Origin of the sequence: Phenylobacterium sp. SCN 70-31, assembly GCF_001724605.1 — a bacterium.
Lineage (GTDB): Bacteria > Pseudomonadota > Alphaproteobacteria > Caulobacterales > Caulobacteraceae > Phenylobacterium.
This window is the reverse complement of sequence record NZ_MEEX01000015.1, coordinates 1-55,771: the sequence shown is the minus strand read 5'-3', so window position 1 is coordinate 55,771 and position 55,771 is coordinate 1. Positions and strand designations below refer to the sequence as shown.

The window sequence follows — 55,771 nt, the reverse complement described above, 5'->3', positions numbered from 1 at the left end:
CCGTCGAGGGGCGGCTGGCCGCCGACGCCGCGGCGGCGCGCGTCTCGGCGCCCGAAGGTGAAGTCGAGGGCCTGGGGATCGCCCTCGCCTCGGACGCCGTGCGGTGGACCCGCGCAGGTGGAGACAAGGTGAGCGGACCCGTCGTGGCCAAGGCGACGGCCGGGCGCGTCGCGGCGGCGGACCTGGATCTGAAGACGGTCGCAGCCGAGGCCCGGGGGCCGGTCGAGGCCGCCGCGGCGGGCGTGAAGGCCGACCTGACCGCCGCGCTCGCGGCCCGCGGCGCCTGGCGCGGGCTCGGGCCGGCCGTCGCGGGCGACAGCGCCGAAGTCGCGGCGATGAAGCGGGCCGCGCGGGACGTCCGGCTGAGCGCGCCCAGCGTCCGCGTCAGGCTGGACGGCGCGCGCCTGACGGTCGCCCTGGATCAACCTGCCCAGGTCGTGGCGGCCAGCGGCGCGGTCGCACGGCTGTCCGCCCGGCGCGCCGGGACGCCCGTCTTCGGCCCGGACGGGGGAGCCTTCGTCCTGTCGGTGAACGGCGGGGGCCTGCCTCAGGTGGACGCCGAGGTCGCGCGCGTGACGTCGACCGCGAACGGAGCCGTGCTCGACGGACGCCTGCGGGCGGCCGGCTCGTTCGGGTTCCTGCGGGAGGGAAAGGTGGACGCCTCGGGCCGCCTGACCGTGGCCGACGGCGACCTGAGCTTCGCCGCCGATCGCTGCGTCGCCATCGGCGCCGCGGAACTGGACTTCGGCGCCAACGACATCACCGACCTTTCGGGCCGCCTGTGCCCGGCGGGCGGGCCGGTCCTTGCGGTGCGCGGGGGCGGCTGGCGCGTGGCGGGCCGCGCCGAGGGCGTGCGGGCGGCCGCGCCGTTCGTCCAGGGTCTGGTGACCGACGGCGCCGGCCGGGTGCTGGCGCAGGGCCGGGGCGCCGAGGTGACGGCCCGCATCGACGTGACCTCCGCGCGCCAGGAGGACCTGGCGCCCGAGCGGCGGTTCAATCCCTTCCTGATGGACGGGGAGGTGACGCTGTCCGAGTTCATCTGGCGCGCGGACCTCGCCTTCCGCCGCCCGGACGGCGCGCCGCTGGGAACGGCCCTCGTCACCCAGGACGGCCGTCTGGGCCTGGGCGTCGCGGTCATCGAGACCGAGATGCTGACTTTCTCCGAGGGCGGACTCCAGCCGGCCGATCTCTCCCCCCTGGCCGAAGCGGTCGGCGCGCCGGCGGTCGGGTCGGCGAAATTCTCGGGCCGGTTCGACTGGTCGCCCGAAGGCTCGGCCAGTTCGGGCGTCGTCAGTATCCCGGGCCTCGACTTCCGCAGCCCCGCGGGACCGGTGAAGGGGCTGCGGGGCCAGATCGCCTTCTCCAGCCTGGCGCCGCTCAAGGCCGCGCCGGGCCAGGAGCTGGCGGTGGACGAGGTCCAGTCCATGGTCGTGCTGAGCGCGCTCACGGCGCGCTTCGAGCTGGCCGACAACCTTCTGAAGGTCGAGGGCGGCGAGGCGAGCGTCGGCGGCGGCAAGGTGCGGGTCGAAACGCTGGAGGTGCCGCTGGCGCCCGGCGCGCCGACGCGCGGGGTGCTGATCGTCGAGGGCGTGCAGCTCCACGACATCGTCGAGGCCTCGCCGTTCGGCGACAAGGTGGATCTGGACGCCAAGGTCAGCGGCCGCATCCCGTTCGAGATGGCCGGGTCCCGCATCCGCATCTCGGGCGGCGAACTCCATGCCGACCAGCCGGGCCGGCTGTCGATCGACCGCGCGGCCCTGACGGGAGTCGCCGCCGGCGGCGTGCCGGCGGACGCCGCGCCGCCCGGCGCGCCCGACCCCAACGAGACCTTCACCGACTTCGCCTACCAGGCCATGGAGAACCTGGCGTTCCAGACCCTCGACCTGACGCTCGCCAGCCGCGAGGACGGCCGTCTGGGTCTCCTGTTCCACATCGTCGGCCGCCACGATCCGCCGCAGAAGCAGGAAATCCGCCTGACCCTCATGGACCTGATCCAGCGCCGCTTCCTGGGCCGCAAACTGCCGCTGCCCTCGGGAACGGGCGTGAACCTGACCCTCGACACCACATTGAACCTGGACGATCTCGTCTCGGACTGGATGGACTTCCAGAAGGCGCGCAGTTCAGGTCCCGTTCAGCCCTGAAGCTTCAGATTTGGAGACATGATGAGGAATATCGCCCCATGAGGATCGCCGCCGCCAAGGCCGTCGTCGTGCCCGCGCTGGCCAGCCTGGCGCTCGCGGGCCTTTCGGCCTGCGCCCCGACCGTGCGGGTCGAGGTCGCGCCCATCACCATCTACGCGAAACTGGACGCCAACGTCCGGCTGCAACTGGACGAGGACGTCAAGGCCCTCATCCAGAAGAACCCCAACCTCTTCTGACGGGAGAGGAGACCGACAGATGCAAAAGACCGATTTCTTCAACGTAGGCGCCGCCGTTCTGGCCGCCCTCACCCTCGCCCAGCCGGCGGTCGCCCAGTCGGCCAACAGCAAGTCCGTGGTCGACGCGGCCAAGGCTCAGGGCGTGGTCGGCGAACAGGCCGACGGCTTCCTCGGCTTCGTGAAGCCGGCGTCCGACCCCGCGATCCAGGCGGCGGTGGCCGAGATCAACGCCGGCCGCGCCCAGCTCTACCGCGAAGCCGCGGCCAAGAACGGCGTGTCCGAAGCCGCGGCGGGCGCATCGGCCTACAACACCGTCGTCCAGTCGCTCCTGAAGCCGGGCGAGTACTACAAGCCTGCGGGCGGGGCCTGGACCCGGAAGTAGGGTTTCGGACCCCGGCGGCGCGGGCGCCCGCCTTCCAGGCGGCGCTCGCCGCCGCGCGTCCTTTGGCGGTCCTGCGCACAGCGAGTCCCGTGGACACCGACCATCGCTTCTGGTATCAGCCCGCCCTCAAACCCGAAGGGTAACACCTTCGGGCGATCCATTTTTGCACGCTCGCCGCCTTTCAGCCGGCGGAGGCGGGCGGCTAGCGTAGGCAGGAGAGGTTCCTCTGGTTCAGATTTTCGTCCGCGACAACAACGTCGATCAGGCCCTGAAGGCGCTGAAGAAGAAGATGCAGCGCGAAGGCTCGTTCCGCGAGATGAAGCGGCACGTCCACTACGAAAAGCCCTCCGAGAAGCGCGCGCGCCAGAAGGCCGAAGCCGTCCGCCGCGCCCGGAAGCTGGCCCGCAAGCGCGCCCAGCGCGAAGGCCTGATCGCCGCGCCGAAGAAGCCGTCGCGGTAAGTCCTTGGGCCACCACGGGCCTAAAAGCTGGCACGAATGATGCTTATCTGAAGGGCTGCGCCGCCGGCGCGGCCCTTTTTGCGTATCTGGTCATGCCGCGGTGTAGGGTCGCGGCGTCAATGCGCCGAATGGCATGTCGTCGGTCGGCGTCCTATCTGTGGTCTGACATGCGCCGCTTACCTGGGAACGGTCGTCTATGAACATGCGCACTCTCGTGATCTGGGGCGTCGTCGTCGTCGCCCTGGTCGGCCTCTACAGCATGATGGCCGGCGGCACCCGCGCCAGCGCCCAGGCGGCCGAGGTCACCTATTCGCAGCTCCTCCGGAAGGTGGATTCCGGCGAGGTGAAGAAGGCGATCATCCGCGGACCGGTGGTCGAGGTGACCGACCAGTCCAACCGCACGTTCTCGACCGTCACGCCCAGCAACCAGGACGATCTCGTCCGCCGGCTCGAACAGCAGGGCGCCGACATCTCGGTCAAGGGCAGCGGCGGCAATCTTCTGACCAGCCTGTTCCTCAACATGCTGCCCATACTGCTGCTGATCGGCGTCTGGATCTTCTTCATGCGCCAGATGCAGGGCGGCGCCCGCGGGGCGATGGGCTTCGGCAAGTCGAAGGCCCGCCTGCTGACCGAGAACAAGAACCGCGTCACCTTCGAGGACGTGGCCGGCGTGGACGAAGCCAAGGAAGAGCTTCAGGAGGTCGTCGACTTCCTGAAGGACCCCCAGAAGTTCCAGCGCCTCGGCGGCAAGATTCCCAAGGGCGCGCTGCTGATCGGCCCGCCCGGCACGGGTAAGACCCTGATCGCCCGCGCCGTCGCCGGCGAGGCGGGCGTGCCGTTCTTCACCATCTCGGGCTCGGACTTCGTGGAGATGTTCGTCGGCGTCGGCGCCAGCCGCGTGCGCGACATGTTCGAACAGGCCAAGAAGAACGCCCCCTGCATCATCTTCATCGACGAGATCGACGCCGTCGGTCGTCACCGGGGCGCGGGCCTGGGCGGCGGCAACGACGAGCGCGAGCAGACGCTGAACCAGCTCCTGGTCGAGATGGACGGCTTCGAGGCGAACGAAGGGATCATCCTGATCGCCGCCACCAACCGTCCCGACGTGCTGGATCCGGCCCTGCTGCGTCCCGGCCGCTTCGATCGCCAGGTCGTGGTGCCGAACCCCGACATCAACGGCCGCGAGCGCATCCTGCGCGTCCACATGAAGAACGTGCCCCTGGCCGCCGACGTGGACGTCAAGGTCGTGGCCCGCGGCACCCCTGGCTTCTCCGGCGCCGACCTGGCCAACCTGGTCAACGAAGCCGCCCTGATGGCCGCGCGCAAGAACCGCCGCATGGTCACCATGCGCGACTTCGAGGACGCCAAGGACAAGGTCATGATGGGCGCCGAGCGCCGCTCGATGGTCATGACCGAGGACGAGAAGAAGCTGACCGCCTATCACGAGGGCGGCCACGCCCTGGTGGCGCTGAACGTCCCGGCCACCGACCCGGTGCACAAGGCCACGATCATCCCGCGCGGCCGCGCCCTGGGCATGGTCATGCAGCTCCCCGAGCGCGACAAGTTCTCGATGAGCTACGAGCAGATGACCTCGCGGCTGGCGATCCTGTTCGGCGGGCGCGTGGCCGAGGAACTGATCTTCGGCAAGGAGAAGATCACCTCGGGCGCCAGTTCCGACATCAGCCAGGCCACCAAGCTGGCCCGCGCCATGGTGACCAAGTGGGGTTTCTCGGACCGCCTGGGCGCGGTGGAGTACGGCGAGAACCAGGAAGAGGTGTTCCTGGGCCATTCGGTCGCGCGCAACCAGAACGTCTCGGAAGAGACCGCCAAGATCATCGACGAGGAGGTCCGCGGCCTTGTGGAGGCCGGCGAGAGCGAGGCCCGCCGCATCCTGACCGAGAAGATCGAGTCCCTGCACGTCCTGGCCAAGTCGCTGCTGGAGTACGAGACCCTGAGCGGCGAGGAGATCGTCCAGGTGCTGAACGGCGTCGCGCCCACCCGCACCGACGCCGATGTCCGCAAGCCTGCCGGCCCCGCGGTCGCGGTGCCCATCTCGCCCCGGCCCAGCGCCGAGCCGGCGTAACCGCCGGCGACGGCACGACCCGAAACGGAACAGCCCGAAGCAGAACAACCAGGGGGCGGTCGCTGCGAGGCGGCCGCCCTTTGGTTTGGCCGGCGTCGCCCGCACCGGGACAGTCGCTTGGAGCCGGCCGCGTTTCGTGGCGAAATGGCCGCCCTGGCCCCGCGTTCCAGTTCCGGGAATCGCCGCAGGAGTGACCTCAGCCCTATGGAAGCAGATGCCCGACGGTAGCCCGCGCACGGTCCGCGCCGACGCCCGGTTCGGCCAGGGATTCCTGACCGACACCTGGTATCTGGCGGCGCTGGACCGGGACCTGAAGCCCGGGCGGCCGATCCACATGGACCTGCTGGGCGAACCGGTGGTGCTGGGCCGCTCGCCGGGCGGCCAGCTCTTCGCGCTGCGCGACGTCTGTCCCCACCGCGCCGCGCCGCTCTCGGCCGGCGCGTTTCATCGCGACGCCTTCGGGGTGGAGAGCATCGCCTGCCCCTATCACGGCTGGCGCTTCCGGGCCGACGGCGCCTGTTCGGCGATCCCCTCGCTGACGGCGGACCAGACGATGGACGTCGCGCGAATCCGCGTGCGCCGCTATCCGATCGTCGAGAGCCAGGGCCTGATCTTCGTCTGGGTCGGCGGCGCGCCCGAGGGCGAACCCGACCACCCGCCGCCCACCTTCCCCGGCGTGGTGGGGGGGGCGCCCAAACTGGTGGACCGTATGGTCTTCGACGCCCACATCGACCAGGCGGTCGTGGGCCTGATGGACCCGGCCCACGGGCCCTATGTGCATCGCCAGTGGTGGTGGCGGACGGCCGCCAGCATGCACGACAAGGAAAAGCGGTTCGAACCGCGCGAGGCCGGCTTCGCCATGGTGAGACACGCGCCGTCCAGCAACAGCCGCGCCTACGCCATCCTGGGCGGCCGCCCCGAGACCGAGATCGTGTTCCGCCTGCCGGGCCTGCGCTGGGAGCATGTGACGGTGGGAAAGCGGCAGGTGCTTTCGCTCACCGGCCTGACGCCGCTGGACGCCCACCGGACCCAGGTGAGCCAGATCGTCTGGTCCGACCACCCGGCCCTGGGCCTCCTCAAGCCCGTGGTGGGCGTGATGGCGCGCACGTTCCTGCGCCAGGACGCGCACATGGTCGAACTCCAGAACCAGGGCCTGAAGCACGATCCCACCCTGCTGTGGATCGACGACGCCGACCGCCAGGCCAAGTGGTACCAGGCGCTGAAGCGGGAATGGGCGGCGAGCCGCCGCGAGGGCCGGCCGTTCGAGAATCCCGTCAAGCCGGCGACCCTGCGGTGGCGCAGCTAGGCCCGCGCCGGGCCTCGATCCGCCCCACAGGCGCCTGGGCAGGCGCTTGGGCCGGCGCCTGTGCGGTGGCGCTGGCCGCATCGCTCGGCGCAGGCGCGGCGCGGGCGACCGACCACTGCGCCGCTCCCGGCTGGACCGCCGCGGCCGAAGCCAACGCCGGATCGCTCGAGACCCTGGTCTGGGCGCCCTTCGGCCGTGCGGAGACGGGCTGGGCCGCCTATGCGCCGGCGCTGTCCCAGACGCTCGCGACACGCTGCCCGCCGGGCAGCGAGGGCTTCGCCGCGGCGCTGGCGGCCTGGCAGGGGCGCGAAGGCCTGCCCGCCGACGGCCTGATGACTCCTGTCGCCTTCGAGGCCTTCCGCGTCCGGTCCCAGGCGGCGCGGCCGTTCGTGGCCCGCGTGGCGGCCGGCGCGTGTCCCGAGACCGCCGAGGTGATCGCCGCCTTCCGCCCGGCCGAGGCCCTGGGCGACAAGGCCGTCTGGGCGCATCCCGCGGCGCTGGACGCCTGGCGGCGCATGGTCGCCGCCGCCCGCGAGGAGGAGCCGGCCATCGCCGCCGACCCGGATGCGCTGCGCCCCTTCTCCGGCTATCGCAGCCCGACCCTGGACGCCGCGCGCTGCCTGGCCGAGGGGAACTGCGACGGGATCGCCCGCGCCCGCTGCTCGGCGCACCGCACCGGCATGGCCCTCGACCTCTACGTCGGCCACGCGGAGGGATTCGGCGCCGATTCCACCGCCGCGCCCAGCCGCCGGCACATGAGCGGCACAGCCGCCTACGGCTGGCTGGTCGCGAACGCCGCCCGGTTCGGATTCGTGAACTATCTGTTCGAGCCCTGGCACTGGGAGTGGACGGGACGCGCGCCCTGACGTCCAACCTGAAGCTGCCGCCAAAGGACGGCGTGGACAGTGGACGGCGTGGCCGCACCGGCCTTACGGTCCCGCCCCATGACCATCACCACCCTGAACGGCGTCACCCTCGCCTACGACGACATCGCCCCGCCGGGCGGCGCGCAACGGACCGTGCTGCTGCTGCACGGCTTCGCGTCCAACCGGGCCGAGGGCTGGAAGCGCACCGGCTGGTACACGGCCTTCGAACGGCGCGGGACCCGGGTGATCGCCCTGGACCAGCGCGGCCACGGCGAGAGCGTCAAGAGCCACGACCCCGCCGACTACGGCCGCCAGAATCTGGCCGCCGACGCGCTGGCGCTGCTGGACCACCTGGGCGTCGGGCGCTGCGACGTGTTCGGCTACTCGATGGGCACGCGCACGGCGATGCAGCTCGCCCTGGACGCCCCGGATCGGGTCTCGAACCTCGTGCTGGGCGGCGTCGGCGGCAAGCTGTTCGATCCGCCGCGGCCCGGCGCCGCCGAAGCGATGGCCCAGGCCATGGGGACGGACGACCCCGAGACCATCGAGAACGACTTCCTGAAGAGCTTCCGCCACTTCGCCGACGAGCAGGGCGAGGATCGGAAGGCCCTGGCCGCCTCGTCGGCCGCGGTCAGCCCGCCTCTGGATCGTGCGGCGCTGGGCCGCCTGCCCATGCCCGTGCTGGTCGTGGCCGGCGCCCGGGACGACCTGGCCGGCGATCCGGCCGAGCTGGCCGCCGTCTTCCCCTATGGCAAGGGCAAGAGCCTGCCGGGCTGCGACCACTTCTCGGCCATCCCGCACGGAGCGCTGAAGGCGGCGGTCCTCGACTTCCTGGACGGCATCCCCGACGAGGACGACTTCCCGCCGTTCGAATGAGCCGTCGCCGGACCTACCGCGCGTAGCTGTAGGCGCCGCCCTTCTCCAGGGCCGCCTTGTAGGCCGGACGCGTCTGGAAGCGCTTCACCCAGGCCTCGATGTTGGGATACTGGGGCCGGCGGCCGAAGACGCCCGCGATCTCGCCCACGAAGCTCAGGTTGATGTCGGCGCCGGTGATGTCCTCGCCCACCAGCCAGTCGCGGCCGGCCAGCGACCGGTCGATATAGCCCAGGTGATTGGCCAGCTCGCTCTCGATGCGCGGCTGGAGCGGCGCGGCGGCTTCGCCCAGGCGGCCCGTATAGAGCATGAGCATCAGCGGCAGCATCGCCGAGCCCTCGGCGTAGTGGAGCCATTGGCTGTAGGCCTCGTACGCGTCGCTGCCAGTCGCCGGGATCAGCCGCCCGCCGCCGTGCCGGCGCAGGATGTAGTCCACGATCGCCCCGGACTCGTGCACGGTGCGCCCGTCGTCGGTGATCACGGGCGACTTGCCCAGCGGGTGCACCGCCGAGAGTTCGGGCGGCGCCAGGCGGGTTGTCGCGTCGCGCTGATAGAACTTGATCTCGTAGGGCGTCCCGAGCTCTTCGAGCAGCCAGAGCACGCGCTGGGAACGGGAGTCGTTCAGATGTTGGACGACGATCATGGAGCGCTTCCTCGGATTGCGGCTGGCGTAGAAAAGCGGCCTGACCTGACGCAACGCAAGCGTGGCATAAGGCCGGCATGACCGTCACGCCATCTTCCCTCATCCTGCCGCACCTCCCCCGGCTCCTGGACGACGCCGCGGCGGAAGCGGCGAGCCTCGCGTCGGCCATCGGCGCCGCCGTGTCCGGACGGGTGCTCCGCGACGGCCGGGTGGACCGCGCCGCCGTCGACGCCGAGCAGCATGCGGCGCACGGCCTGGCCTGGGCCGCGGCCTACGCCGAGACGCTGCGCCAGACCGCGGCGTGGGCGCACGCGCTGGAGGCCGAGGGTCGGCTGACCGAGGCCGAGGCCCTGCCCGCCCAGCTCCTGGCGCACGAGTACCTGAGCCAGCTGCAGGGCGGCGTCCCGATGAACCAGGGCGAGATCTTCCGCCCGGCCGACGTCTTCGCCCCCGCCGAGCGGCTGAGCCATGTCCTGGGCCGGCTGCGGCCCGGCGCGTCGCAGGCGGTCAAGCACAGGATCGTCGAGCTGCTGGAGCAGGCCCGCGGACGCCCGTCGCTGGAGGCCAGCGGCCTGGACGAGACCCTGGAGGCGATCCGCGACCAGTTCCACGCCTTCACCGAGGAGAGGATCGTCCCCCACGCCCACGGCTGGCACATGCGCGACGAGCTGATTCCCCTGTCCCTGCTGCAGGAGCTCGGCGACCTGGGCGTCTTCGGCCTGACCGCGCCCGAGGCCTGGGGCGGTTCGGGCCTGGGCAAGGTGGCCATGTGCGTCGTGTCGGAAGCCCTGTCGCGGGGCTGGATCGGCACAGGGTCTCTGGGCACCCGCTCCGAGATCGCCGCCGAGCTGATCCTGGCGCACGGCACGCCGGCCCAGAAGGAGCGCTTCCTGCCGTGCATCACCGCCGGGACCACCATTCCCACCGCCGTCTTCACCGAGCCCGAGGCCGGGTCAGACCTCGGAAGCCTCCGCACCCGCGCCGTCCGCGAGGGCGACGTCTGGAAGGTCTACGGCGCGAAGACCTGGATCACCCACGCCGCCCGCGCCGACCTGATGACGCTGCTGGTCCGCACCGATCCCGACAGGAAGGACCATCGGGGCCTGTCCATGTTCCTGGCCGAGAAGCCGCGCGGGACCGAGGGCCAGCCCTTCCCCGCGCCCGGCATGACCGGCGGCGAGATCGGGGTCATCGGCTATCGGGGCATGAAGGAATACGAGATCGGCTTCGACGGCTTCGAGGTCCCGCACGCCAACCTGCTGGGGGGGCAGGAAGGCCAGGGCTTCGTCCAGCTCATGGCCACCTTCGAGAGCGCCCGCATCCAGACCGCCGCCCGCGCCCTGGGCGTGGCCCAGAACGCCCTGGACCTGGCGGTGGACTACGCCCTGACCCGGCGCCAGTTCGGCGAGCCGATCGCCCGCTTCCCCCGGGTGGCCAACAAGCTGGCCATGATGGCGGCCGAGATCCTGGGCGCGCGCCGCCTGGCGTGGTTCGCCGCCCGCGCCAAGGACGAGGGCCGCCGCTGCGACCTCGAGGCCGGGATGGCCAAGCTGACCGCCGCCCGCATCGCCTGGGCCGCCGCCGACAATGCGGTGCAGATCCACGGCGGCACGGGCTTTGCGGTGGAGACGCCGATCAGCCGCGTGCTCGCCGACGCCCGCATCCTCAACATCTTCGAGGGGGCCGGCGAGATTCAGGCCCAGGTCATCGCCAGGCGCCTGCTGGAAGGCGCCAACTGAGGTCGCCCGAAGGCGCCGCGGGGCCGGCTCAGGGGAGACTCAGGACACCGCGGCCTGCCGAAGGAGTTCCTTGGCGATGACGATCTGCTGGATCTGGCTCGTGCCCTCGTAGATCCGGAACAGGCGGACGTCGCGATACAGGCGCTCGATCCCGTAGTCGGCCACATAGCCCGCGCCGCCGAACACCTGGACGGCCCGGTCGGCCACCCGCCCCACCATCTCGGTCGAGAAATACTTGCAGGCCGCGCAGTCCAGCACGACCGCCGCGCCGGCGTCGCGCCGGCGCGCGGTCTCCAGCACCAGGGCGCGGGCCGCCATGTACTCGGTCTGCGAATCGGCGATCAGGCCCTGGACGAGCTGGAATTCGGCGATCGGGCGCCCGAACTGCCGCCGTCCGGCGGCGTAGGCCAGCATGTCGCCGATGAGGCGCTCGGCCACCCCCGCGGCGACGGCGGCCAGATGCAGGCGGCCGCGATCCAGCACCCGCTTGGCGATCTGGAACCCTTCGCCCTCGGCCCCCAGCCGGTTCGAGGCCGGAACCTCCACGTCGTCGAAGACCACGTCGCACACGTGGGTGCCATGCTGGCCCATCTTCCGCTCGGGCCGGCCTACGGAGAGGCCCGGCGACGCGGCCGGGACCAGGAAGGCCGAGACGCCGCGCGCGCCCGAGCCCTCGTCGCCGGTTCGGGCCATCACGGTGAAGAGCCCGGCCCGGTCGGCGTTGGTGATGAAGCGCTTGGCGCCCGTCAGGCGATAGGTGTCGCCCTCGCGGACGGCGCGGGTGCGCACCGCGCCGCCGTCCGACCCCACCTCGGCCTCGGTCAGGCAGAACGCCGTGATGATCTCGCCGCTGGCGATGCGCGGCAGCCACTCCATCTTCTGCGCCTCGGAACCCACCATCACGATCGCCTGGCTGCCGATCCCGATGTTCGTGCCGAAGCAGTTGCGGAACGCGGGCGACGCGGCCCCGGTCTCGAAGGCGATCCGGCACTCGCCCTCCATCGACAGGCCCAGGCCGCCATAGGCCTCGGGCACGGACAGCCCGAACAGGCCCAGGTCGCGCATCTCGGCATAGACCTCATCGGGCACCCGGTCGTCGGCCGCGACCACGGGCTCCAGTGGCCGCAGGCGCTCGCGGAAGAACCGGCGAACCACGGTGACGAACTGGTCCAGGGTGGCGTCGTCGATCGACGGCGTCTGCGACATGTCGCGGCCTTCCTCTGAGAGCGGTTTGTGGAATCTCGGGGCGGGAAACTGGCGCCTCAGTCACCCTGGAACTGCGCGGCGCGACGCTCGAAGAACGCCGCCACGCCTTCGCGGTAGTCCTGGCTGCGCGCCGTCAGCAGGTACTGGTCGCGGTCCATGTAGATGCTCGCGTGATGCGTCGCGGCGCTGATGGCCGAGACCGCCTCCTTGGTCATGCGAACCGGCAGGGGCGGCAGGCCGGCGACCTTGGACGCCCACGTCCGGGCCGTGGCCAGGGCGTCGCCCTCTTCCGACAGATCGTCGCACAGGCCCCAGGCCAGGGCGGTTTCGCCCTCCAGCGCTTCGCCGAACATCACGAAGCGTTTGGCCCGCGCCGGCCCGGCCAGCGCCACGAGCCGCGGCAGCGTCCGCCAGCTCATGTTGATGCCCAGGGGCGCTTCGGGCAGGCGCAGGTAGGCGGTCCGCGACATCACGCGGAAGTCGCAGGCCAGCGCAAGCGCACAGGCGCCGCCGATGCAGTAGCCCTCGATGGCCGCGATCGTGACCGCCTCGACCTCGTCCCAGGCCTGGCAGAGGTCGGGGCCCGCCATGATGGCGTTGCGGGCGCTCATCAGGGGGGGTTGCGAAATCCGGTCGCGGACGCTGTTGAGATCGGCCCCGGCCGAGAAGTACCGATCTGCGCCCGTGAGGATCACCGTGGCGACGTCGGGGCGGCGGCGGAGCAGCCGGGCCGCAGCCGTCAGTTCCTCCAGCGTCGCGGTGTCCAGCGCGTTGCGGGCTTCCGGCCGCCGGATCGCCACCTCCACCGTCGGGCCGTCGCGCGTGATCGCCAGGGACGCCCAGCGGGCGTCGAACAGGGGATCGTCGGTCATGCAGGCTCCTCGGGCGGCCGGGTCGATGGCGAAAAGGGCGGTGGGCGCGGAAGGGGAGGGCCGGCGGCTAGACCGGCCGCTCGCCCTTGATGGTGACCCGGTGTCCCGAGCGACGGTGGGGCCAGTAGTCCCAGATCGCATGGTGCTGGGCGCAGCGGTTGTCCCAGAAGGCGATGGCGTTCGGCTCCCAGCGGAACCGGCACTGGAACAGGGGGTGCTGGAGGTGCTGGTAGAGATAGCGCAGCAGCGCGTCGCTCTCGTCCCGGGGCAGGCCGACGATGCTCGTCGTGAAGGCGGGGTTCACATAGAGGCTGCGCCGCCCGGTCCAGGGATGGGTGCGCACGACCGGGTGGATCGCGCGCGGGTAGGTCGGCTTGTCGGCCACGCCGAGGTTCGCATAGAGCCCACGATAGACATGCTCGCCGTCGTGCACGGCGGTGAGGCCCTCCAGATGCGCCTTCATCCGGTCCGAGAGCGCGTCGTAGGCCGCGTACATGTTGGCGAACAGGGTGTCCCCGCCCTCGGGCGGGCACTCCCGGATCAGCAGGATCGAGCCCATGGGCGGCTCCTCGTCGCACGAGACGTCGCTGTGCCAGCCCTCGCCGTTCGCACGCTCGGAGTTCTCGTCGGCCTCGATGATCATCAGCTCGGGATGACCCGGCACGTGGGGCGCCGCGGGGTGGGCGTGCAGGTCGCCGAACCGGCGGCCGAAGGCGAGCTGCTGCTCGGGGGTGATGTCCTGGCCGCGGAAGAAGATGACGAGACCATCCTCGAGCGCCTGGCGGACCTCGCCGAAGACCTCGTCGGACAGCGGCTGCGAAAGATCGACCCCTTCGATCTCGGCGCCGATCAGCGGCGTGACGCGCCGGATGTGGATGTGCCGGAAATCGCTGGCGCGGCCGGATGCGTTGCGCACACGCGGACCTTTGGCGGTGCGGGCTTCGACCTTGAAACTCATGAACGTCCTCCGGCCTCAGGCCAATCGTCGATTATTGACATCATAGGAGAGATACGGCCGCCGCGACAGCGGTGATGAACGCCATGCCGCAGGACGAGAGCACCAGCGGTCCCGGGCCCTGGTCGAACACGGCCCGCACCGGCAACGTCAGGCCCAGCCCCGCGACCGCCGCCGCCAGGGCGAGGTCCGACAAGGCCTGGCCCGGAGGCCTGAGGGAGGCGGGGGCCAGGCCCAGGATGCTGACGATGGCGACGCCGAAGAACGCCAGCACGAACAGCGGCGCGCGCACCCGTCCCAAGGAACCGGGTCCCAGCGAATCCCGTCCGCGGAACGCCAGCGCCGCCATCAGCACCACCGGAACCAGGAACAGCACGCGCGTCAGCTTCGTGGCCACGGCGACGTCGCCGACCTCGGGCGAGAGCGCATAGCCGGCGCCCACCACCTGGGCCACGTCGGCGATCGACGCGCCCAGGAAGAAGCCCGCCTGCCGGGCGTCGAATCCGAACAGGACCGCCAGTCCCGGAAGGGCGATCATGGCCACGGTCGAGAAGACGGTGGCGGCCGCCACCGCCACCGCGGCCTGCCGCTCGCGTTCGGGCGACGCCGGCATGACGGCCGAGACGGCCAGGGCCGCCGCCGCGCCGCAGATCGCCGTGGACGCCGCCAGCACGGCGCTGAACCGGGGATCCAGGCGCAACGTCCGGCCCAGGCCCAGCCCGAAGGCCAGGGTCGCCGCAACCAGGCTCCCAAGCAGCGCCACCGTCGGCCACCCGACGGCGCTCGCGACCTCGGCGTCCATGCGCAGGCCCAGGAGCACCACCCCCACCCGAAGCAGCGGGCCGGCCGCCAGGCGGGCGCCGGGCGCGAGATCGACTCCGACAGCCACCGGACGGACCAGGACGCCGGCCGCCAGGGCCAGCAGCGGCGCCGGCAAGGCCGTGAAACGCGATATGGCGATGGCCAGCGCACCGAGCCCTAGCGCCATCGCACAGCCCGGCCCGACCCGACGCAACGCCAGCCATCCCGCCCAACTGTCCGATCCGCCGCTCACGCCGCCTCCTGAGGGACCACCCTAGGGAACGCACTTCTATTGTCAATAATTTACATCTGAACTCGAGACTTTGACGCCTGGACCTCGGCCCCAGTGACAATGGCCCCTTTCGCAGCCGCGCGAGGTTCCGCTAACTTCCGCCCGACGGAGGAGGCGTCGACCGACCGAGCCATGGATCCTGAAGACGCTGCGGAATACATAGTCCAGCAGGTGTTCGGCGGCGCGTTCGCGCCCGGCGCCCGACTGACCGAACGGGATGTCGCCGACGTCTGCGGCGGCACCCACGCCTTTGCCCGCAACGTCATTCACCGGTTGCAGATGCTGGGCGCCGTACGCTTCAGCTCGCGGCGCGGCGCGACCATCCTGGGACCCTCTGACTTTCGAATCGAAGAGGTCGAGCGGGTGTGGCAGGTGCTGCTGAACCTGCTTCAGGCCAAGGCGGACAGGGCCTTCAAAGGCCCGGCCCGCGGCGGCGATCGGTACGCCCAGCTGCTGGCGACCCGATCCGAGCTGGAGCGCCTCGGACAGCGCGCCCAGGACCCGCGGCTGAGCGAACTGCTCCAGCGGGTCGCCCTGCAGCGCCTTCTGCTCCAGGGCGCGGCATGACCGAGACGCAGCGGTATCTCAAGGCGACCGCCCACCTCGGCGCCGGCGCGCAACGCTCGTCGCCGAACCTGGCGCAGCAGATCGCCGATCGCCTGCGCGAACGCATCCAGTTCGGCGAGATCAAGCCCGGCGAGCGAATCCGGGAGGTGCCACTGGCGGCGGAATTCGACGTCAGCCGCGGCCCGGTCCGCGACGCCCTGAAGCTTCTGGAGCGTGAGCGCCTCCTGCGGCTGGAAGGCCGGGCGGGCGCCGTGGTCCGCGAGTTCACGGCCGAGGAACTGACCTCGATCTTCCACATCCGCGCCGACCTGAGCGGCCTGGGGATGCGGATGGCCGCGGAGACGGAACCCCGGCCTGCCGAGGCGCTGGACGCCCTGGACGCCGGCGTGGCGCTGCTGCGGAGCATCGCCGACGACCCGGACGGCCCGGTGGCCGACTACATCCAGGTGCGCCGCCGGATCTCCGAGATCATAAACCGCATCGGACGCGCCTCGTACCTGGCGCACATCCTCGTGGACTTCGAGCGCGAGATCGCGGCGCCCTGGGCCGGCGTCTTCGGCAAGGGTCGCCAACATCGGTCCTCCGACACCTGGGCCCGGATCGTCCGGGCCGTCCGGGACGGCGACGCCGAGGCGGCCGACGCCGAAGGGCGCCGGATCGTGCTGGAGTCCCTGGACGAGATCCTGCGCCTGCGGAACGAAGCCTGAGCCGGCGCCGGATCGACCGGCGCCGGAGAGAGGCCCGGGTCAGAACCGCCGACGCAGGCCGATCTCGACCACGCGCCCCAGCGGGCTGCCCTGGGTGTAGTCGTAGTTGTACTGGCTGCGCGCGAACGGCGGGTCCTTGTCGAGGATGTTCTTCACCGCGACGGTGACACGGGTGTCCCAGCCGACCGTCCCGGCATAGATCAGGTCGTGCTGGATCTCGTCCTTGGTCCGGAGCGTGGGCGCGCCGGTCACGAGGTTGTCGGTCCCCTCCTGGAAGCGCGTGACCCACCGCAGGTTATGGTCGCCGCGATTGTAGTTGATGCTGCCGATCAGCTTCAGGCGCGGGTAGGAATAGAAGGCGTTCAGCAGTTCGCTGGTCCCCGCGCGATTTGCCGCCGGGGTGATCAGGAAGCCCTCCGGCGCGACCACATCGCCCCGCTTGTAGGCGATCAGGTATGTGCCCTCGGCCGCGAACGACAGCTCGCCGTCGGCGAACGGCATGTCGTAGCGCAGGCTGAAGTCGACGCCCGAGGTGTCCACGTCGGGGCCGTTGATCAGGTTGGTGCGGACTCCCAGCAGCTTGGCCGGCGTGCAGTCGTCGGTGGTCGGATCACCGTCGTCCGAGAAGGTGAAGCGCGCCCGCAGGACGGCGTTCGCACAACCCCATGTGGCTGGAGACGTCCCCGGGAACATCGTCGAGACCACCCGGCCCGCGACCTCGTTGGTCAGTTCGTTGCGGAAGGCGATCTTGTAGTAGTCCACCGTGGCCGAGAAGCCGCCCGCCCGCACCACGAGGCCGGCGTTGTAGGTCGTCGCCTTCTCCGGCGTGAGGCCGGGGTTTCCCGCCACGTCCACGGTGCGATAGAGCGCGCCCACCCCGGGAAGATTGAACAACGAGACGCTGCGGATCGATCCCGGCGACAGCGCCGTCTGGTCGGGCGCGCGGAAGGTGGTGCCGACCGACCCGCGCACCGCCAGCCACGGCGTCGCCTGCCAGCGGGCCGACAGCTTCGGATTGGTGGTCGAGCCGAAGGCGCCGCCGAAACGCTCGTGACGGACCGCCCCGGTGATCTCGAAGTCGGTCGTGATCGGGAGCCTCAGCTCGGCGAAGCCCGCCGTCACCCTGCGGTCCACGTCGATCGGCGCCGAGGCCGAGACGAAGGTGAACGGCCCGGTGCCGCCGGTGCAGAGCGGGAGGCCGTCTCCGTAGGGAAGACTATCCACGCACGGCGTGGCGCCCAGATCCGCCGAGGACCTCAGGAGCGTCGAGTCATAGCGCCACTGGCCGCCCACCGCCCAGGCGACGGCGCCGCCCGGCAGCGTGATCGGCGCTTCGCCCGACAGCACGGCGTCGGCGGTGAAGAGCTGGTTCACGGACCTGACGAAGGTGTTCTCCTCGATCCAGCCCCAGACCTCGGCCGAGTTGGCGGCGGCGGGCGCATGGAACGGATTGCGCTCGCCCGTGATCGGATTGCCCGGGTAGGCGTTGGCGAACGGATTGAAGTACTGGCACGCGCCGACGCCCGGCGTCCCGGTCACGGGGTTGCAGCCCGGCCCGCCCAGGCCCCGCAGCGCCAGCTGCAGACGGCTCACCGACGTGCCGGGACCGTTCTCGGCATAGCCCTCGGCCCGCATGTAGGTGACGCCCGCATCCCATTTCGCGTTGAGGACCGGCAGCCGGCCCTTGAAGCCGCCGGCCACCCGGAACGCCTCGGCCTGGCGCCTCTGAAGCGCCGCCCCGCCCGTCAGCGGATTGCCGCCGAAGCCCAGGGGCCGCCACAAGGTGGGCGACGCCACCACCCCGTTGGCGGCGGCGTTCGTGCAGACGGGCGCGCCCAGTCCGGGGCAGTTCTGGGCCAGGAAGGCCACGAGGCCGGGGTTGGTGTTGGGCACATAGAAGCGCGACTGCTGGTTCAGGCCCACCGCGGGATAGGGCGACGTGCCGCCGCCCGGCGAGCCGCCCGACGCCGCGATGGGCGATGGGAACTGCGTGGTGGAGCTGGCGGCCATGACCCGCTCGTGCGGCACGACGCGGCGGACCCACATCGCCTCGCCGTGGAACTCGAGGTCGTCGGCGAGGTCGAAGTTCACCTCTCCATAGAGCTGATAGTGATGCTCGTCGTTGACGAGGTTGTCGCTGATCGTCGGGTGATAGCGGCATCCGGCCGCCGGCGAGGCGGGGTTGGCCAGGACGCCGCCCAGCTCCACGCAGCCGTTGTCCAGGAACGACGTGGCGAAGGCGCCGCTGGCCAGCTGCGCCGCCGTACCCGTCAGGAAGACGCCGGGGGTCGAGGCCGTCGACCATCCGGCCGCGTTGATGTCGGGCGTCCGCATCGACCATTCGTCGCGGTCGATCAGCCAGAGTTCGCTGCGGCGGCGATAGCCTGCGGTCAGCAGCAGGTTCCCCCGGTCGTTGCGCCAGCCGTACGCGCCGTTGACGCCGTAGTCGCCGTTGGACCCGCGGACGAACCCGTAGCTCGCATCCAGCTCCAGGCCTTCCAGGTCCCGGCGGGAGAGGAAGTTCACCACCCCGCCGACAGCTTCGGACCCGTAGGTCGCCGCCGCCCCTTCACGGAGCACCTCGATCCGGCCGATGGCGGCCTGCGGAATGAGGTTGATGTCCACGGCGCTGGAGACCGACGGCGCGGCGCTGGGCGCATAGGCCAGTCGCCGGCTGTTGAAGAGCACCAGTGTCCGCGCCGCGCCGAAGCCGCGCAGGTTGACCGTCGCCGCGCCGGCCGTGCCGCCGAGGAAGCGGTTGCTTTCCCCCACGACGCTCCCGGACGCCCCGATCGTCTTGATGAGTTCGACCATCGTGGGCGCGCCACGCTGTTCCAGCTCCTGGGCGGTGATCACATCGACCGATTGCGCGCCGCCTTCGGGCGTCCCGGCCAGGAAGGTGCCGGTGACCACGACCTCCTCGACATCGGTCGCCGCGTTCTGCGCCCAGGCGCCGTCCGCGGCCGCGAGGACCGCCAGAGCCGACACGCCCAACCCCAAAGCCCACCTGTTCATCCTGCCCTCCCTGATTTTTGTAAATTAATGACAATGAAGCGCAGAGGGTCAATGTCGATGATCGACATCCACCCGTCGATCACCCCCGCCCGAACGCCCGGCCGGAGAAGACGTAGAGAACCGCCGCCACGATGTTCAGCCCGAACACCGCCGCCAGGGCGTAGCCCAGCGACTGCACGCCGTAGACCGGGGCCAGGCGGTCGCTGAGCAGTCCGGTGAGCAGCGGGCCCAGGCCCAGGCCGGTGATGTTCTGGATGAAGATCATCAGCGCCGCCGCCGTGGCCCGCTCGCGCGGCTGGGCGACGGTCTGCACCAGGGCGTAGGTGGACGGCTGGTAGAGCGCGTTCAGGAACACCGCCACCGAGACCCCCGCGACGGCGAATAACAGGTTCCCCGTCAGGAACGCCGGCGCCCCGACCGCGAAGCCCAGCAGGACCGTGATCGCCGGCCACCAGGCCAGCCAGCGGCGATCGATCACGGCCAGCCGGTCGCCGATGATCCCGCCCGCGACGGTTCCGATCGCCCCGGCCACCGCGCCCACCGAGCCGACGAGGATCGCCGCCTCGCTGACGCTGAGCCCGTGGACGCGCATGAAGAACGCCACCGCCCACGCGGCCTTGGCGTAGGTCACCATCAGGTGGACCGCCGATCCCGTGATGCAGAAGGTGAAGGCCGGCGTCGACAGGAGGCGCTTCAGCGTCTGCAACGCGGGCGGCGGCGCCACATGGGCCTGCTGTCGGAGCGGCTCCTTCACGAACCAGAGGATCGCGATGGCGGTGAGGAACCCCGGCAGGCCCACAGCCACGAAGGCGGCGCGCCAACCGTAGTGCTCGGCCGCGAAGCCCCCGACGACGGAGGCGAAGAGGCCGCCGGCCGAGATGCCCAGGAGCAGGACCGAGAACGCCCGCGCACGGCGCTCGGCCGACGTGTAGTCGGCGATCAGCGAGTGGGTGCAGGGGGCGTATCCCGCCTCGCCCACCGCTACCCCCATCCGGGCGAGGAACAGGGTCCAGAAGCCGGGCGCGAACCCGCAGGCGACCGTCGCCGCGCTCCAGAAGCTGAGACAGCCCACCAGAAGATTGCGGCGGTTCCGACGGTCCGCCAGCCAGGCCAGCGGCAGGCCCAGCGGCGGATACACCAGGGCGAAGGCCGTGCCGCTGATCAGGCTGAGCATCGTGTCGCTGAGCCCGAACTCCAGCTTGATCTGCTCGGCCACGATCCCGATGACCTGGCGGTCGGCCATGTTGGCCGTCGAGGTCAGGAACATCAGGAACAGGAAGAGCGGAAGCGGGGTCAGGCCCGTCTGGCGGGTCGTCGAAGTCATGCCGTTGCGGTGTCCCGTGCAATCCCAGCCGGGGCTGGAAGGGTGGCGCGAAAGGACGGGGTCGCCGCCGCCGGCTCGCGACCGCGGCGACCCCAGGCTCTCGGGGAGGCGTGGCCGGCCGCGCGCCTCACGCCGCGGCCGGGAGGCCGAGGTCGGCGAACACGGCGGCCTTCAGGCGGTCGTGCAGCGGAATCTGGCCCGAAGGGAAAAGCTGGGTCATGAGGACCGCCGAGAGGCCGAGATCGGGCGAGGCGAAGAAGGTGGTGCTGGCCGCGCCGCCCCAGGAATAGTCGCCCTTCCGGCCGGGCGCCCCTGCCGAGCCGGGGGCGGTCACCACGGAACCGCCCAACCCGAAGCCCAGGCCCGCGCCGGAGGCCCCGGAGCCGACCGCGGAAAAGCGGACGAGCGCATCACCCAGGACCGCGGCTGGAACCTGCGCCGTCGTCATCTGCCGGACGCTTTCGGCCTGCAGCACCACGGCGTCGCCCCGCCGTCCCCCACCCGCGATCATGTCGGCGAACCGGCCGTAGTCCTCCAGTGTGGTGACCAGCCCCGAGGCGCCGGATTCGGCCCGCGGCGGCGAGAGGAACGGCGATCCCTCGGCGGCTTCGTGCAGCGTCAGCCGGCCGTCCTTGCGTCCGTAGACCGAGGCCAGGCGCGCCGCAGACTCCGGAGGAACATGGAAGCCGGTGTCGGTCATGCCCAGGGGCTCGAACACCCGGCGTTGCAGATGCTCGCCGAAGCTGCGGCCCGTGGCGCGTTCGACCACCAGGCCGCACAGGTCGAAGGCCAGGCTGTAGACCCATCGCCGCCCCGGCTCGGACACGAGGGGCGCCTGCGCCAGCCGCGCGGCGAAGTCCGACAGCCCGCCAGGACCGCCCGCGCGAAACCACGTCCCGCCGACCAGCCCCAGGTCCGCGTAGCGCGCCGCCACGGGACCGCCGCTCCAGTTGTTGGTGAACCCGGCCGTATGGGTGAGCAGGCGCCGGACGGTCACCGGCTGAGTCGCCGGGCGCACATCGGCCAGCCCGGCGGCGGGCTCGCGGAGCACATCGAGGTGGGCCAGTTCCGGGACGAGCTTCGCGATCGGCGCATCGAGGTCGAGACGCCCGTCTTCGGCGAGTTGCAGCATCGCGACCGCCGCCACCGGCTTCGTCATCGAATAGGCGCGGTAGATCGCATCGTCGGTCAGAGGCGCGCCGCGGTCGATGTCGGCCAAGCCGAGGGCGCGGCGGTAGAGCACCTCGCCACGGCGGGCCACCCGGATCGCCGCCCCCGCCACCCACCCCTCGGCCACGAGGCGCTCCAGAAGCGAATCGACATCCTGGAAGCGTGGCTGCGCCCGCGCGCCCGCCGCCGGCGCAAACGCCGCAGCCGCCAGCACCGAGCGCCTCACGATCCCCCTCATGCCGCCTCCGTCCCAATTTTGTAGATTATTGACAATGCGTCAGCAAGCACCTACGCCTTCCCGAAAGTCAAGGGGGAGGACGCACATGAACAAGACCCGGCTTCTCGGGACCGCGACGCTGGCCGCGATCCTGGCCACGCCCGTCGCCGGCCATGCGATGGCGCAGGCCGGCGCGTCGGATATCGAGGAACTGGTGGTGACCGCCCGCCGGCGCGAGGAAGCGCTGCGCGACGTCCCCGCCGCCGTCAGCGCCGTGACCGCCGACGCGCTGCGGCAGCGCGGCGGGGTCAAGGACGTCGCCGACCTGTCCTACATGCTGCCCGGCGTCGGCCTGGCCAACGCGCGCACGATCAACGCCGAGAACAACATCCGCGGCGCGGGCGCGGGCACCACACGGACCAACAACGCCGACTCGCCGGTCGCCGTCCTGCGCGACGGCGCCAGCATCACCGGCGGCAACCTGGGCGGCCGGGTCTACACGCGGGCAGACCTCTTCGACCTCCAGCGGGTCGAAGTGATCCGCGGCCCCCAGGGGTCGCTGTACGGCGTGAACGCGGTGGGGGGCGTGATGCAGGCCATCAGCGTCCGGCCCCGCGCCGAGCCCGGCTTCATGGTCCGGACAACCTACTCGCCCAAGATCGAGCGCACGGCGATCGACGTCATCGGCAACCTTCCGCTCACCGACACCTTCGCCGTCCGCGTCGGCGCCCAGGTCGTCGATAAGGACAAGGGCTTCTTCTACAATCGCTTCACCCAGGACTATGGCGATCGCGAGAAGTATCAGGGTTTCCGCGTCTCGGCCCAGTGGACGCCCACCGACGCCCTGTCGGTCTTCTCAGTGTACGATCGCTCGGACGAGCGCTCGACCTCGAACTTCGTCAACACCACCAGCCAGGTGAACGACCGCACCCTGCCGCCGGCCCAGGTCTTCCCGGCCGACACGGACGGCCCGTTCCTGTACGCCAACAACGCGTCGAACGACGTCAACCGCGACCTCAACAACTGGCTGACCGAGATCCGCTACGACACCGGCAAGGGGCGGATCACCTCGACGTCGCTCTACCGGTTGCGCGACACCAACTGGTCTCAGGACGCCGACCGCTCGGCCCCCGGATTCGGACCGGCCTTCCCGGCCTCGTGCGGCACGCTGTCGTGCGTCCTGATCTTCTACGACCGCACCGAAATCTACAGCGAAGACCTGCGCTACGAGACCTCGCTCAGCGACCGTGTCGACATCCAGGTGGGCGCCAACGTCGTCAGCAAGGAATCGCGCTCGTTCGTCCTCAGCGACGGCCGGACGGTTTCGGCGACCAACCTCGCGCCCAGCCCCGCCCTCAACAACAACACGGTCTCCATCGAGAAGGAGAAGACCTGGGGGGTCTTCGCCGCCGTGAACGCGCGAGTCACCGAGGCCTTCACCGTCGATGTGGGGCTGCGGTACGGCGAATCCGAAAAGGACTTCGACAGCTACGTGGTGCGCCGGATGTCGGGCGCCGTCGCCTGCCCCTACCAGACGCCGTTCCAGGCGCCGGCCCTCGGCGCCGCCTGCACCGAAGGGCGGGCGTTGATCGAGGACACCTTCAAGAGCTTCACCCCGTCGCTGGCGCTGCGCTACGCGGTGAGCCCCACCTTCCGCGTGTTCGCGTCCGTGGCCCGGGGACAACGGGCCGGCGGCTTCAACGGCAATTCGGTCTTCGACCTGGGCATCCCGCCGACCTTCGGCCAGGAGACGGCCACGGCCTACGAGGCGGGCGCCAAGTGGGAAGTGGGACGCGTCGCCTTCGCCGCCAGCGGCTTCTACAACCGCTACGGCAAGCTGCTTGTGGGCCTCGTGGACTTCGGGCCCGACCTCGTGGCCCGCTCCTACCGGAACAACGCCGGGTCGGCCGAGAGTTATGGCGTCGACTTCGAGGCCTCGGGCTCGCAGAGCTGGTCTGACGGCTCGCTGCTGTCGGGAACGCTCGCGGTGAACTGGATCCAGGGCGAGGTGAAGAGCGGTCCCTACAAGGGCCTCACCATCGAGAACATCCCCGAGTGGATGATCACCGGCCAGCTCTACTGGGAACGGCCCGTCGCCGGGGATTGGCGGGCCTTCGCCGCGCTTTCCTACCGCGCCGAGCGCGGCGGATTCACCGGCTTCATCAACTTCAACAACCAGGTGAAGGCTTCGAACATCAGCCTCGCCCGCGGCGCGGTCGGCGCCACGAACGACGCCTGGCGCCTGGAGCTGTCGGCCGAGAACCTGTTCGACAGGACCTACGAGGCCATCCGCGACACCAACCGCTCGGTCTGGGGCGACAAGCGCGAGGTGCGGCTCACCGCAGCCTACGCCTGGGGCGGCGAACGCCGTTGAGGCCCCGCCCCGCGCCATGACCCGGCGCGGGGCGGTCGCCCTAGGTCTTCGCCAGCCGCGCGATCGCGGCCGCCAACGGTCGCTCGCCGGCGCGATAGTCCCGCCAGGCCGTGGACTTGCCGATCAGGGCCGGGGCGGTGCGCAACGTGAACCGGGCCGGATCGAGCCCCGTCCTCACCTGGCTCCAGTTGATCGGCATCGAGACGGGCGCGCCGGACCAGGCCCGTGGGGAAAGCGGCCCCACCGCCGTCGCCATGCGGTCGTTGCGCAGGTAGTCGAGGAAGATGCGGCCGCCGCGATCCTTCTTGGCCATGCGGATCAGGAAGCGGTCGGGCGAGTCGGCCGCCATGGCCCGGCAGACATCCCGGGCGAACGCCTTGGCGGCGTCCCAACCGATCCCCTCCGCCTTGATCGGGGTGACCACGTGAAGGCCCTTGCCGCCCGTGGTCTTGCAGAAGCCCACCAGGCCGAGCCTGTCCAGGCGATCCCGGACTTCCCGGGCGGCCGCGATGACGGCCTCGAAGGCGACATCGGGGGCCGGATCGAGATCGAACACCAGCCGACCGGGCTGCTCGGGCGCAAAGGGCGCGTTGTTCCACGGGTGGAGTTCGAGGGCGCCGATCTGGGCCGCGGCCACCAGCGCCTCGACCCGGTCGAACTGGATGTAGGGCTTGCGATCCGGTCCGATCTCCACCGCCGTGATCAGCGACGACTGGCCCTTGCCGGCGTGGCGCTGGAAGAACCGCTGCGCCCCGTCGACCCCATCGGGCGCCCGAACGATGGAACAGGGACGTCCCCTCAGGTGAGGCAGCATCCATTCGCCGACCGCCTCGTAGTATCGCGCCAGGTCCAGCTTGGTGACCGGCGGTTCGTCCGCCGCGGCGGGCCAGAGAGCCTTGTCCGCGTTGGAGATCGTCAGGCCCATCACCTGGGATGAACCCCTCATCTCAGATGAACCCCGCGGCGAGGGCGCGACGGCGACGGCCGGGGTTGCGGCCGGGGCCGGGGTCTCGGCCTCCACCTCGGCCGCCGGCTTGTCTTCGCGCAAGCCCTTGAACGACGCCTGCCGGATGCGCCCCTCGGCGGTGAAGCCGGCGTACTCGATCTCGGCCACCAGGTGGGGACGCACCCAGTGGACCCCCGCCGTCTTGCGCGGCGCACCACGTCCGGAGAAGGGGCTGGCGTCGGTCTCCAGCGCTTTCAGCTTCGGCCACAGGCGCCGGACCTTGTCTCGGCCGAAGCCCGTACCGATCCGCCCGATGTGGATCAGTTCGCCGTCCCTGTAGACGCCGGCGATGAGCGAGCGGAACGCGCCGCCGGTGGTGGCGTAGCCGCCGATCACCACCTCGTGGCCGGCCCGGCACTTGGACTTGGTCCAGGTTTCGCTGCGCCCGGACCGATAGGGCGCGTCGAGCCGCTTCGAGATGATCCCCTCGAGATCCATCCGGCAGGCCGACTGCAACACGGCGTCCCCCGCGGCGGTGAAATGATCCACGTAGCGGATGTTGGCCGGGGCGTCCTCGATATGGGCCCGCAGCCGCGCCTTGCGCGCCGCCAGCGGCAGAGGCCGGAGGTCCTCCGACCCCGAGAACATCTGGTCGAAGGCGAAGAATACGAGATCGCCCGTCTTCGCCTCGGATATGGCGGCCTGCAGGGCGGCGAAGTCCGGCGCTCCGGCGCGATTGAGCGCCACCACCTCCCCGTCGATCACGCCGTCTCCGAGCCTTGCGCCGGCCGCCGCGATCTCGGGAAACGTCGCGGACCAGTCCAGTCCCTTGCGGCTGAGCAGCATCGCTTTGCCGCCGAAGGTGCGGAGTTGCATGCGGTAGCCGTCGAACTTGATCTCGTGCGCCCACCCCGGGCCGGCCGGCGGCGCCGCCACCGGCTTGGTGAGCTGGGGGACGATGAACGCGGGCGGTTCCGGCCGGCGGGCGCTCCGAGACGCGTCGGGAAGTGCGTCGGGCGCCGTCCCCTCGACGGTCATGAACGGCTTGGCCGCCCTGCCCTTGCCCGCGGCGATCTGGGCCATGGTGCGGCCCGACGCCACCGAGCGGTCGTCGTCTGACGGGGCAGCGTCGTCCCCCTCCGCCGCGCCCGCGTCGCGATGCTTGATCAGCAGCCAGGCGGCCTTCGGCGACGCGGCGCGGCCGCCCTTCAGCCGCACGAGGACCCAGGAGCCGTGCATCCGCTCGCCCTCCATGACGAACTTCAGCTCGCCCTTGTCGAGGGCCCGGCCGATGGCCTCGAAGCCCGCCTCCGGCGCCCAGTAGCCCCGATCCCAGAGCATCACCGTGCCCCCGCCATACTGGCCCTTGGGGATCACGCCTTCGAAGTCGCCGTAGTCGAGAGGATGGTCCTCCACCTCCATCGCCATGCGGCGGACCTTGGGGTCGAGGGACGGCCCCTTGGGCACCGCCCAGGAGCGGAAGGTCCCCTCGTGCTCAAGACGCAGGTCGAAATGCATATGGCTGGCGGCGTGCTTCTGGATCACGAAGCGCAGGGCCGCGGACGCGGACACCCGACCGCTGTCCCCCGACGGCTCGGCCGTCTGCGAGAAGTCCCGCATCTTCCGGTATCTGGCGAGCTTGGTCGCGGCCATCGCCTGTATCCCACTCGGTTTCGGAGTGTTGAACGAACGGGTCGCCCGGCCGATCCAGCCCGGCGTGGGCGCCGCGATGAATCCTTTCGGCGGCCGGTGCGTTGATCCTGCGTCAGGAGAGCCCGACATGCCGCAGGCCACGGAAAGCCCCCCACGATCCTTCCGCGTTCACCCGCGGCTCGCCGGCGGCCCTTCGCGGATCGTCGAGGAGACCTCGTTCGAGGCCGCCGCGATCGCCTACGTCGAGACCTGTCATCCGGCCGTCGACGGGAGCGACGACCTGAGCGTCATCGTGCGCAATCTGGAGGACGGGGGCGAGCGCTGCTTCCGGATCGACCTCGACACCGGCGAGACCCGCTCCTGCGAATAGGCCGAACGAATCGGCCGGACGTCCGTTGAGTCGGTCGGGCGAGGGCCCGAAGGGATATCGACATGGCGTATCGCCCGACCTGGCAGGGCCACCTGAAACTGTCGCTCGTCACCTGTCCCGTGGCGCTCTACACCGCCACCAGCGCGGGGGGCGACGTCCACTTCAACCTGATCAATCCCGAGACCAACAACCGGATTCGGATGATCACCACCGACCCCGACACCGGGCCGGTCGAACGGTCCAGCCTGGTCAAGGGCTACGAGGTGTCGAAGGGCGAGTACGTTCTTCTGACCGACGAGGAGATCCGATCGGTCAAGCTGGAAAGCACCCGCACCATCGATATCGAGCGCTTCGTGCCGGCGGCCGACATCGACCGGATCTACTGGGACAATCCCTACTACCTCGCTCCGGACGGCAAGCTCGCCGAGGAGCCGTTCGCCGTCATTCGCAGGGCCATGGAGACGTCGGGTCAGATCGCGCTGGGACGCGTGGTCATGTCCACCCGGGAACGCATCCTCGCGCTGGAGCCGCGGGGGAAGGGCATTCTCGCCTACACCCTCCGCTCCGACGCCGAGGTCCGGAAACCCGACGAGATCTTCGGCGCCATCCGCGACGTGAAGGCCGACCCGAAGATGGTCGCGATCGCCGAGAAGATCATCGAGCAGCAGGAAGGGCCGTTCGACCCCAGCCAGTTCGTCGATCGCTACGAGGAAGCGCTGAAGGCGCTGATCGCGGACAAGCGGAAGGGCCGCAAGCTCGCCGCCGTCCCCGAGCCGGAAGACACCAACGTGGTCGACCTGATGGAGGCCCTCCGCGCCAGCCTCGCGGCCAAGGACAAGACGCCGGCGAAAGCCGGCCGGGCCAAGGCGACCACCGCCCGGCCGAAGAGACGCAAGGCCGGTTAGGGACGAAGCTACGGAGCTCACCGATCCGGAGCAACGGAGACCTTCGGAAAGAAGACCCCCATAGCCGCGCTTCCGGCGACGGCAGAAGATCATCCGGGACGCTCGAGCTTGCCGCCCCAGACGCCACTAAGTCATTGAAAAAATGGTGCCGCCTAGGTGACTCGAACACCTGACCTACGCATTACGAATGCGCCGCTCTACCGGCTGAGCTAAGGCGGCTCCTGTCCGGGGACGCGGGCTTTTAACCGCAAGGCCTCGATTTGCAAAGGCGCCAGCGCGGCGTCATGCGGTCACGCCCATCCGGTCGCGCCAGAACGAGGCGAGCCGCTCGCGGAAGCCGGCGTAGGTCCAGCGGGCGGCCGTGGTCCGGGCGGCGTGGCGCATCAGCGCCGCGGCGCCGCCTCCGGCGTCGGCCAGGGCGCAGGCCCGCGACAGCGCGTGGGCGGCGGCTTCGCAGTCGTCCTCGTCCACCCAGATCCCGTTGACGGGGCTGGCGTACTCGCGCGGCCCGACGCCCGTGAAGCCGGTCATCAGGCATTCGCTGGCCATGGCCTCCAGGTTGGTCAGGCAGGTGGACTCCATGCGCGCCAGACTGAGGAAGACCGACGCGCGGCCCATCACCTCGGCGGTCCGGGCTTCGGTCTCGGTCTCCAGGATCTCCCAGCGCCATCCGGCGGCGTCGGGGTGCAGCCGCTCGAACATGTAGCGGATGGCCCGCTGCTCATACGGGCGCTTGCGCGGCGAACAGGCGATCAGCCGCGCCTTGGGGCCGGGCCGGAACAGCCGTTCGTCGGCGAACACCGGGACCACCGAGATCAGGTCGTAGTCGAAGTGGCGGGCCACGAAGGCCGCCATGCCCTCGCTGCCGGTCAGGAACGTGCGGTACCGCGCCTGGACCTCGCGCGGCACGGCCGACGACCAGAAGGCCGGCATGGCCACCAGGCTCTGGCAGAAGATCACCTTCGGGTTCGGCAGCGGCGCGCACCGGATCAGCGCCTCGGGCGCGTCCTCGGGCAGCACCAGGATGTCGTCCGGGCGGAGCGGCGAGGCCATGTCCTCGCTGCGGGCCTCGTGGCGGAACCAGCCGGGCGGGTCCACCTCCGCCGGCCGGCGGACCACTGCGTCGAAGCCCATGGCGTTCAGGGCTTCGACGTGCCGGTAGACCATCTTCGTGCCGCCCGAGAGGACCTGAGCGTAGGGCGTGAGGTAGATGATCCGCGGACCCGGCATGGCTCAGGGCCGTCGGTCGATGAGGTTGAGCAACGCCGCCTCCAGCGGGAAGGGCGGATGCGCGCGGGCCGCCAGGCGCGCGCGCGCCAGGGGCCGGATCACCGCCCGGGACAGGCCGAGGGCCCGCAGCTCCGGGGCGGGCGTGGCCTTCAGCAGGCCCGCCAGGACCTGAGCGGCCCGGGGCGAGTGCAACAGCACCGCGTCGCTCCGCAGCAACGCCTGGATCTCGGACGCCGGCAGGTCGACGGGCGTCGTCTCGTACAGGACGAGATGGCGCGCCTGCACGCCGTGCCGCGCCAGGGAGCCGGCGAGGTCCCCGGCCGGTTCGGCCGCGCCGGGATGCAGGACGACGCCGCGCAGTTCGGCCCGGCGGCCGGCGATCCCGTCGGCCAGGGCCTCGACGTCGCCGTCGGCCGACAGGACCGAGCGGAAGCCGGCCTGACGCGCCGCCTGGGCGGTGGCCGCGCCCACGACGAACACCTTCAGCGACCGCTCGCCGCTGAGGTCGGCGAACGCCCGGACGCCGTTGGCGCTCGTGAAGGCCAGGGCGACGACGCCGTCCAGCTCGATCCGCGCATCGGGCAGGGCGCGCACCGCCAGCAGGGGCGCCACCACGGCGTCGTGGCCCAGCGCCCGGACCCGCGCGGCGGTGACGTCGGCGCCGGGCTGCGCGCGCGTGATCCAGATCTTCTGCCGACGGGCCGCCATGGTCCGGGGGTGTTAGCCGAACGCGGGACGATGCGGAATGCCGGGCGATGCGGAATGCGGGGCGATGCGGAACGTCACCGGCGTCAGAGCACGATGGCGTCGCCCGCCTCGGCCTTGATCGACGCGCCCAGCGACATGCCGAGGCCGTGGGCGGCCTCCAGGCCCGGCGCGTCCACGGCGCCCGCGCGGCGGAAACGGTCGGTCCCGCCCGGCGACAGGGCCTCGACCACCAGCTCCAGCCGGTCGCCCTCGAACCAGGCGTGGGCGCCGATGGGCGTCTTGCACGACCCTTCCAGGGCGGCCAGCGCCCCCCGCTCGGCGGTGACCCGCAGGGTGGTGGCCTGGCAGCGCAGGGCGGCGAGCCAGGGCAGGTCGCGGTCGGTCGTGCGGGCCTCGATCGCCAGGGCGCCCTGGCCCGGCGCCGGGGGAACCTCGCGCGGGTCGATCAGGCTCTTGGGCAGGTGACCCAGGCCCAGCCGGCGCAGACCCGCATAGGCCAGCAGGATCGCATCGGCGTCGCCCGCCTCGAGCCGCGCCAGGCGGGTGTCGACGTTGCCGCGCAGCATCCGCACGTCCAGGTCGGGCCGGCGGTTCAGCGACTGGGCCTGGCGGCGCAGGCTGGCGGTGCCCAGGCGCGCGCCCTGCGGCAGGTCCTCCAGGCGCTCGGGGCCGCGGCTCAGGAAGGCGTCGCGCGGATCCTCGCGCTCGGGGATGGCGGCGATGCACAGGCCGTCGGGCAGCTCGGCCGGCATGTCCTTCAGCGAATGGACGGCGCAGTCGATGCGGCCTTCGAGAAGCGCCTCCTCGATCTCCTGGGTGAACAGGCCCTTGCCGCCGATCTCCAGCAGCCGGCGGTCCTGCACCCGGTCGCCCGTGGTGGTGATGACGACGATCTCGGTCAGGGCCTCGACCTGCGCGGGGTCGGCGGGATCGGCGCCCAGGGCCGCCGCGATCAGGCCCCGGACATGGCCCGTCTGCGTCAGGCTGAGCTTCGAGCCACGGGCGCCGATCCGGATCGGACGTTTGAGGCCGGGCGGTTGCGTGGGCACGGTCGGCAGTCTACCTCGGACACGAGTTGAAGCGGCCTGCTACAGGAGCGGGCCATCCCCGGCAACCGGATGACCCTGACGCCTCCCTCCGATCAGACCGTCCTCGGCCTCGAAACCAGCTGCGACGAGACCGCGGCGGCGGTGGTGCGGCTGGACGCGGACGGCCGGGCCGAGGTGCTGAGTTCCGTCGTGGGATCGCAGATCGCCGCCCATGCCCCCTTCGGCGGCGTGGTGCCCGAGATCGCCGCCCGCGCCCACGTCGAGAGCATCGAGGCGATCGCCGAGGCGGCGCTGGTCCAGGCCGGCCTCGGCTACGGCGACCTCACCGGCGTCGCGGCGACGGCGGGGCCGGGGCTGGTGGGCGGCGTGATGGTCGGCCTGTCGTTCGGCAAGGCGGTGGCCCTGGCGCGCGGTCTGCCGCTGGTGGCGGTGAACCATCTGGAGGGGCATGCCGTCTCGGCCCGGCTGGGCGCCGACATCCCCTATCCGTTCTTGCTGCTGCTGGTGTCGGGCGGGCATTGCCAGCTCCTGAGCGTCGAGGGCGTGGGCGCCTGCCGCCGGCTGGGTTCGACCATCGACGACGCGGCGGGCGAGGCGTTCGACAAGATCGCCAAGGCCCTGGGCCTGCCCTATCCCGGCGGACCGGCGCTGGAGCGGCTGGCCGAGGGCGGCGACGCCTCGGCCTATGTGCTGCCCCGCATGCTGCTGGGCCGTAAGGACTGCGATTTCTCGTTCTCGGGGCTGAAGACGGCCGCCGCCCGGCTGGCCGAAGGCGCGACGACCGAGGGGCGGCGCCGCGACCTGGCCGCCGCGGTCCAGGCCGCCATCGCGGGCCAGCTCGCCGAGAAGACGGCCCGCGCCATGGACCTCTACGCCCGCGAACACGCCGGCGCGGGGGGCCTGCGCTTCGTGGTGGCCGGCGGCGTGGCCGCCAACGGCGCGGTGCGCGCCGAACTGGAGGCCGTCGCCCGGTCGCGCGGCTTCGGCTTCGCCGCACCGCCGCTCGCCTACTGCACCGACAACGCCGCCATGATCGCCCTGGCCGGGGCCGAGCGGCTGGCCCTGGGCCTGTCCGACCCGCTGGACGCCGTCGCCCGGCCGCGCTGGCCCCTCGACGCGGCGGCCGCGGCGGCGGCGCCGACCCACAAAGCCGGCCGGAAAGGCGCCAAGGCATGACCTCAGCTCCCCTGCGATCGGCGGGCGTCATCGGCGGCGGCGCCTGGGGCACGGCGCTGGCCCAGGTGTGCGCCCGGGCGGGCCGCGACGTCCTGCTCTGGGCGCGCGAGCCCGAGGTGGTCGAGGCCATCAACGCCCGCCACGAGAACCCGCCCTTCCTGCCCGGCGTGGCTCTCGAGCCTTCCATCCGCGCCACCGGCGACCTGGCCGACCTCGGCGCGGCGGATTTCGTCCTGGCCGTGCCGCCGGCCCAGCACATGCGCGCCACCCTGTCGGCCTTCGCCGGGCGTGTCCGGCCGGGGACGCCCGTCGTGCTGTGCTCGAAAGGCGTCGAGCAGGGCTCGCTCAAGCTGATGACCGACGTCCTCGCCGAGACCATCCCCCAGGCCCGCGCCGCCGTCCTCGCCGGCCCCAGCTTCGCCGGCGAGGTGGCCCGCGGCCTGCCCAGCGCCGTCACCCTGGCCTGCGCCGACATGGCCTGCGCCGAGGCGCTGGGCGAGGCGATCGCGACGCCGGCGTTCCGGCCCTACTTCGCCGACGACGTCATCGGCGCCGAGATCGGCGGTGCGGTGAAGAACGTGCTGGCCATCGCCTGCGGCATCGTCGAAGGCCGCAATCTGGGCCGCTCGGCCCACGCGGCGCTCATCACGCGCGGCTTTTCGGAACTCACCCGCTTGGCCGTCGCCCTGGGCGGCGAGGCCGAGACGGTGGCCGGTCTCTGCGGCCTGGGCGACCTGGTGCTCACCTGCTCCAGCCCTCAGTCCCGCAACATGAGCGTCGGCCTAGCCCTGGGCGGCGGTCAGACGCTGGCCGAGGCCCTCGCGGGCAAGCTCTCTGTGGCCGAGGGCGTCGCCTCGGCCCCGGCCGTCCGCCAGCTCGCCGCGAAACTCGGCGTGGAGACCCCGATCTGTGAGGCCGTCGCCGCCATCCTGGCCGGCGAGGTCCAGGTGGACGAGGCGATCCGCGACCTGCTGTCCCGTCCCCTTCGAGAGGAAAACTGATGCCGCACTTCGTCCTGCTCTGCGTGGACAAGCCCGACTCGCTGGACCTGCGCATGGCCACCCGCGAGGCGCACCTGGCGTTCGCCCGCGGCTACGGCCCCCGGATCAAGGTGGGCGGCCCGATCCTGTCCGAGAGCGGCGACATGGCCGGCTCGCTGCTGATCATGGAGGCCGAGGACATCTCGGAAGCCCGTAAGTTCAACGCCGAGGACCCCTACACCAAAGCGGGCCTGTGGGAGCGCGTGGAGATCCGGCCGTTCCGGGCGACGGTTGGCCAGCTCTGACGCCAATCCCGCGCGCCCGGCGCCCGGCCTGCGTCTCTGCGCCCTGACCGAGATCGCCGATCCGGGCGCGCGCGGGTTCCGCTTCCGTGAGAACCAGAAGCTGTTCGCGGGCTTCGTCGTGCGCCAGGGCGACACGGTCCGCGGCTTCGTGGATTCCTGCCCCCACGCCGGCTGGCCGCTCAGCGCGCTGGACGACCGCTACCTCACGCGCGACAGCCGTTACATCCTGTGCGCGGGCCACGGCGCGCTGTTCGAGCCGGGCGGCCTGTGCGTGGCCGGCCCCTGCGCGGGCGATCGCCTGACGCCCTGGCCCGTCGAGGCCCGCGACGGCGACGTCTGGACGGCGTGAAGGGAACGGGCATGGGAAGGGAACGCCGCCCGTTCATCCCCCGTTCGGGTTGCGGGGACCAGGCTGGCGGACGCAAGCTTCGCGACGAGCGGCTTCACGGCGGGAGAAACATATGCGCGCGGTGCTGATCGGCCTGATGGCGCTCTGTCTCTCGGCCTGCGCCACGGTGCAGAAGCTGGACGCCGCCTCCGACGTCCACGCCCTGCTGATCTCGATCCGCGACGGCGACCGGGCGACGTTCGACGCCCTCGTCGACAAGCGCGCCCTGAAGCAGGAGATCCAGGCCCGCCTGGTGGCCGAGGCCCGGCGCGACTCGCGGGCGCCCGCCGCCCTGACGGCCCTTCTCGCGCCCGCGCTGGCCGACCTGGCCGGCGACGCCTTCCTGCGGCCGGACGTGTTCCGGGCGGTGGCGGAGTATTACGGCTACCGGCGCGACACGAAGATCCCCGGCCCGATGGCCGTCTCCACCCTGCTGCAGCGCGTTCCCGACGGCCGGGTCTGCGCCATGTCGAAGAAGGGCGGGCCGTGCCTGCTCTATTTCACCGAGGCGCCGGACGGCCGTTGGCGCCTCTCGGGCTTCGAGGGCGATCTTTCCATGCTGCGCCTGCCCGGCTGATCCGCTTAAGCTCCCGCCCACGAGAGGGAGCGGGGCATGGGACACGAGGCGGCGCTGGGCGCCTACACGAAGTTCGACTTCACGCACGATCGCCGGACCTTCCCGGTCTACCGGCGCGGCGCCGGCCCGGCGGTCGTCGTCATGCACGAGATGCCGGGGCTGCACCCCCAGGTGATCCGGTTCGCGGACCGGGTGGCCGAGGCGGGCATGACCGTCTTCTGCCCCAGCCTGTTCGGCCAGCCCGGCCGGCCCGTGGATCGCGGCTATGTCACGGCCACGATGCTGGGCGTGCTGTGCATGCGGCGCGAGTTCCTCGTCTGGCGCGGAGACCGGTCGAGCCCGGTCGTCGACTGGCTGCGGGCGCTGGCGCGCCAGGCCCACGGCGAGTGCGGGGGCAAGGGCGTGGGCGCGGTGGGCATGTGCTTCACGGGCGGCTTCGCCCTGGCGATGATGACCGATCCCAGCGTCGTGGCCCCGGTGCTCTCGCAACCGTCGCTTCCGGTCGGCCGCAAGGGAGCGCCGACGATCGGCGTCTCCCGCGAGGAGCTGTCGTGCGTGAAGGGCCGGCTGGCGGCCGAGGACCTGTCGGTGATCGGCTTGCGGTTCAAGAGCGACAAGCTGGTCCCGGACGCCCGCTTCGAGACCTATCGCCGCGAGCTGGGCGACCGCTTCGAAGCCATCGAGCTGGAGGACGAGGACGCCGCCCCGGCGTTGATCCCGCCGCACTCGGTGCTGACCCTGCACCTGAAGGAGGACGGCCCCACCAAGGCGGCCGAGCAGCGGGTGATCGCGTTCTTCCGGGAGCGGACGGGCGCCTGACGCGCCGCCCCACGTTCGTTCCGCGCGGCCAGAACCCGGATGACAACGCCAGGGGCATGAACTAGAAGCCGCCGCTTTCCTGAACGGGTGTCCGATCCGCCCGTCAGGTTTCGAGGCGGAATTTCCATGAAACGACCCCAATCCCACGGCCGCGCGGCGCCCAAGGGTCCGTCGCAGCGGCAGTTGCGCGCCGGCGAACTGGTGCGCCACGCCCTCGTCGAGATCTTCCGCGAGGAGGAGATCAACGATCCGGTGCTGGCCGGCGTGTCGGTGACCGTGACCGAGGTGCGGGTGAACGCCGACCTGCGTCACGCCACCGTCTTCGTCGAACCTCTGGGCGGCGAGAACGCCGACGAGGTGGTCAAGGCGCTGAACAAGCACTCGAAGTTCGTCCGCGGCCACCTGGGCCGGATGATCGACATGCGGTTCACGCCCGACCTGCACTTCCGTCACGACGAGACCTTCGACGAGGCGGCGCGGATGGCGCGCCTCTTCGACGATCCGCGCGTGCGCCAGGACCTGACGCCGGATGCGCCTTCGGACAGCTGGAAGGACGAGGACTAGGCATGGCCCGCCGCAAGAAGGGCCAGGCGATCTCGGGCTGGATCAACCTCGACAAGCCCTACGACCTGACGTCCACCTTCGCCGTCGGCCGGATCCGGCGGCTGTTCGACGCCCAGAAGGCGGGTCACGCCGGCACGCTGGATCCGCTGGCCACCGGCGTCCTGCCCATCGCCCTGGGCGAGGCGACCAAGACGGTCCCGTTCCTGGTCGACGCCGACAAGGCCTATCGCTTCACCATCGCCTGGGGCCGCACCACCGCCACCTACGACCGCGAGGGCGAGACGCTGGCGTCCTCGGACGTGCGGCCGGCGGCCGGCGAGGTCGAGGCCGTCCTGTCGCGCTTCATCGGCGAAATCGACCAAGTCCCGCCGGCCTATTCGGCGATCAAGGTGGACGGCGAGCGCGCCTACGACCTGGCCCGGGCGGGCGAGACCGTGGAACTGGCCTCGCGGAAGATCGACGTGTTCGACCTGCGCGTCGCCGACGTCCCGGACGCCGACCACGTCACGCTCGAGGCCGACTGCGGCAAGGGGACCTATGTCCGCGCCCTGGTCCGCGACATCGCCGAAGCGCTCGGGGCCTGCGGGCATGTGAGCGAGCTTCGCCGCACGCGTGTGGGCGGCTTCACGACGCAGAACGCCGTGACGCTGGAAATGCTTGAGGATTTGAGCTATGAGGCCCGCCAGTCGGAGGCCCTGCTTCCGGTCGAGACCGCACTGGACGACATCCCGGTGCTGGCCGTGACCGACGAAGACGCCTTCCGATTGAAGCAGGGACGATCGATCGTTCTCGTTCCCCGACAGGTCGAAGCGGTGAAGGCCGGGCTCAAACCCGGCTCGCGCACCGTTTCCGCGATGGCGGGCGGGATGATGGTGGCGCTCTGCGAGATGCGCGCCGGCCGGCTCGAGCCGTCGCGGGTCTTCAATCTTTAGCCGAGCTGGAGACTCCGATGTCGATCACGGCCGAACGTAAAGCCGAAGTCATCAAGACCCATGCCCGCGGCGACGCGGATACGGGCAGCGCCGAAGTGCAGGTGGCGATCATGTCCGAACGGATTTCGAACCTCACCGAGCACTTCAAGACGCACAAGAAGGACAACCACTCGCGCCGGGGCCTGCTGAAGCTGGTCTCCGCCCGCCGTTCGCTCCTCGACCACCTGAAGAAGTCCGACGTGGCTCGCTATCAGGCGCTCATCGAGAAGCTCGGCCTGCGCCGCTAGTCTTTCGACCGGACCCGTTTCCCGCCCCTGTTGCATCGTGGGTGGGAACCGGGTCCGTTTCATATCGGAGCGCGACGTGATCGCGCTCCCGTCCCTGCTTCCTCGAAGCCGTCCTCGGAGGGCTTCGGGGGCCGCTCCTCCGTTCACAGGCCGGGGGGCGAATGCGGCGCCGGAGCCAGCCGCTTTGTAGTTGGCGCGCTCCACACACGCCGAGGGCCCGAGGGGGTTCTCACCGCCTGTTCACTGGAGAGGATTCGTAGAGACGATCTCCTGTCCGCGCTCGCTGGGAATACGCCCGCGAGACCAGAAAGAAGCAGAAATGTTCGACATCAAAAGAAAGACGCTCGAGTGGGGGGGCAAGACCCTCACGCTCGAAACCGGCCGCATGGCCCGTCAGGCCGACGGCGCCGTCCTGGCCACCTACGGCGAGACCATGGTCCTGGCGACCGCCGTCTTCGCCAAGAGCGCGAAGCCCGGTCAGGACTTCTTCCCGCTCACGGTGAACTACCAGGAGAAGTTCTACGCCGCGGGCAAGATCCCCGGCAGCTTCCCCCGCCGCGAGGGCGCGCCCTCGCAGAAGGAGACCCTCACCAGCCGCCTGATCGATCGTCCGATCCGCCCGCTGTTCGTGAAGGGCTTCAAGAACGAGGTCCAGGTCGTCACCACGGTGCTGGCGCATGACCTCGAGAACGATCCCGACATCGTCGCCCTGGTCGCCGCTTCGGCCGCCTTGGTGATCTCGGGCGCGCCCTTCATGGGTCCGATCGGCGCCGCGCGCGTCGGCTACGTGAACGGCGAATACGTGCTGAACCCGACGCTCGACGAGCAGAAGGACAGCCAGATGGACCTGGTCGTCGCGGGCACGCACGACGCGGTGATGATGGTGGAATCCGAGATCCAGGAGCTCTCCGAGGAGCAGGTCCTGGGCGGCGTCACCTTCGCCCACAAGTCGATGCAGCCGGTGATCGACGCGATCATCGAGCTGGCCGAGCATTCCGCCAAGGAGCCCTTCGCGTTCGAGCCGGAAGACACCGACGCCATCAAGGCCGAAGTGAAGAAGGCCATCGGCAAGGACCTGGCCGCCGCCTACAAGATCGTCGCCAAGATGGAGCGCCACGCCGCTGTCGGCGCGGCCAAGGAGAAGGCGGTCGCCAAGTTCGGCAAGTCCGACGACAACCCGGCCGGCCTCGCGCCCGACAAGCTGGGCGCCATCTTCAAGGACCTCGAGGCCGACGTCGTCCGCCGCAACATCCTCGACACCGGCGTCCGCATCGACGGCCGCAAGGTGGACCAGGTCCGTCAGATCGTCTGCGAAGTGGGCGTGCTGCCCCGGGCCCACGGCTCGGCGCTGTTCACCCGCGGCGAGACCCAGTCGCTCTGCGTGGCCACCCTGGGCACCGGCGACGACGAACAGCTGATCGACGCTCTCGAAGGCAAGTACTACGAGAAGTTCATGCTGCACTACAACTTCCCGCCCTTCTCGGTGGGCGAGACCGGCCGCATGGGCGCGCCCGGCCGTCGGGAAGTGGGTCACGGCAAGCTGGCCTGGCGGGCCATCCGCCCGATGCTGCCCGCCTATGACGAGTTCCCCTACACCATCCGCCTCGTGTCCGAGATCTTCGAGTCGAACGGCTCGTCGTCGATGGCCACGGTCTGCGGCGGTTCGCTGGCCCTGATGGACGCCGGCGTGCCGATCAAGAAGCCGGTGTCGGGCATCGCCATGGGTCTGATCCTGGAGTCGGACGGCTTCGCCGTTCTGTCGGACATCCTGGGCGACGAAGACCACCTGGGCGACATGGACTTCAAGGTCGCCGGCACCGCCGACGGCATCACCTCGCTCCAGATGGACATCAAGATCGCCGGGATCACCGAGGCGATCATGAAGAAGGCGCTCGAGCAGGCGAAGGCCGGCCGCGAGCACATCCTGGGCGAGATGAACAAGGGCCTCGAGGCGCCCCGCCAGGAGTTGGGCGAGTTCGCGCCCAAGATCGAGACCATCAAGATCGCGGTCGACAAGATCCGCGAAGTGATCGGCTCGGGCGGCAAGGTGATCCGCGAGATCACCGCCGAAACCGGCGCCAAGGTCGACATCGGCGAGGACGGCACGATCAAGATCGCGGCCGCCGACCAGGCCAAGATCGACGCGGCCCGCGACTGGATCAAGTCGATCGCCAGCGAGCCGGAAGTGGGCACGATCTACACCGGCAAGGTGGTCAAGATCGTCGACTTCGGCGCGTTCGTGAACTTCTTCGGCGCCAAGGACGGCCTCGTCCACGTGAGCCAGATCTCCCGCGAGCGCGTGAACAAGGTCTCGGACGTGCTGCAGGAAGGCCAGTCGGTGAAGGTCAAGCTGCTGGGCTTCGACGACCGCGGCAAGACCCGCCTCTCCATGAAGGTCGTCGACCAGGAGACGGGCGAGGACCTGTCGGAAAAGGCCGAGGAATCCGCCGAGGCGTAGGCCTGGGCGTCATTCCCGAACGGATGAAGGCGGCCGGGGCGACCCGGCCGCCTTTCTTCTTCGCGCTTCCGGAGCAATCCGAAGACCGCCGCGGACGGTCGTCGAAGCCCTCAGGCCGCCAGGCCCGCCTGTTCGATCAGGTCGCGGACCTGACGCATCTGCTCGGGCTGCTCGGCCAGTTCGGCGCGGGTGGCGTCCAGGCGGAACAGCTTGAGCGCCTCGACCCGCGCGCGGTTGGCGGCCGGCCCCAGCGGGGCGGCCTCGCCGGCGGCCAGTTTCAGCAGCAGCGTCAGCCGGTGGACCAGGGGCGCCTTGGCCTGGGCGACGCTGGCCGCCAGCCGGGCGTGGCTCTCGATCCGGCCGCCCAGTTCCCCCAGCTTCTCCTGGACCGGCTGGCTGTCGGCGGTCGCCAGGCCGCAGCGCCCGGCGGCGCGGTGCAGGGCGGCGAGCTGGGCCAGGCGGACGCCCGGGGTCTCGTCGGCGCCGGTCATCTCCTTCTCGAAACGGAGCGACTGGACGACGGCCTTCAGCCAGCCGGCCGCCAGCCGCTTGTTCGCGGCCCCGATCACGTTCTCGGCCAGCCAGACCAGCGCCTCGACTTCCTGGTGGGCGCTCTTGCCCTGGCCCAGGTAGGCTTCCACGAAGTCGCCCGTCACCAGCATCTTCGAGCGGGCGGCGAAGGCGTCCTGCACCTCCTCGAGGGGCATCAGCTTGCCGGCGGCGGCCGTGAGCGACATGGCCAGCGCGCGCAGGATGTCGATCTCGCGGGCGGCCTCGCCGGGGCACAGGCGCCGGGGGCCCTTCAGCTCGCGCAGGATGCGCCGCCCGATGGCCGCGCGGGTGTCCTGGAAGATCTCGCCGCTCAGCCAGCCGGCCAGGCGAACGGCCAGAGGCGACAGCTCGGGCATGACGCGCGACACCGAAGGCTCGATGGCCATGAGCTTCTGGACGGCGTCGTAGGCCACCAGGCGGGTCATGGCCGCCAGGCTGGCGCCCAGGTCCTGGCCCTTGCCCAGCACGTCGGTGATGCCCGGCTTGGCCTCCAGGATCTCGGCCAGCGGCTGCTGGAGGGTGGACAGCGCGAGGGGCCGGCCCTGCCCCTTCGCCGGGGCCGCATCGGCCAGGTCCAGCAGGCGCTCGACCTTGTCGGCCCAGCTCGCCGCCGCGGCGATCGAGGCGGCCACCCCGGCGCCCAGCAGGTAGCCGCGCTCGGCGTCGGTCGCCAGCCGGTCGGCGGCGCGGGCGAAGCCTTCCTTGTCGAGGTTGGGCAGCGCGCCGCGCCGGTGGTCCTTCAGCAGACGCTCGATGGCGCGCTCCACCAGCGCCTGGAAGACGCGGATCAGCTCGTGCACCGACATCGCCCGCGCATGCGCCTCGGGCACCGCGATCTTCTGGATGGCGTGTTGCAGGTCGACGCCCGACGCCTCCAGCTTCTCGACCAGGTCGGGGCGATGCAGCAGCTCGAACGGCGTGGCGTTGTTGCGCTCCAGCCAGCCCTCCAGCAGGCGGCCGATCCGCTCGCGCGCGTGCAGCGTGTAGAGGTCCTGGGGCGTGACGCAGAGCGGCTGGGCCTCGACCTGGGGCCGGGCCTTGGCCACCACCTCGGCCTGGCCCAGCTTCAGGATGACGACGCTGTTGAACTCGCGGGTCTCTTCGTCGAAGACTTCCTTGCTGACGCGCACGGCGGCCACCCGGCCCGCCGCCATCAGCCCCTCGGCGATCTCGATCGCGGCGGCGCGGCTCTCCGTGGCGCGGTCCAGCGTCCACGGGCCGCCGGCGACCTTGCGGACGAAGACTTCGAAATGCACCCGGGACCCATCCATGCCCGCGGCCCCCCTGCATCCCCCTACGAAGGGGCCGACGTTCTGCGAATAAGCTTAAAGTCGTATTGACTTGGTCCGCCCCCGAACGGGCGGCCCCATTGAGAACACGGTGAAGGCTCAATACCTTCTCCCGACGAGCTGAGGAGAGTTCCACCGGACATGGCGAAGATCACCCTCGTGGACGACGACGAGAACATCGTCACGTCCGTCAGCCTGGCGCTGGAGAGCCACGGGCACACGGTGAAGGCCTACTACGACGGCGCCTCGGGCCTCGCCGCGCTTGAGAACGATCCGCCCGATCTCGCGATCCTCGACGTGAAGATGCCGCGCATGGACGGGATGGAGGTGCTGCGCCGCCTCCGCCGCGCCTCGGACGTGCCCGTGATCATCCTGACGTCCAAGGACGAGGAGATCGACGAGATCCTGGGCTTCAACCTGGGCGCCGACGACTACATGCACAAGCCGTTCAGCCAGCGGCTGCTGATCGAGCGGGTGAAGGCCATCCTGCGCCGGGGCGGCCGGGGCGAGGGCGACGAGGCGCCGCCGCCCGCGGCCGGCGACCCCAACTCCCGCGCGCTGAAGCGCGGCAAGCTCACCCTCGACCCCGCCCGGCACGAGAGCCTCTGGGACGGCAAGCCCGTGAAGCTCACGGTCACCGAGTTCCTGCTCCTCCAGTCGCTGGCCCAGCGTCCGGGGTTCGTGAAGAGCCGCGACAACCTGATGGACGCGGCCTACGACGATCAGGTCTATGTCGACGACCGCACCATCGACAGCCACATCAAGCGCATGCGGAAGAAGTTCCGCGAGGTGGACCCTGAGTTCGACGCGATCGAAACCCTCTATGGCGTCGGCTACCGATACCGCGAATCCTGATCCGGCAGGTCCCGACTCGGCAGGTCGGCCGTTCCGGAAGCGGACGGCTGGTCGCCGCCGCTTTCCGGGGCTGCCCGGCTCGCGGCTCGGCCGGCTGATCCTGATCCTGAACCTGCTGGGCCTGATGATCCTGGTCTCGGGCGCCCTGGTGCTCAACGAGCTGCGTCGGGGCCTGGTCAACGCGCGCATCGACAGCCTGACGACCCAGGGCGAGCTGATCGCCTCGATCCTGAACCAGGCCGCCACCGTGGGCGAGCCCACGCCCCAGATGGACGCCGCCCTGGCGACCGAGCTGCTCCAGACCCTGTCGAACCCAAGGGCCCAGCGCGCCCGCCTCTTCGACAGCGAAGGCCGGCTGGTCGCCGACAGCGAATGGATGGCCGACGAGGTCGAGCGCCGCGTGCTGCCGCCGGCCCGCGCCCGCGACGACCAGCCGATGGACTTCCGCCTGCTGCCGCCGGCGCGCGCGCCCACCCGCGACCAGATCCAGCAGGCGTTGCAGGGCGAGGTGTCCACCGCGCTCCAGGGCCGCGCCTGGGCGGGCATGCGCCAGGGCGACCGCGGACGGCGCGTCGTGTCGGTGTCGATCCCGATCCGGCACGTCCGCGCGGTGCTGGGCGTGGTGACGCTGGAGGCCAGCGACGTCGACGCCATCATCGCGCGCGAGCGGGCGGCCCTGGTCCCCTTCATCCTGATCGCCGTGGCGGTCACCCTGGCCTCGTCGCTGCTCATCAGCCGCCTGGTGGCCCAGCCGGTGCTGCGGATGGCCCGCGCCGCAGACCGCGTGCGCCAGGCCCGCGCCCGGGCCATCTCTCTGCCCGATCTCGCCCGCCGCGACGACGAGGTGGGCGACCTGACCCGCAGCCTGGAGGCCATGACCCAGGCGCTGTCCGAGCGGATGGACGCCATCGAGGCCTTCGCCGCCGACGTGGCGCACGAGATCCGCAATCCGCTCACGTCGCTGCGCAGCGCGGTCGAGACCCTCGACCTCGTGACCGACCCCGCGGCGCGGGAGCGCCTGCTGAACGTGCTCAAGAACGACGTCCAGCGGCTGGACCGGCTGGTCACCGACATCTCCAACGCCTCGCGCCTCGACGCCGAACTGTCGCGGGACCAGCCGCGGGCCGTCGACCTGCGGCGGCTGATCGCCGACATCGCGGGTATCTATCAGGCCACGGCGAAGCCCGGCGACGTGACCGTCGAGTTCGCCCCCCACAAGGGTTCGGAGACCGTCACCGTGATGGGCCGCGAAGGGCCGCTGGGCCAGATCGTCCGCAACCTGATCGACAACGCCCGGTCGTTCAGCCCGAAGGGCGGCATGGTCACGGTGGGCCTGGTGCGCGTGCGCGGCGAGGCCATCGTCACGGTGGCCGACCGGGGACCGGGCGTCCCGCCCGAGAACCTCGAGACGATCTTCGAACGCTTCTACACCTCGCGGCCCAAGGGCGCGGCGTTCGGCGGCAACTCCGGCCTCGGGCTGTCGATCGCCCGCCAGATCGCCGCCGCCCACGGCGGGACCCTGCGGGCCGAGAACCAGCTCGGCGCCGACAATCGCGTGATCGGCGCGATCTTCACCCTGATCCTGCCGGTGGCCGGGGCCTGATGGACGACATCCGCCATGCCGGCCTGATCGCGCGCCGCATCCGCGGCCGCTGGCTGGGCGCGCTGATCGAGGGGCCCTCGGGCGCGGGAAAGAGCGATCTGGCGCTCCGGGCGCTGGACTGGGGCTTTCGCCTGGTGGCCGACGACCGCGTGCTGGTCTGGGCCGCAGACGGGCGCGTCTTCGGCCGCGCGCCCGCGCCGCTGCGGGGCCTGATCGAGGCGCGCGGGCTGGGGGTGATCCCCGTGGAGCCCGTGGCCTTCGCCGAGATCGGGCTGGTCGTTCGCCTCGGGACGCCCGAGCGCATGCCCGAGCCTGCAACCGAGGCGATTTCCGGCATCGAGGTTCCACTCCTGACTGCGGCGGCCTTCGAATTGTCGGCCCCTGCGAAACTCGGCCGCGCCCTCGAAGCCTTTGACGCCGCGCGCAAGAGAGGTATCTAGCTGGGCTCGCCCCCGTTCATGGGGCCATCGGGTGGGGATACCCTTTGGACTGTTCGGCATGATCGGCCTCGTGATCGTCACGCACGGCCGGCTCGCGCAAGAGTTCGTGTTCGCGATGGAGCACGTCGTCGGGCCGCAGGTCGCCGTCGAGGCCATCTGCATCGGCCCCGACGACGACATGGAACGCCGCCGCCAGGACATCCTGGTCGCCTGCGAGCGGGTCGAGAGCGGCGCGGGCGTCGTCCTGCTCACCGACATGTTCGGCGGCACGCCGTCGAACCTCGCCATTTCGGTGATGGAGCAGACCAAGGCCGAGGTGATCGCCGGGCTGAACCTGCCCATGCTCATCAAGCTGGCCAGCGTGCGCAGCCGCTTCAGCCTGGAAGACGCGGTTGCGGCGGCGCAGGAAGCCGGGCGAAAGTACATCTCCGTGGCCTCCTACGTCCTGGCCGGAGAGAAGTGAGCTGACCGTCGCGCGCAATACCGTCGAGATCGTCAACAAGCGCGGCCTGCACGCCCGCGCCTCGGCGAAGTTCGTGAAGCTGGCCGGGACCTTCGACGCCGAGGTCCAGGTCACCAACAACGGCCAGACCGTCGACGCCCGGTCGATCATGGGCCTGATGATGCTGGCCGCCTCGCCCGGCTGCCGCATCGACATCGAGGCTCGCGGCGAGGACGCCTTCGCCGCCATCGCCGCCCTCACCGCCCTGGTCCGGGGCCGGTTCGAAGAAGACGAGTAGACATTCCTCCCCAGAAGGGGAGCAATTTCGCGTCACGTCTTCAGCCGCCAGCCCGTCCGGAAGATCACCGTCACCGCCGCCAGGCACAGCGCCAGGAAGCCCAGGGTGGCCGCCAGACTGACCCCCACCCCCACGTCCGACGTGCCGTAGAAGCTCCAGCGGAAGCCGCTGACCAGGTAGACCACCGGGTTGAAGAGGGCGATCGTCTTCCAGACGCCCGGCAGCATGTCGATCGAGTAGAAGCTGCCGCCCAGGAAGGCCAGCGGCGTCACCACCAGCGTCGGCATGATCGACAGCTTCTCCCACCCGTCGGCCCAGATGCCGGTCAGGAAGCCGAACAGGGCGAAGGTCACCGACGTCAGCGCCAGGAAGGCCAGCATGACGAAGGGGTGGTTGATCTCGAACGGCACGAAGAGGCGGGCGGTGGCCAGGATGATCAGGCCCAGGATCATCGACTTGGTGGCGGCCGCGCCCACATAGCCCGTCACCACCTCGGCCGCCGAGACCGGCGCCGACAGCACCTCGTAGATCGTGCCCGAGAACTTCGGCATGTAGATCCCGAACGAGCCGTTCGAGATACTCTCGGTCAGGATCGACAGCATGAGCAGGCCCGGCACGATGAAGGCGCCGTAGCTGACCCCGTCGATCTGCGGCATCCGGCTGCCGATCGCCGCGCCGAAGACGATGAAATAGAGCGAGGTGGTGATGACGGGCGCGGCCACGCTCTGGACGATGGTGCGCAGCCAGCGGTGCATCTCGAAGAGATAGATGGCCCGGACGGCGTGCAGGTTCATGCGCGGCCTCCCCGCACCAGGCTGACGAAGATGTCCTCCAGGCTCGACTCGTGGGTCCGCAGGTCCTTGAAGTCGATCCCGCGCTCGGCCAGCCGTTTCATCAGCTCGGCGATCCCCGTGCTCTCCGCCTGCACGTCGAAGGCGTAGGTGAGTTCGGTCCCCTCCGCCCCCAGCTCCAGCGGGAACCCCGGGATGTCGGGCGCGGCGGCCAGCGGCGCCTGGAGCTGGATCGTGAGCTGCTTCTTGCCCAGCTTGCGCATGAGCACCGCCTTCTCCTCCACCAGGATCAGCTCGCCGTGCGAGATGACGCCGATGCGGTCGGCCATCTCCTCGGCCTCCTCGATGTAGTGGGTGGTCAGGATGATGGTGACGCCCTGCTCGCGCAGTCCGCGGACCATCTCCCACATGTCGCGGCGCAGCTCGACGTCGACGCCCGCGGTCGGCTCGTCGAGGAACAGGATGTCGGGTTCGTGGGACAGCGCCTTGGCGATCATCACCCGCCGCTTCATGCCGCCCGAGAGCGCCATGATCTTCTCGCCCCGCTTGTCCCAGAGGCTCAGCGATTTCAGCACCCGCTCCAGGTGCGCGTCGTCGGGCGCCCTGCCGAACAGGCCCCGGCTGAACTTCATGGTGGCCCATACGGTCTCGAAGGCGTCGGTGGAGATCTCCTGCGGCACCAGCCCGATCTTGCCCCGGGCGGCGCGGAAGTCCTTCTGGATGTCGTGCCCGTCGGCCGTGACCGTGCCGCCGCTCATCCGGACCAGGCCGCAGACGATGCCGATCAGCGTCGTCTTGCCCGCCCCGTTGGGGCCGAGCAGGGCGAAGATCTCGCCCCTGCGGATGTCGAGGTCCACGCCCTTCAGGGCCTGGAATCCGCCGGCGTAGGTCTTCGTCAGGCCCTGGATGGAAATGATCGGCTGCACGCGTTCTCCTCGGCTATCCGAGATAGGGTTCTGAGGACGGCGGAGCTAGCCTCCCCCCGACAACCGTCGGTCTAATGGCGCACGGTGTCAGGACATGTCAGCAGCTTGCGCCGCGGGGTGCAAAAATTGGAGCCGTGCCAATGTTTCTGGGAGTCCTGTGATGGAGGTGCGTGTGGAGATCGTCTCGGTAAGCGCGGCGACGGGCGCGGACTACTCGGCCCTGGACACGCGTGAGAAGGCGTGGCGCGCCGTCGAACGCGGGGATCTTGTCGCAATCCTGATGTTGCCCGCGATGTTCGGTGGCACGGAGCGCGATGAGAACATCATCTTCGTGCCGGAGGCGGTCGCCGAGCGCAAGGATCGGATAGACGATGAGATCGTCGTGCCGATGGTGCGGTCAGGCAAAACCATCGAGTACTCGGTCACCCCTCGGAATGACCGGCAAAGCATGGTGCCCATCGCCCTCGACATCAGCATCTCGCCCGCGCTCAACGTCGATCCCTCCTTCTATCGTATCGAGATCTGGGCGGGATCGGGCGAGTAGGCTCGTCCTACGCCGTTCCCATCGGCCGCATCTTCAGGTCGGCCAGCAGGGCGTCGTCGGCGTTGCGGCCGGGGTTGTCGGTGGTCAGCAGGCGGGCGCCGACGAAGATCGAGTTGGCGCCGGCCAGGAAGCAGAGGCTCTGCAGCTCCTTCGACATGTGCTCGCGCCCGGCGGCGATGCGCACCATCGACTTGGGGCAGACCAGCCGCGCCACCGCGATCATGCGCACGAACTCCAGCGGATCGACCGCCTCGGAATTCCCCAGCGGCGTGCCCGGAATGGGCATCAGGTCGTTGATCGGCAGGCTCTCGGGATGCGAGGGCAGGATGGCGAGCTGGTGCAGCAGGCCGGCGCGGTCGCGCCGGGTCTCGCCCATCCCCACGATGCCGCCGCAGCAGGTGCTCATGCCCGCGTCGCGCACGGCGGCCAGGGTGTCGAGGCGGTCCTGGTAGGTCCGGGTGGTGACGACCTGGTCGTAATAGTCCGGGCCGGTGTCCAGGTTGTGGTTGTAGTAGTCGAGGCCGGCCGTCTTCAGCGCCTTGGCCTGGTCGGGGGTCAGCATCCCCAGCGTGGCGCAGGTCTCCAGGCCGAGGGCCTTCACCCCCGAGATCATGGCCGCGACCTTGGGCAGGTCCCGGTCCTTCACGTCGCGCCAGGCGGCGCCCATGCAGAACCGCTGCGCGCCGCCGGCCTTGGCCTCGGCGGCCTGGGCGATCACGGCGTCGGCGTCCATCAGCTTCGAGGCCTTGGTGGCCGTCTTGAAGTGCTGGGACTGGCTGCAGTAGCCGCAGTTCTCGGGACAGCCCCCCGTCTTGATCGACAGCAGTTGGGACAGTTGCAGTTCGGCCGGGTCGAACCAGCGGCGGTGGACCTCCGCGGCCCGGAACACCAGCTCGGTGAACGGCAGCTCGAACAGCGCCTCGATCTCCTCCAGTGTCCAGTCGTGACGCGGCTCGGCGGGGTCGGCGATACGGCCCGAAGCACTCTGCCCAAAGGGACGCAGGGGCGCATTCATGGGTCTTTACTCCACGGAAGGAACGGCTCGGATAGACCGGTCACGCTGCGGCGGGCAACGAAAGTCGTATAAAGATTTCTTTATGTGAAAGTTGATCCCTCGCGGGCGCGCGGCTATAGGGGCCGTCAACGCTGACACTCCGATCAGGATCGAAGATGACCGACTATGTCGTGAAGGACCTGTCGCTGGCCGACTGGGGCCGCAAGGAAATCGAAATCGCCGAGACCGAGATGCCGGGCCTGATGGCCACGCGCGCCGAATACGGCAAGGCCCAGCCGCTCAAGGGCGCCCGCATCGCCGGCTCCCTGCACATGACGATCCAGACCGCGGTGCTGATCGAGACGCTCCAGGCGCTGGGCGCCGAGGTGCGCTGGGCCTCCTGCAATATCTTCTCGACCCAGGACCACGCCGCCGCCGCCATCGCGGCCAAGGGCACGCCGGTCTTCGCCATCAAGGGCGAGACCCTGGTGGAGTACTGGGAATACGCCCACAGGATCTTCGAGTGGCATGACGGCGGCTACCCGAACCTGATCCTGGACGATGGCGGCGACGCCACCCTGCTCTGCGTGCTGGGGCCCAAGGCCGAGAAGGACCCCTCGATCCTCAACAACCCGCAGAACGAGGAAGAAGAAGCCCTCTATGCGGTGATGAAGCGGTACCTGAAGGAGAAGCCCGGCTTCTACACCGCCATCCGCGACGCCTGTAAGGGCGTGTCGGAAGAGACCACGACGGGCGTCCACCGCCTGTACCAGATGCACGAGCGCGGCGAGCTGCCCTTCACCGCCATCAACGTCAACGACAGCGTGACGAAGTCGAAGTTCGACAACCTGTACGGCTGCCGCGAAAGCCTCGTGGACGCCATCCGCCGCGGCACCGACGTGATGCTGGCCGGCAAGGTTGCGGTCGTCCTGGGCTACGGCGACGTGGGCAAGGGCTCGGCCGCCTCGCTGCGCAACGGCGGCGCCCGCGTCATGGTCACCGAAATCGACCCGATCTGCGCCCTGCAGGCGGCGATGGAGGGCTATGAGGTCGTCACGATGGAAGAGGCCGCCGACAAGGGCGACATCTTCTGCACGGCCACCGGCAACAAGGACGTCCTCACCGTCGACCACATGCGGCGGATGAAGAACAACGCCATCGTCTGCAACATCGGCCACTTCGACTCCGAGATTCAGATCGCCGGCCTGAAGAACTTCAAGTGGGACGAGATCAAGCCCCAGGTCCACCACGTGGAATTCCCGGACGGCAAGAAGATCATCGTCCTCAGCGAAGGCCGCCTGGTGAACCTGGGCAACGCCACGGGCCACCCCTCGTTCGTGATGAGCGCCTCCTTCACCAACCAGACCCTGGCCCAGATCGAGCTGTGGGTGAACGGCGCCAAGTACGAGAAGAAGGTCTACACCCTGCCCAAGCACCTCGACGAGAAGGTGGCCATGCTCCACCTCGAGAAGCTGGGGGCCAGGCTGACCACGCTCTCCAAGGACCAGGCCGACTACATCGGCGTGACGGTCCAGGGCCCCTTCAAGCCCGAGCACTACCGGTACTGAACCCGGCCGGGTCCCGGATCGGACGCAACCCTGCGCGCCGCGCGCGCAGGGTTAACGATCGATTACCATAGGTAGTTAATTCGACGTTATTCACCATTTCTGGTAGAATATCGCTGGTTCGCCGCAAGGGGCTGCGTTAGGGGCGATTTTCGTGCCCCTCGCCCTCATCCTCTCCTCGTTCGTCGCCGCGTCCCGCATCGGCGGGGCGGCGCAGCAATATGTGCTGGCGGCGCACCGCATCGACCCGGTCCTGGCGCCCACGGTGATGTTCGGCCGCACGCCCGCCCGGGGCGGCCGTGGCGAGGTCACCTCGCCCGACGTGTTCCGGCGGATGCTGGGCGACATCGAGGCCGACGCCCTGTTCGGCATGGTCGACCTGATCATCACCGGTCACTTCTCCGATCCCGAGCAGGTCGAGATCGCCGCCGGGGTGATCGAGCGGGTCCGCGACGCCGACCACGCCGCCGCCGCGGGCGCGCGCCCCCTGGTCATCGTCGACCCGATCCTGGGCGACGCGCCCAAGGGCCTCTACGTGACCTACGAGGTGGCCGAGCAGGTGGAGAGTCGCCTGGTCGGCCTGGCCGACTGGATCACGCCCAACCTCTGGGAGCTGGGCTTCCTGGCGGACCAGAAGATCGAGACCGTCGCCGAGGCCCGACGGGCGGCCCGTGCGCTGGGACGGCCCGCCCTGGTCACCTCGGTCCCGGCCGGCGACGACGAGATCGGCCTCCTGCTGGTGGACGGCGAGGACGCGGTGCTGTTCGCCCACCGGCGCGAAGCCAGCGCGCCCAGCGGCACGGGCGATCTGGTGACCGCCAGCTTCGGCGCCGGCCTGATCGAGGGTCTGGAGCCCGTGCGGGCCGCCGAGCGCGCCGCCCGCGCGGCGGCCGAGGCGGTGGCCGCGGCCAAGGCTTGGAGGGCGTCCGAGCTTCCGATCGTCGCCCTGGCCGATCGGATCGTGAAACCCACCGCGGAAGTGCGTATTGAGCGCCTATGAGCGCTGAGATCACGGGCTTCGCCCCGGCCCGCTTCGCCGCCGTCAAGGACGCTTTCGCCGCCAGCTTCGAAGCCGGCGCCGAGCTGGGCGCCCGCTTCACCCTGGTCGAGCGCGGCGAGGTGGTGCTGGACCTGATGGGCGGCTGGGCCGACCGCGCCCGCAGCCGGCCGTTCGCCGCCGACACGCTGACGGCCGTCTTCTCGGTGACCAAGGCCGTCGCCGCGCTGATGATCGCCCGCCTCGTGGACGCCGGACGGCTCGACTACGCCCAGCCGGTGGCCGACGTCTGGCCCGGGTTCGGCCAGGCCGGCAAGGCCGGGGTGACGGTCGAGCAGGCCATCTCGCACCAGGCGGGCCTCCCGGGCTTCCCCGAGCCGATGGACCCGGCGCTCTGGGCCGACTGGGACGCGATCTGCGCGCGGCTCGCGGCCATGCCGCCCATGTGGCCGCCCGGATCGACCAGCGGCTACCATCCCGTGACCGTGGGCTACGTCGTGGGCGAGATCTTCCGGCGCGTTGACGGCCGCACCATCGGCCGGGCGTTCCGCGAGGACATCGGCGCGCCCTACGGCCTCGACCTCTGGATCGGCCTGCCCGACGGCGTCGAGGACCGCCTCTCCGAGCTTCAGCGGCCCGGCGCGTTGCCCGAGTTCGGCGAGATCAACGACGCCACCCGCGCGGCGTTCCTGGCCCCCTGGTCGTCGGCCGCCGGCAAGGCGGGCGCCGAGTACCGGCGCCTGGAGGTTCCGTCCACCAACGGCTACGCCACCGCCGAGGCGCTGGCCCGGCTGATGGGCGCCCTCGCCGCCGACGGCTGGCTGGACGGCGGCGAGATCCTGTCGCCGGCCCTGGTCGCCGAGATGGCCCGCGAACGCATCGTCGGCCAGGACCTGGTCCTGCCGTTCGTGATGAGCTGGGGGGCGGGGGTGATGCGCAACGCCCCGAACTTCCCCTGGGGGCCGGGGGCGGAGACCTTCGGCCACTCCGGGTGGGGCGGCGCCTGCGCCTTCGCCGACCCGGAACGACGTCTGGGCGGCGCCTATGTGATGAACCGCCAGGGCGCGGCCCTGATGGGCGACGCACGGCCGAAGCGGCTGATCGAAGCCGCTTACGCGGCGCTGTAGACGGCCCTCGCCCCGCAAATCCGCGCCCACGAAAAAGGGCCCCGAAGGGCCCTTCTCCGACGCGTACGGGAAAGCCCGCGCGTCAGGCGCCGAGGCCGGCGGTCGCGAAGGCCGCGATCAGGCCCAGGCCGAGGAGGTAGCCGGGGACCAGGCGGTCGAACTGGCGTTGGATGCGAGAGAGCATGAGACGCACCTTTCGTGGGTCTTCGGGTGGGAACCCCGGGGGAGCGGGGCCGTCCGTGTGGACACCCTCTGTCTACCAGCATCTGAACACTGCACAGATCAGCGATTTCGCCTGATCGTTATGCGTTTTCGCATGTCACGCGAACGGCGCGCGCCATCGCCCGGCGGCGCCGACAGCCTCGCCCCCCGGCCGGGCTCGGATCAGGCGGCGGTCGTCTGGCGCAGCAGCCCGCGCTCGTGCAGCAGCTGGGCGATCTGGACGGCGTTGAGGGCCGCGCCCTTGCGCAGGTTGTCGGCCACCACCCACATCGACAGCCCGTGCTCGACGGTGGGGTCGTTGCGGATGCGGCTGACGTAGACCGGGAACTCGCCCTGGACTTCCTTGGGCGTCACGTAGCCGGTGGGCTCCCGCTTATCGACCACGATCAGGCCCGGCGCCTCGCGCAGGATGTCGCGCGCCTCGTCCTCGTCCAGCGGCTCGGCGAACTCGATGTTCACGGCCTCGGAGTGGCCCACCATCACCGGCACGCGGACGCAGGTGACCGTCAGCTTGATCTCGGGATCGATCATCTTGTGGGTCTCGTTCCACATCTTGGCTTCCTCGTCGGTGTAGCCGTCGGGGAGGAACGCGCCGATGAACGGGATCACGTTGAAGGCGATCTGCTTGGGGAACTTCTTGGGCTCGCTGGGGCCCAGGACGAAGATCCCCTTCGTCTGGTCCCAGAGTTCGTCCATGCCTTCCTTGCCCGCGCCCGAGACCGACTGATAGGTCGCCACCACCACGCGCTTGATCTTCGCGCGGTCGTGCAGGGGCTTCAGCGCCACCACCAGCTGGGCGGTGGAGCAGTTCGGGTTGGCGATGATGTTCTTGCGGTTCGCCCAGGTCACGTCGTCCGGGTTCACCTCGGGCACGACCAGGGGCACGTCGGGGTCCATCCGCCAGGCCGAAGAGTTGTCGATCACGATGGGCCCGGCGGCGCCGATCTTCGGCGACCATTCCTTCGAGAACGAGCCCGAGACGCTCATCAGGACCACGTCGACCTTCGAGAAGTCGAACTGCTCGACGTCCTCGCACTTCAGGATCCTGTCGCCGAACGAGACCTCGACCCCGATGGACTTGCGCGAGGCGATGGCGTGAATCTTCGCCACGGGGAAGTTCACTTCCTCGAGGATGTTCAGCATCTCGCGGCCCACGTTGCCCGTGGCGCCGACGACGGCGACCCGATAACCCATCGGTCGTCTCCTGAAACTCTGAAGGCTTGAAGTCTGAAGGAGCGTCCCGTTACGCCCTGCGGCCAGGCAAGGCAACATCGGGCGGCCTGCCCCCGGGCCCATCCGCCTGTCCCCCGAGAGCAAGCGAGAGAAGGACGATCCGTGGCCCGACTGATCCTGATCCCCAGTCCCTTCACCGGCCCGTCCGGATGGCGGGCCGTCGCCGGGCGGCTGTCGGGCGCGCTGGCCGCCGACTACGGCGGCGTCCGGGGGCCGGACTGGTACGGGGGCGTGGCCGCGCGCGTGGCGGATCAGGTCGGCGGGCGGATGGCCGGAGCCCCCTGGATCGCCGTCCTGCACAGCGGCGCAGGCGGCTTCGCTCCCGCCCTCGCCCGGCAGTCGCCCACCCTCGCCGGGCTGATCTTCGCCGACGCGATCCTGCCCCATCCCGGCGTCAGCGTGATCGACAACGCCCCGCCCGAGCTCGCCCGTCGCCTGCGGGAACGCACCGAGGCCGGCCGCCTGCGGCCCTGGACCGAGTGGTTCGACGCCGACCCGAGCGAGCGGCTCATCCCCGACCCGGCCGCGCGGGCGGCGTTCGTCGCGGACCTGCCGCGCACGCCCTTCGCCTTCCTGGAGGCGCCCGCGCCCGAGGCTTCGGAATGGGAGGTCCTGCCCAAGGCCTACCTCCAGTTCAGCCGCGCCTACGACGACACGGCGGCGCGGGCCGAGGCCCTGGGCTGGCCCGTGCGGCGCGAGCGGCTGAACCATCTGGCGATGATCACCCATCCAGACCGGGTGGCCGCACGGCTCCTGGAGCTGGCGGCGGCGCTCGCGCCGGACACGCCGTAGTCTGGCGCCCCTTGGTCTAGCGCGCCGGCTTCGCGGCGGCCTCGTCGCGCAGGCGTCGCACCATGTCGCCGGAGAGGTACCCGTCGGCGGTCAGGCCTCGGGCCTTCTGCCACTCGCGCAGCGCCCGGCGGGTGCCCATGCCGACCACCCCGTCCGGCGCGCCCGGATCGAAGCCCAGGGCCGCCAGCGCCCGCTGGGCCGTCATGCGGTCCACGAGGCTGAGCGGCGTCTCCGCCGGCCAGGGCCGCACCACCCCGGCCCCGCCGCCCAGACGGTCGGCTAGCAGGCCCACGCCCAGGGAATAGGCCAGGCTGTTGTTGTACTGGCGCAGGACGAAGTGGTTGGGCAGCAGCAGGAACAGCGGCCCCCCGGCGCCCGCCGGCGCCACCAGCTGGGCCTTGGCCGCCTGGTCCGCCGCCGACCACGGCCGCCCGTCGGCCGGCCGCACGCCCTTGTCGGCCCACCATGCGGGGGTCTCGCGCGGTCCTTCGGTCAGGCCGAAGTCGAAGCCCGCCGGAACCGTGACCTCGCGCGCCCAGCCCTGGCCGCGTGTCCAGCCCGCCTTGGCCAGGAGGTTGGCGGCCGAGGCCAGCGCGTCGGCGCGCGAGCCCCAGATGTCGCGCCGCCCGTCGCCGTCCTGGTCCACGGCCGTGGCGAGATAGGTGGAGGGGATGAACTGGGTCTGCCCCATCGCCCCGGCCCACGAGCCCTTGAGCCGCGACCGCGGATGCTCGCCCGACTGGATGATCCTGAGCGTGGCGATCATCTCGCCCTCGGCCCAGGCGCGGCGGCGGCCCTGCGCGGCCAGGGTGGCCAGCGAGCGCAGCACGTCGTTGTCGCCCTGGATCGACCCGTAGCCGCTCTCCAGCGCCCAGATGCCGATCAGGATGTCGCGCGGCACGCCGTAGCGGCTCTCGATGGCGCCGAATTCCGCCACGTCGGCGCGGCGCCGCTGGCCGATGGTCACGCGATCGGCGGTGACCACGCCCTTCAGATAATCGCCGATGGGCTTCGAGAATTCGGGCTGGCGCGAATCCAGCGCCGCGATGCGCGGATCGGGCGTCAGGCCCGCCATTTCGCGCCGGAACACGGCGGGGTCGATCCCGGCGGCCAGGGCGCGGCCCTGGAAGTCCGAGGCCCAGGCGTCGAAGATCATGTCGCCGGACGCCGTCGGGGGCGCCACCGAGGCCTGCGCCGGACGTGCGGCGTCTGCGGCGGCGGGCGTCGCCGAATGAGGAACGGCCTGGAGGGCCGAGGCCGCCGGCGCCACCGGGGTGGCGCAGCCGGCCAGGAGGAGGAATAGGGGAAGACGAGTGCGCATCCGACTGAATCTAGGGTGTGTCGGGCCTCGGCCCAATCCCCCGGGGCCATCCCAGAACCGGGCCATCCCGGAACCGGCCCATCTCAGAAGCTGCTAGGGGCTCGTGGTGGCTTTGCGGCGCCATTCCTCCTCCCCCACGGGGGGAGGGGGACCCTGCATAGCAGGGTGGAGGGGGCTTGGTCGGAAGCGCCGAGCTTGAGGTCG

52 protein-coding genes and 1 tRNA gene (1 of these 53 cut by a window edge) are annotated in these 55,771 nt (G+C 70.7%); 34 read left to right on the top strand and 19 right to left on the bottom strand.

The genetic code is table 11. The annotated features are described in order from the left end of the window. The 8 genes from ABS78_RS12890 to ABS78_RS12855 form a co-directional block, all read left to right on the top strand. Positions 1-2,141 carry the 3' portion of a YdbH domain-containing protein gene (locus tag ABS78_RS12890; protein WP_293379612.1) on the top strand. The gene continues 862 nt to the left of window position 1, outside the view, so the window shows 2,141 of its 3,003 coding nt (coding positions 863-3,003); its start codon lies off the left edge, out of view; its stop codon occupies positions 2,139-2,141. A gap of 38 nt (positions 2,142-2,179) precedes the next feature. Continuing rightward, on the top strand, positions 2,180-2,377 hold the full coding sequence (locus ABS78_RS12885; RefSeq protein WP_293379610.1) for a YnbE family lipoprotein: 198 nt from the start codon (positions 2,180-2,182) through the stop codon (positions 2,375-2,377). 19 nt (positions 2,378-2,396) lie between these two features. Further along, entirely contained in the window at positions 2,397-2,759 is a 363-nt protein-coding gene (locus ABS78_RS12880; protein ID WP_293379608.1) for a YdbL family protein, read from the top strand. A 226-nt stretch (positions 2,760-2,985) separates the two neighbouring features. After that, entirely contained in the window at positions 2,986-3,219 is a 234-nt protein-coding gene (gene rpsU, locus ABS78_RS12875; RefSeq protein WP_111275467.1) for a 30S ribosomal protein S21, read from the top strand. A gap of 196 nt (positions 3,220-3,415) precedes the next feature. Next, the gene (gene ftsH / locus ABS78_RS12870; RefSeq protein WP_293379606.1) at positions 3,416-5,302 is read left to right on the top strand and encodes an ATP-dependent zinc metalloprotease FtsH; all 1,887 of its coding nucleotides are present in this window, start codon (positions 3,416-3,418) and stop codon (positions 5,300-5,302) included. Between the two features lie 214 nt (positions 5,303-5,516). Then, positions 5,517-6,608 (top strand): aromatic ring-hydroxylating dioxygenase subunit alpha, encoded by a 1,092-nt coding sequence (locus tag ABS78_RS12865; RefSeq protein WP_293379604.1) that lies wholly within the window; start codon positions 5,517-5,519, stop codon positions 6,606-6,608. Then, positions 6,596-7,474 (top strand): D-alanyl-D-alanine carboxypeptidase family protein, encoded by an 879-nt coding sequence (locus tag ABS78_RS12860; protein ID WP_293379602.1) that lies wholly within the window; start codon positions 6,596-6,598, stop codon positions 7,472-7,474. Before ABS78_RS12865 ends, ABS78_RS12860 begins: the two co-directional genes overlap by 13 nt. 78 nt (positions 7,475-7,552) lie before the next feature. Then, complete coding sequence (locus tag ABS78_RS12855; protein ID WP_293379600.1) at positions 7,553-8,350, top strand: alpha/beta hydrolase; 798 nt, start codon at positions 7,553-7,555, stop codon at positions 8,348-8,350. Positions 8,351-8,363: 13 nt separating this feature from the next. Here the strand turns inward: ABS78_RS12855 and ABS78_RS12850 are convergent, their stop codons facing one another. Continuing rightward, positions 8,364-8,990 carry a glutathione S-transferase family protein gene (locus ABS78_RS12850; RefSeq protein ID WP_293379598.1) on the bottom strand — a complete coding sequence of 209 codons (627 nt, stop codon included), beginning with the start codon at positions 8,988-8,990 and terminating at the stop codon, positions 8,364-8,366. A gap of 77 nt (positions 8,991-9,067) precedes the next feature. On the opposite strand from ABS78_RS12850, the gene ABS78_RS12845 reads away from it, so the two are divergent. Further along, positions 9,068-10,729, top strand: a complete 1,662-nt coding sequence (locus ABS78_RS12845; protein ID WP_293379596.1) for an acyl-CoA dehydrogenase family protein — start codon at positions 9,068-9,070, stop codon at positions 10,727-10,729. 39 nt (positions 10,730-10,768) lie between these two features. Here the strand turns inward: ABS78_RS12845 and ABS78_RS12840 are convergent, their stop codons facing one another. From ABS78_RS12840 to ABS78_RS12825, 4 genes are all read right to left on the bottom strand, one after another. Beyond that, a complete protein-coding gene (locus tag ABS78_RS12840) occupies positions 10,769-11,935 on the bottom strand; it encodes an acyl-CoA dehydrogenase family protein (protein WP_293379594.1) in 1,167 nt (388 codons plus the stop codon). Between the two features lie 56 nt (positions 11,936-11,991). Beyond that, positions 11,992-12,807: an enoyl-CoA hydratase/isomerase family protein gene (locus ABS78_RS12835; protein ID WP_293379592.1), complete on the bottom strand. Its 816-nt coding sequence runs from the start codon at positions 12,805-12,807 to the stop codon at positions 11,992-11,994. Positions 12,808-12,874: 67 nt separating this feature from the next. Beyond that, a complete protein-coding gene (locus ABS78_RS12830) occupies positions 12,875-13,765 on the bottom strand; it encodes a TauD/TfdA family dioxygenase (protein WP_293379590.1) in 891 nt (296 codons plus the stop codon). A 40-nt stretch (positions 13,766-13,805) separates the two neighbouring features. Beyond that, positions 13,806-14,816, bottom strand: a complete 1,011-nt coding sequence (locus ABS78_RS12825) for a putative sulfate exporter family transporter (RefSeq protein ID WP_293379588.1) — start codon at positions 14,814-14,816, stop codon at positions 13,806-13,808. Positions 14,817-14,987: 171 nt separating this feature from the next. Between ABS78_RS12825 and ABS78_RS12820 the strand changes: the two genes are divergently transcribed. After that, positions 14,988-15,422 carry a GntR family transcriptional regulator gene (locus tag ABS78_RS12820; RefSeq protein ID WP_293379586.1) on the top strand — a complete coding sequence of 145 codons (435 nt, stop codon included), beginning with the start codon at positions 14,988-14,990 and terminating at the stop codon, positions 15,420-15,422. Then, positions 15,419-16,129 carry a GntR family transcriptional regulator gene (locus ABS78_RS12815; protein WP_293379584.1) on the top strand — a complete coding sequence of 237 codons (711 nt, stop codon included), beginning with the start codon at positions 15,419-15,421 and terminating at the stop codon, positions 16,127-16,129. Before ABS78_RS12820 ends, ABS78_RS12815 begins: the two co-directional genes overlap by 4 nt. Positions 16,130-16,168: 39 nt before the next feature. On the opposite strand, the gene ABS78_RS12810 is transcribed toward ABS78_RS12815, so the two are convergent. The 3 genes from ABS78_RS12810 to ABS78_RS12800 all read right to left on the bottom strand — a co-directional run bounded on the left by ABS78_RS12810 (position 16,169) and on the right by ABS78_RS12800 (position 21,876). After that, positions 16,169-19,144, bottom strand: a complete 2,976-nt coding sequence (locus tag ABS78_RS12810; RefSeq protein ID WP_293379582.1) for a TonB-dependent receptor — start codon at positions 19,142-19,144, stop codon at positions 16,169-16,171. A gap of 79 nt (positions 19,145-19,223) precedes the next feature. Beyond that, positions 19,224-20,468 carry an MFS transporter gene (locus ABS78_RS12805; protein ID WP_293379580.1) on the bottom strand — a complete coding sequence of 415 codons (1,245 nt, stop codon included), beginning with the start codon at positions 20,466-20,468 and terminating at the stop codon, positions 19,224-19,226. Between the two features lie 127 nt (positions 20,469-20,595). Then, positions 20,596-21,876: a serine hydrolase domain-containing protein gene (locus ABS78_RS12800; protein WP_293379578.1), complete on the bottom strand. Its 1,281-nt coding sequence runs from the start codon at positions 21,874-21,876 to the stop codon at positions 20,596-20,598. Positions 21,877-21,961: 85 nt separating this feature from the next. Between ABS78_RS12800 and ABS78_RS12795 the strand changes: the two genes are divergently transcribed. Then, on the top strand, positions 21,962-24,229 hold the full coding sequence (locus tag ABS78_RS12795; protein ID WP_293379576.1) for a TonB-dependent receptor: 2,268 nt from the start codon (positions 21,962-21,964) through the stop codon (positions 24,227-24,229). Between the two features lie 40 nt (positions 24,230-24,269). Here the strand turns inward: ABS78_RS12795 and ligD are convergent, their stop codons facing one another. Further along, positions 24,270-26,828, bottom strand: a complete 2,559-nt coding sequence (gene ligD, locus ABS78_RS12790) for a DNA ligase D (RefSeq protein ID WP_293379574.1) — start codon at positions 26,826-26,828, stop codon at positions 24,270-24,272. Positions 26,829-26,955: 127 nt separating this feature from the next. Here ligD and ABS78_RS12785 point away from each other — a divergent pair, with 127 nt between their 5' ends. Together ABS78_RS12785 and ABS78_RS12780 are read left to right on the top strand one after the other, a co-directional pair. Then, positions 26,956-27,198 carry a DUF5961 family protein gene (locus tag ABS78_RS12785; RefSeq protein ID WP_293379572.1) on the top strand — a complete coding sequence of 81 codons (243 nt, stop codon included), beginning with the start codon at positions 26,956-26,958 and terminating at the stop codon, positions 27,196-27,198. A 62-nt stretch (positions 27,199-27,260) separates the two neighbouring features. Then, a complete protein-coding gene (locus ABS78_RS12780) occupies positions 27,261-28,103 on the top strand; it encodes a Ku protein (RefSeq protein ID WP_293379569.1) in 843 nt (280 codons plus the stop codon). A gap of 143 nt (positions 28,104-28,246) precedes the next feature. On the opposite strand, the gene ABS78_RS12775 is transcribed toward ABS78_RS12780, so the two are convergent. From ABS78_RS12775 to hemC, 4 genes are all read right to left on the bottom strand, one after another. Next, a tRNA-Thr gene (locus ABS78_RS12775) sits at positions 28,247-28,322 on the bottom strand. Between the two features lie 63 nt (positions 28,323-28,385). Then, the gene (locus ABS78_RS12770) at positions 28,386-29,333 is read right to left on the bottom strand and encodes a hypothetical protein (protein WP_293379566.1); all 948 of its coding nucleotides are present in this window, start codon (positions 29,331-29,333) and stop codon (positions 28,386-28,388) included. A gap of 3 nt (positions 29,334-29,336) precedes the next feature. Continuing rightward, positions 29,337-30,041: a uroporphyrinogen-III synthase gene (locus ABS78_RS12765; protein ID WP_293379564.1), complete on the bottom strand. Its 705-nt coding sequence runs from the start codon at positions 30,039-30,041 to the stop codon at positions 29,337-29,339. An 83-nt stretch (positions 30,042-30,124) separates the two neighbouring features. Next, positions 30,125-31,090, bottom strand: a complete 966-nt coding sequence (gene hemC / locus ABS78_RS12760) for a hydroxymethylbilane synthase (RefSeq protein WP_293379561.1) — start codon at positions 31,088-31,090, stop codon at positions 30,125-30,127. Between the two features lie 69 nt (positions 31,091-31,159). Here hemC and tsaD point away from each other — a divergent pair, with 69 nt between their 5' ends. The 10 genes from tsaD to pnp all read left to right on the top strand — a co-directional run bounded on the left by tsaD (position 31,160) and on the right by pnp (position 39,576). Beyond that, positions 31,160-32,266, top strand: coding sequence for a tRNA (adenosine(37)-N6)-threonylcarbamoyltransferase complex transferase subunit TsaD (tsaD, locus tag ABS78_RS12755; RefSeq protein ID WP_293379558.1), 1,107 nt, complete (start codon positions 31,160-31,162; stop codon positions 32,264-32,266). Beyond that, the gene (locus tag ABS78_RS12750) at positions 32,263-33,267 is read left to right on the top strand and encodes an NAD(P)H-dependent glycerol-3-phosphate dehydrogenase (RefSeq protein ID WP_293379555.1); all 1,005 of its coding nucleotides are present in this window, start codon (positions 32,263-32,265) and stop codon (positions 33,265-33,267) included. Before tsaD ends, ABS78_RS12750 begins: the two co-directional genes overlap by 4 nt. Beyond that, complete coding sequence (locus ABS78_RS12745) at positions 33,267-33,551, top strand: YciI family protein (protein WP_293379552.1); 285 nt, start codon at positions 33,267-33,269, stop codon at positions 33,549-33,551. Before ABS78_RS12750 ends, ABS78_RS12745 begins: the two co-directional genes overlap by 1 nt. Beyond that, positions 33,538-33,900, top strand: coding sequence for a Rieske (2Fe-2S) protein (locus ABS78_RS12740; RefSeq protein ID WP_293379549.1), 363 nt, complete (start codon positions 33,538-33,540; stop codon positions 33,898-33,900). The genes ABS78_RS12745 and ABS78_RS12740 overlap by 14 nt, the downstream gene beginning before the upstream one ends. A 112-nt stretch (positions 33,901-34,012) precedes the next feature. Further along, entirely contained in the window at positions 34,013-34,516 is a 504-nt protein-coding gene (locus ABS78_RS12735; RefSeq protein WP_293379546.1) for a DUF2939 domain-containing protein, read from the top strand. A gap of 36 nt (positions 34,517-34,552) precedes the next feature. After that, a complete protein-coding gene (locus ABS78_RS12730) occupies positions 34,553-35,335 on the top strand; it encodes a dienelactone hydrolase family protein (protein WP_293379543.1) in 783 nt (260 codons plus the stop codon). Between the two features lie 126 nt (positions 35,336-35,461). After that, positions 35,462-35,899, top strand: coding sequence for a 30S ribosome-binding factor RbfA (gene rbfA / locus ABS78_RS12725; RefSeq protein WP_293379540.1), 438 nt, complete (start codon positions 35,462-35,464; stop codon positions 35,897-35,899). A gap of 2 nt (positions 35,900-35,901) precedes the next feature. Further along, positions 35,902-36,831 (top strand): tRNA pseudouridine(55) synthase TruB, encoded by a 930-nt coding sequence (truB, locus tag ABS78_RS12720; protein ID WP_293379537.1) that lies wholly within the window; start codon positions 35,902-35,904, stop codon positions 36,829-36,831. 17 nt (positions 36,832-36,848) lie between these two features. Continuing rightward, positions 36,849-37,118: a 30S ribosomal protein S15 gene (gene rpsO / locus ABS78_RS12715; protein WP_293379534.1), complete on the top strand. Its 270-nt coding sequence runs from the start codon at positions 36,849-36,851 to the stop codon at positions 37,116-37,118. 319 nt (positions 37,119-37,437) lie between these two features. Next, on the top strand, positions 37,438-39,576 hold the full coding sequence (gene pnp, locus ABS78_RS12710) for a polyribonucleotide nucleotidyltransferase (protein ID WP_293379531.1): 2,139 nt from the start codon (positions 37,438-37,440) through the stop codon (positions 39,574-39,576). A 110-nt stretch (positions 39,577-39,686) separates the two neighbouring features. Here the strand turns inward: pnp and ABS78_RS12705 are convergent, their stop codons facing one another. Continuing rightward, positions 39,687-41,384 (bottom strand): hypothetical protein, encoded by a 1,698-nt coding sequence (locus ABS78_RS12705; RefSeq protein WP_363083188.1) that lies wholly within the window; start codon positions 41,382-41,384, stop codon positions 39,687-39,689. 174 nt (positions 41,385-41,558) lie between these two features. On the opposite strand from ABS78_RS12705, the gene ABS78_RS12700 reads away from it, so the two are divergent. Genes ABS78_RS12700 through ABS78_RS12680 form a run of 5 tightly spaced genes read left to right on the top strand, consistent with a single transcriptional unit; the run spans position 41,559 to position 45,055 of the window. Next, the gene (locus ABS78_RS12700; RefSeq protein WP_293379525.1) at positions 41,559-42,272 is read left to right on the top strand and encodes a response regulator transcription factor; all 714 of its coding nucleotides are present in this window, start codon (positions 41,559-41,561) and stop codon (positions 42,270-42,272) included. Next, positions 42,241-43,875 carry a stimulus-sensing domain-containing protein gene (locus ABS78_RS12695; RefSeq protein ID WP_293379522.1) on the top strand — a complete coding sequence of 545 codons (1,635 nt, stop codon included), beginning with the start codon at positions 42,241-42,243 and terminating at the stop codon, positions 43,873-43,875. Before ABS78_RS12700 ends, ABS78_RS12695 begins: the two co-directional genes overlap by 32 nt. After that, the gene (locus ABS78_RS12690; protein ID WP_293379519.1) at positions 43,875-44,315 is read left to right on the top strand and encodes an HPr kinase/phosphorylase; all 441 of its coding nucleotides are present in this window, start codon (positions 43,875-43,877) and stop codon (positions 44,313-44,315) included. Before ABS78_RS12695 ends, ABS78_RS12690 begins: the two co-directional genes overlap by 1 nt. Positions 44,316-44,373: 58 nt before the next feature. Beyond that, a complete protein-coding gene (locus ABS78_RS12685; RefSeq protein WP_293379516.1) occupies positions 44,374-44,778 on the top strand; it encodes a PTS sugar transporter subunit IIA in 405 nt (134 codons plus the stop codon). Between the two features lies 1 nt (position 44,779). Further along, the gene (locus ABS78_RS12680) at positions 44,780-45,055 is read left to right on the top strand and encodes an HPr family phosphocarrier protein (protein WP_293379736.1); all 276 of its coding nucleotides are present in this window, start codon (positions 44,780-44,782) and stop codon (positions 45,053-45,055) included. Between the two features lie 32 nt (positions 45,056-45,087). Here ABS78_RS12680 and ABS78_RS12675 read toward each other — a convergent pair whose 3' ends face one another. Both ABS78_RS12675 and ABS78_RS12670 read right to left on the bottom strand, forming a co-directional pair. After that, on the bottom strand, positions 45,088-45,849 hold the full coding sequence (locus ABS78_RS12675) for an ABC transporter permease (protein ID WP_293379513.1): 762 nt from the start codon (positions 45,847-45,849) through the stop codon (positions 45,088-45,090). After that, positions 45,846-46,772, bottom strand: coding sequence for an ABC transporter ATP-binding protein (locus tag ABS78_RS12670; protein ID WP_293379510.1), 927 nt, complete (start codon positions 46,770-46,772; stop codon positions 45,846-45,848). The genes ABS78_RS12675 and ABS78_RS12670 overlap by 4 nt, the downstream gene beginning before the upstream one ends. A 160-nt stretch (positions 46,773-46,932) precedes the next feature. Between ABS78_RS12670 and ABS78_RS12665 the strand changes: the two genes are divergently transcribed. Continuing rightward, positions 46,933-47,316 (top strand): hypothetical protein, encoded by a 384-nt coding sequence (locus tag ABS78_RS12665; RefSeq protein ID WP_293379506.1) that lies wholly within the window; start codon positions 46,933-46,935, stop codon positions 47,314-47,316. A gap of 7 nt (positions 47,317-47,323) precedes the next feature. Here the strand turns inward: ABS78_RS12665 and bioB are convergent, their stop codons facing one another. Further along, positions 47,324-48,331: a biotin synthase BioB gene (bioB, locus tag ABS78_RS12660; protein ID WP_293379503.1), complete on the bottom strand. Its 1,008-nt coding sequence runs from the start codon at positions 48,329-48,331 to the stop codon at positions 47,324-47,326. A gap of 155 nt (positions 48,332-48,486) precedes the next feature. Here bioB and ahcY point away from each other — a divergent pair, with 155 nt between their 5' ends. The 3 genes from ahcY (at position 48,487) to ABS78_RS12645 (ending at position 51,999) form a co-directional block, all read left to right on the top strand. Then, entirely contained in the window at positions 48,487-49,878 is a 1,392-nt protein-coding gene (gene ahcY, locus ABS78_RS12655) for an adenosylhomocysteinase (protein ID WP_293379500.1), read from the top strand. A gap of 151 nt (positions 49,879-50,029) precedes the next feature. After that, a complete protein-coding gene (locus tag ABS78_RS12650) occupies positions 50,030-50,875 on the top strand; it encodes a PfkB family carbohydrate kinase (protein ID WP_293379497.1) in 846 nt (281 codons plus the stop codon). Continuing rightward, positions 50,872-51,999, top strand: a complete 1,128-nt coding sequence (locus ABS78_RS12645; RefSeq protein WP_293379494.1) for a serine hydrolase domain-containing protein — start codon at positions 50,872-50,874, stop codon at positions 51,997-51,999. Before ABS78_RS12650 ends, ABS78_RS12645 begins: the two co-directional genes overlap by 4 nt. Before the next feature lie 384 nt (positions 52,000-52,383). Here the strand turns inward: ABS78_RS12645 and ABS78_RS12640 are convergent, their stop codons facing one another. Next, positions 52,384-53,415, bottom strand: coding sequence for an aspartate-semialdehyde dehydrogenase (locus ABS78_RS12640; RefSeq protein WP_293379490.1), 1,032 nt, complete (start codon positions 53,413-53,415; stop codon positions 52,384-52,386). A 141-nt stretch (positions 53,416-53,556) separates the two neighbouring features. On the opposite strand from ABS78_RS12640, the gene ABS78_RS12635 reads away from it, so the two are divergent. Continuing rightward, entirely contained in the window at positions 53,557-54,246 is a 690-nt protein-coding gene (locus tag ABS78_RS12635) for a hypothetical protein (protein WP_293379487.1), read from the top strand. Between the two features lie 16 nt (positions 54,247-54,262). Here the strand turns inward: ABS78_RS12635 and ABS78_RS12630 are convergent, their stop codons facing one another. Next, a complete protein-coding gene (locus ABS78_RS12630; RefSeq protein ID WP_293379484.1) occupies positions 54,263-55,567 on the bottom strand; it encodes a lytic murein transglycosylase in 1,305 nt (434 codons plus the stop codon). Positions 55,568-55,771: the final 204 nt, after the last annotated feature.

Bases quoted from the DNA above. Each gene is read 5' to 3' on its own strand.
- ABS78_RS12885 (WP_293379610.1), top strand. From the start codon at position 2,180: ATGAGGATCGCCGCCGCCAAGGCCGTCGTCGTGCCCGCGCTGGCCAGC.
- ABS78_RS12880 (WP_293379608.1), top strand. From the start codon at position 2,397: ATGCAAAAGACCGATTTCTTCAACGTAGGCGCCGCCGTTCTGGCCGCC.
- ftsH (WP_293379606.1), top strand. From the start codon at position 3,416: ATGAACATGCGCACTCTCGTGATCTGGGGCGTCGTCGTCGTCGCCCTG.
- ABS78_RS12865 (WP_293379604.1), top strand. From the start codon at position 5,517: ATGCCCGACGGTAGCCCGCGCACGGTCCGCGCCGACGCCCGGTTCGGC.
- ABS78_RS12855 (WP_293379600.1), top strand. From the start codon at position 7,553: ATGACCATCACCACCCTGAACGGCGTCACCCTCGCCTACGACGACATC.
- ABS78_RS12850 (WP_293379598.1), bottom strand. From the start codon at position 8,990: ATGATCGTCGTCCAACATCTGAACGACTCCCGTTCCCAGCGCGTGCTC.
- ABS78_RS12845 (WP_293379596.1), top strand. From the start codon at position 9,068: ATGACCGTCACGCCATCTTCCCTCATCCTGCCGCACCTCCCCCGGCTC.
- ABS78_RS12840 (WP_293379594.1), bottom strand. From the start codon at position 11,935: ATGTCGCAGACGCCGTCGATCGACGACGCCACCCTGGACCAGTTCGTC.
- ABS78_RS12835 (WP_293379592.1), bottom strand. From the start codon at position 12,807: ATGACCGACGATCCCCTGTTCGACGCCCGCTGGGCGTCCCTGGCGATC.
- ABS78_RS12830 (WP_293379590.1), bottom strand. From the start codon at position 13,765: ATGAGTTTCAAGGTCGAAGCCCGCACCGCCAAAGGTCCGCGTGTGCGC.
- ABS78_RS12820 (WP_293379586.1), top strand. From the start codon at position 14,988: ATGGATCCTGAAGACGCTGCGGAATACATAGTCCAGCAGGTGTTCGGC.
- ABS78_RS12815 (WP_293379584.1), top strand. From the start codon at position 15,419: ATGACCGAGACGCAGCGGTATCTCAAGGCGACCGCCCACCTCGGCGCC.
- ABS78_RS12810 (WP_293379582.1), bottom strand. From the start codon at position 19,144: ATGAACAGGTGGGCTTTGGGGTTGGGCGTGTCGGCTCTGGCGGTCCTC.
- ABS78_RS12805 (WP_293379580.1), bottom strand. From the start codon at position 20,468: ATGACTTCGACGACCCGCCAGACGGGCCTGACCCCGCTTCCGCTCTTC.
- ABS78_RS12800 (WP_293379578.1), bottom strand. From the start codon at position 21,876: ATGAGGGGGATCGTGAGGCGCTCGGTGCTGGCGGCTGCGGCGTTTGCG.
- ABS78_RS12795 (WP_293379576.1), top strand. From the start codon at position 21,962: ATGAACAAGACCCGGCTTCTCGGGACCGCGACGCTGGCCGCGATCCTG.
- ligD (WP_293379574.1), bottom strand. From the start codon at position 26,828: ATGGCCGCGACCAAGCTCGCCAGATACCGGAAGATGCGGGACTTCTCG.
- ABS78_RS12785 (WP_293379572.1), top strand. From the start codon at position 26,956: ATGCCGCAGGCCACGGAAAGCCCCCCACGATCCTTCCGCGTTCACCCG.
- ABS78_RS12780 (WP_293379569.1), top strand. From the start codon at position 27,261: ATGGCGTATCGCCCGACCTGGCAGGGCCACCTGAAACTGTCGCTCGTC.
- ABS78_RS12770 (WP_293379566.1), bottom strand. From the start codon at position 29,333: ATGCCGGGTCCGCGGATCATCTACCTCACGCCCTACGCTCAGGTCCTC.
- ABS78_RS12765 (WP_293379564.1), bottom strand. From the start codon at position 30,041: ATGGCGGCCCGTCGGCAGAAGATCTGGATCACGCGCGCGCAGCCCGGC.
- tsaD (WP_293379558.1), top strand. From the start codon at position 31,160: ATGACCCTGACGCCTCCCTCCGATCAGACCGTCCTCGGCCTCGAAACC.
- ABS78_RS12750 (WP_293379555.1), top strand. From the start codon at position 32,263: ATGACCTCAGCTCCCCTGCGATCGGCGGGCGTCATCGGCGGCGGCGCC.
- ABS78_RS12745 (WP_293379552.1), top strand. From the start codon at position 33,267: ATGCCGCACTTCGTCCTGCTCTGCGTGGACAAGCCCGACTCGCTGGAC.
- ABS78_RS12735 (WP_293379546.1), top strand. From the start codon at position 34,013: ATGCGCGCGGTGCTGATCGGCCTGATGGCGCTCTGTCTCTCGGCCTGC.
- ABS78_RS12730 (WP_293379543.1), top strand. From the start codon at position 34,553: ATGGGACACGAGGCGGCGCTGGGCGCCTACACGAAGTTCGACTTCACG.
- rbfA (WP_293379540.1), top strand. From the start codon at position 35,462: ATGAAACGACCCCAATCCCACGGCCGCGCGGCGCCCAAGGGTCCGTCG.
- truB (WP_293379537.1), top strand. From the start codon at position 35,902: ATGGCCCGCCGCAAGAAGGGCCAGGCGATCTCGGGCTGGATCAACCTC.
- rpsO (WP_293379534.1), top strand. From the start codon at position 36,849: ATGTCGATCACGGCCGAACGTAAAGCCGAAGTCATCAAGACCCATGCC.
- pnp (WP_293379531.1), top strand. From the start codon at position 37,438: ATGTTCGACATCAAAAGAAAGACGCTCGAGTGGGGGGGCAAGACCCTC.
- ABS78_RS12700 (WP_293379525.1), top strand. From the start codon at position 41,559: ATGGCGAAGATCACCCTCGTGGACGACGACGAGAACATCGTCACGTCC.
- ABS78_RS12695 (WP_293379522.1), top strand. From the start codon at position 42,241: ATGGCGTCGGCTACCGATACCGCGAATCCTGATCCGGCAGGTCCCGAC.
- ABS78_RS12690 (WP_293379519.1), top strand. From the start codon at position 43,875: ATGGACGACATCCGCCATGCCGGCCTGATCGCGCGCCGCATCCGCGGC.
- ABS78_RS12685 (WP_293379516.1), top strand. From the start codon at position 44,374: ATGATCGGCCTCGTGATCGTCACGCACGGCCGGCTCGCGCAAGAGTTC.
- ABS78_RS12675 (WP_293379513.1), bottom strand. From the start codon at position 45,849: ATGAACCTGCACGCCGTCCGGGCCATCTATCTCTTCGAGATGCACCGC.
- ABS78_RS12665 (WP_293379506.1), top strand. From the start codon at position 46,933: ATGGAGGTGCGTGTGGAGATCGTCTCGGTAAGCGCGGCGACGGGCGCG.
- bioB (WP_293379503.1), bottom strand. From the start codon at position 48,331: ATGAATGCGCCCCTGCGTCCCTTTGGGCAGAGTGCTTCGGGCCGTATC.
- ahcY (WP_293379500.1), top strand. From the start codon at position 48,487: ATGACCGACTATGTCGTGAAGGACCTGTCGCTGGCCGACTGGGGCCGC.
- ABS78_RS12645 (WP_293379494.1), top strand. From the start codon at position 50,872: ATGAGCGCTGAGATCACGGGCTTCGCCCCGGCCCGCTTCGCCGCCGTC.
- ABS78_RS12640 (WP_293379490.1), bottom strand. From the start codon at position 53,415: ATGGGTTATCGGGTCGCCGTCGTCGGCGCCACGGGCAACGTGGGCCGC.
- ABS78_RS12630 (WP_293379484.1), bottom strand. From the start codon at position 55,567: ATGCGCACTCGTCTTCCCCTATTCCTCCTCCTGGCCGGCTGCGCCACC.